General features: G+C 69.1%; 52 protein-coding genes (2 of these 52 running past the window's edge). 20 read left to right on the top strand and 32 right to left on the bottom strand.

Annotated features, from left to right (window positions below):
• Positions 1–494: the start of a M20 family metallopeptidase gene (locus tag JJQ90_RS15500; protein WP_329959451.1), read on the bottom strand. The gene continues 685 nt to the left of window position 1, outside the view; 494 of the gene's 1179 nt are visible here — the first part of the coding sequence; the start codon lies at positions 492–494; the stop codon falls past the left edge of the window.
• A gap of 143 nt (positions 495–637) precedes the next feature.
• On the opposite strand from JJQ90_RS15500, the gene JJQ90_RS15495 reads away from it, so the two are divergent.
• The 3 genes from JJQ90_RS15495 to JJQ90_RS15485 are packed head-to-tail and all read left to right on the top strand — an operon-like array spanning position 638 to position 3104.
• Complete coding sequence (locus JJQ90_RS15495) at positions 638–2254, top strand: ABC transporter substrate-binding protein (RefSeq protein WP_216876912.1); 1617 nt, start codon at positions 638–640, stop codon at positions 2252–2254.
• 60 nt (positions 2255–2314) lie between these two features.
• On the top strand, positions 2315–2614 hold the full coding sequence (locus JJQ90_RS15490) for a hypothetical protein (RefSeq protein ID WP_216876910.1): 300 nt from the start codon (positions 2315–2317) through the stop codon (positions 2612–2614).
• On the top strand, positions 2595–3104 hold the full coding sequence (locus JJQ90_RS15485; protein ID WP_216876908.1) for a hypothetical protein: 510 nt from the start codon (positions 2595–2597) through the stop codon (positions 3102–3104). The genes JJQ90_RS15490 and JJQ90_RS15485 overlap by 20 nt, the downstream gene beginning before the upstream one ends.
• A 21-nt stretch (positions 3105–3125) precedes the next feature.
• Here JJQ90_RS15485 and JJQ90_RS15480 read toward each other — a convergent pair whose 3' ends face one another.
• From JJQ90_RS15480 to JJQ90_RS15470, 3 genes are all read right to left on the bottom strand, one after another.
• Positions 3126–4097: a Bug family tripartite tricarboxylate transporter substrate binding protein gene (locus JJQ90_RS15480; protein ID WP_216876906.1), complete on the bottom strand. Its 972-nt coding sequence runs from the start codon at positions 4095–4097 to the stop codon at positions 3126–3128.
• Positions 4098–4191: 94 nt separating this feature from the next.
• Positions 4192–5076, bottom strand: a complete 885-nt coding sequence (locus JJQ90_RS15475) for a fumarylacetoacetate hydrolase family protein (RefSeq protein WP_216876904.1) — start codon at positions 5074–5076, stop codon at positions 4192–4194.
• 12 nt (positions 5077–5088) lie between these two features.
• Positions 5089–6516, bottom strand: coding sequence for an amidase (locus tag JJQ90_RS15470; RefSeq protein ID WP_216876902.1), 1428 nt, complete (start codon positions 6514–6516; stop codon positions 5089–5091).
• A 68-nt stretch (positions 6517–6584) separates the two neighbouring features.
• On the opposite strand from JJQ90_RS15470, the gene JJQ90_RS15465 reads away from it, so the two are divergent.
• A complete protein-coding gene (locus tag JJQ90_RS15465) occupies positions 6585–7493 on the top strand; it encodes a polysaccharide deacetylase family protein (protein WP_216876900.1) in 909 nt (302 codons plus the stop codon).
• A complete protein-coding gene (locus JJQ90_RS15460; protein ID WP_216876898.1) occupies positions 7480–8988 on the top strand; it encodes a TRIC cation channel family protein in 1509 nt (502 codons plus the stop codon). Before JJQ90_RS15465 ends, JJQ90_RS15460 begins: the two co-directional genes overlap by 14 nt.
• A 3-nt stretch (positions 8989–8991) precedes the next feature.
• On the opposite strand, the gene JJQ90_RS15455 is transcribed toward JJQ90_RS15460, so the two are convergent.
• The 5 genes from JJQ90_RS15455 to JJQ90_RS15435 form a co-directional block, all read right to left on the bottom strand.
• Positions 8992–9645 carry a GOLPH3/VPS74 family protein gene (locus JJQ90_RS15455; RefSeq protein WP_216876896.1) on the bottom strand — a complete coding sequence of 218 codons (654 nt, stop codon included), beginning with the start codon at positions 9643–9645 and terminating at the stop codon, positions 8992–8994.
• Positions 9646–9699: 54 nt separating this feature from the next.
• A complete protein-coding gene (locus JJQ90_RS15450) occupies positions 9700–10680 on the bottom strand; it encodes a Bug family tripartite tricarboxylate transporter substrate binding protein (RefSeq protein ID WP_216876894.1) in 981 nt (326 codons plus the stop codon).
• A gap of 141 nt (positions 10681–10821) precedes the next feature.
• A complete protein-coding gene (locus tag JJQ90_RS15445; RefSeq protein WP_216876893.1) occupies positions 10822–11487 on the bottom strand; it encodes a GOLPH3/VPS74 family protein in 666 nt (221 codons plus the stop codon).
• Positions 11484–13058 (bottom strand): gamma-glutamyltransferase, encoded by a 1575-nt coding sequence (locus tag JJQ90_RS15440; RefSeq protein WP_216876892.1) that lies wholly within the window; start codon positions 13056–13058, stop codon positions 11484–11486. The genes JJQ90_RS15445 and JJQ90_RS15440 overlap by 4 nt, the downstream gene beginning before the upstream one ends.
• A gap of 222 nt (positions 13059–13280) precedes the next feature.
• A complete protein-coding gene (locus JJQ90_RS15435) occupies positions 13281–14024 on the bottom strand; it encodes a GntR family transcriptional regulator (RefSeq protein ID WP_216876891.1) in 744 nt (247 codons plus the stop codon).
• Positions 14025–14236: 212 nt separating this feature from the next.
• Here JJQ90_RS15435 and JJQ90_RS15430 point away from each other — a divergent pair, with 212 nt between their 5' ends.
• From JJQ90_RS15430 to JJQ90_RS15420, 3 genes are all read left to right on the top strand, one after another.
• Positions 14237–16414, top strand: coding sequence for a malate synthase G (locus JJQ90_RS15430; protein ID WP_216876890.1), 2178 nt, complete (start codon positions 14237–14239; stop codon positions 16412–16414).
• 29 nt (positions 16415–16443) lie between these two features.
• Entirely contained in the window at positions 16444–16842 is a 399-nt protein-coding gene (locus JJQ90_RS15425) for a hypothetical protein (protein ID WP_216876889.1), read from the top strand.
• Between the two features lie 282 nt (positions 16843–17124).
• Positions 17125–18117, top strand: coding sequence for a S1C family serine protease (locus tag JJQ90_RS15420; RefSeq protein ID WP_230410701.1), 993 nt, complete (start codon positions 17125–17127; stop codon positions 18115–18117).
• Between the two features lie 154 nt (positions 18118–18271).
• On the opposite strand, the gene JJQ90_RS15415 is transcribed toward JJQ90_RS15420, so the two are convergent.
• The 3 genes from JJQ90_RS15415 to JJQ90_RS15405 form a co-directional block, all read right to left on the bottom strand.
• Positions 18272–20146, bottom strand: a complete 1875-nt coding sequence (locus JJQ90_RS15415) for an ATP-dependent nuclease (protein WP_216876885.1) — start codon at positions 20144–20146, stop codon at positions 18272–18274.
• 63 nt (positions 20147–20209) lie between these two features.
• A complete protein-coding gene (locus tag JJQ90_RS15410) occupies positions 20210–20461 on the bottom strand; it encodes a hypothetical protein (protein WP_216876883.1) in 252 nt (83 codons plus the stop codon).
• 146 nt (positions 20462–20607) lie between these two features.
• The gene (locus JJQ90_RS15405; protein WP_216876881.1) at positions 20608–23475 is read right to left on the bottom strand and encodes an FAD-dependent oxidoreductase; all 2868 of its coding nucleotides are present in this window, start codon (positions 23473–23475) and stop codon (positions 20608–20610) included.
• A gap of 68 nt (positions 23476–23543) precedes the next feature.
• Here JJQ90_RS15405 and JJQ90_RS15400 point away from each other — a divergent pair, with 68 nt between their 5' ends.
• Genes JJQ90_RS15400 through JJQ90_RS15385 form a run of 4 tightly spaced genes read left to right on the top strand, consistent with a single transcriptional unit; the run spans position 23544 to position 26643 of the window.
• A complete protein-coding gene (locus tag JJQ90_RS15400; protein ID WP_216876879.1) occupies positions 23544–24455 on the top strand; it encodes a dihydrodipicolinate synthase family protein in 912 nt (303 codons plus the stop codon).
• A 34-nt stretch (positions 24456–24489) separates the two neighbouring features.
• Complete coding sequence (locus tag JJQ90_RS15395; RefSeq protein ID WP_216876878.1) at positions 24490–25314, top strand: ABC transporter substrate-binding protein; 825 nt, start codon at positions 24490–24492, stop codon at positions 25312–25314.
• A 10-nt stretch (positions 25315–25324) separates the two neighbouring features.
• Positions 25325–25948: a glutathione S-transferase N-terminal domain-containing protein gene (locus JJQ90_RS15390; RefSeq protein WP_216876877.1), complete on the top strand. Its 624-nt coding sequence runs from the start codon at positions 25325–25327 to the stop codon at positions 25946–25948.
• Between the two features lie 5 nt (positions 25949–25953).
• Entirely contained in the window at positions 25954–26643 is a 690-nt protein-coding gene (locus JJQ90_RS15385; protein ID WP_216876876.1) for an amino acid ABC transporter permease, read from the top strand.
• A 3-nt stretch (positions 26644–26646) separates the two neighbouring features.
• Here JJQ90_RS15385 and JJQ90_RS15380 read toward each other — a convergent pair whose 3' ends face one another.
• From JJQ90_RS15380 to JJQ90_RS15360, 5 genes are all read right to left on the bottom strand, one after another.
• Complete coding sequence (locus tag JJQ90_RS15380; RefSeq protein ID WP_230410699.1) at positions 26647–27093, bottom strand: NUDIX hydrolase; 447 nt, start codon at positions 27091–27093, stop codon at positions 26647–26649.
• A gap of 116 nt (positions 27094–27209) precedes the next feature.
• On the bottom strand, positions 27210–28775 hold the full coding sequence (locus JJQ90_RS15375) for a class I adenylate-forming enzyme family protein (RefSeq protein ID WP_216876875.1): 1566 nt from the start codon (positions 28773–28775) through the stop codon (positions 27210–27212).
• Positions 28772–29509: an enoyl-CoA hydratase/isomerase family protein gene (locus JJQ90_RS15370; RefSeq protein ID WP_216876874.1), complete on the bottom strand. Its 738-nt coding sequence runs from the start codon at positions 29507–29509 to the stop codon at positions 28772–28774. The genes JJQ90_RS15375 and JJQ90_RS15370 overlap by 4 nt, the downstream gene beginning before the upstream one ends.
• Positions 29506–30678, bottom strand: coding sequence for a CaiB/BaiF CoA transferase family protein (locus tag JJQ90_RS15365; RefSeq protein ID WP_216876873.1), 1173 nt, complete (start codon positions 30676–30678; stop codon positions 29506–29508). Before JJQ90_RS15365 ends, JJQ90_RS15370 begins: the two co-directional genes overlap by 4 nt.
• Positions 30679–30805: 127 nt before the next feature.
• Entirely contained in the window at positions 30806–31771 is a 966-nt protein-coding gene (locus JJQ90_RS15360; RefSeq protein ID WP_230410698.1) for an NAD(P)H-dependent flavin oxidoreductase, read from the bottom strand.
• A 77-nt stretch (positions 31772–31848) separates the two neighbouring features.
• Between JJQ90_RS15360 and JJQ90_RS15355 the strand changes: the two genes are divergently transcribed.
• The 3 genes from JJQ90_RS15355 (at position 31849) to pcaG (ending at position 34401) form a co-directional block, all read left to right on the top strand.
• A complete protein-coding gene (locus JJQ90_RS15355; RefSeq protein ID WP_216876872.1) occupies positions 31849–32817 on the top strand; it encodes a Bug family tripartite tricarboxylate transporter substrate binding protein in 969 nt (322 codons plus the stop codon).
• Positions 32818–33076: 259 nt separating this feature from the next.
• Positions 33077–33784 carry a dioxygenase family protein gene (locus JJQ90_RS15350; RefSeq protein ID WP_230410697.1) on the top strand — a complete coding sequence of 236 codons (708 nt, stop codon included), beginning with the start codon at positions 33077–33079 and terminating at the stop codon, positions 33782–33784.
• Positions 33781–34401 (top strand): protocatechuate 3,4-dioxygenase subunit alpha, encoded by a 621-nt coding sequence (pcaG, locus tag JJQ90_RS15345; protein WP_216876871.1) that lies wholly within the window; start codon positions 33781–33783, stop codon positions 34399–34401. The genes JJQ90_RS15350 and pcaG overlap by 4 nt, the downstream gene beginning before the upstream one ends.
• 59 nt (positions 34402–34460) lie before the next feature.
• On the opposite strand, the gene JJQ90_RS15340 is transcribed toward pcaG, so the two are convergent.
• Positions 34461–34877 (bottom strand): rhodanese-like domain-containing protein, encoded by a 417-nt coding sequence (locus JJQ90_RS15340; protein ID WP_216876869.1) that lies wholly within the window; start codon positions 34875–34877, stop codon positions 34461–34463.
• Between the two features lie 111 nt (positions 34878–34988).
• On the opposite strand from JJQ90_RS15340, the gene JJQ90_RS15335 reads away from it, so the two are divergent.
• Complete coding sequence (locus tag JJQ90_RS15335) at positions 34989–35141, top strand: hypothetical protein (RefSeq protein WP_216876868.1); 153 nt, start codon at positions 34989–34991, stop codon at positions 35139–35141.
• Positions 35142–35166: 25 nt separating this feature from the next.
• Here the strand turns inward: JJQ90_RS15335 and JJQ90_RS15330 are convergent, their stop codons facing one another.
• The 10 genes from JJQ90_RS15330 to JJQ90_RS15285 form a co-directional block, all read right to left on the bottom strand.
• A complete protein-coding gene (locus tag JJQ90_RS15330; RefSeq protein ID WP_216876866.1) occupies positions 35167–36339 on the bottom strand; it encodes an isovaleryl-CoA dehydrogenase in 1173 nt (390 codons plus the stop codon).
• Positions 36340–36343: 4 nt separating this feature from the next.
• Positions 36344–37924 (bottom strand): acyl-CoA synthetase, encoded by a 1581-nt coding sequence (locus JJQ90_RS15325; RefSeq protein ID WP_216876864.1) that lies wholly within the window; start codon positions 37922–37924, stop codon positions 36344–36346.
• Positions 37921–39129 (bottom strand): phenylacetate--CoA ligase family protein, encoded by a 1209-nt coding sequence (locus tag JJQ90_RS15320; protein ID WP_216876863.1) that lies wholly within the window; start codon positions 39127–39129, stop codon positions 37921–37923. Before JJQ90_RS15320 ends, JJQ90_RS15325 begins: the two co-directional genes overlap by 4 nt.
• On the bottom strand, positions 39129–39968 hold the full coding sequence (locus JJQ90_RS15315; protein WP_329959450.1) for an ABC transporter ATP-binding protein: 840 nt from the start codon (positions 39966–39968) through the stop codon (positions 39129–39131). The genes JJQ90_RS15320 and JJQ90_RS15315 overlap by 1 nt, the downstream gene beginning before the upstream one ends.
• Entirely contained in the window at positions 39965–41248 is a 1284-nt protein-coding gene (locus JJQ90_RS15310; protein WP_216876861.1) for an ABC transporter substrate-binding protein, read from the bottom strand. The genes JJQ90_RS15315 and JJQ90_RS15310 overlap by 4 nt, the downstream gene beginning before the upstream one ends.
• 21 nt (positions 41249–41269) lie before the next feature.
• A complete protein-coding gene (locus JJQ90_RS15305) occupies positions 41270–42337 on the bottom strand; it encodes a branched-chain amino acid ABC transporter permease (RefSeq protein WP_216876859.1) in 1068 nt (355 codons plus the stop codon).
• Between the two features lies 1 nt (position 42338).
• Positions 42339–43232 (bottom strand): branched-chain amino acid ABC transporter permease, encoded by an 894-nt coding sequence (locus tag JJQ90_RS15300; RefSeq protein WP_216876857.1) that lies wholly within the window; start codon positions 43230–43232, stop codon positions 42339–42341.
• A gap of 10 nt (positions 43233–43242) precedes the next feature.
• Positions 43243–45114 (bottom strand): AMP-binding protein, encoded by a 1872-nt coding sequence (locus JJQ90_RS15295; RefSeq protein WP_216876855.1) that lies wholly within the window; start codon positions 45112–45114, stop codon positions 43243–43245.
• Positions 45111–45920, bottom strand: coding sequence for an ABC transporter ATP-binding protein (locus tag JJQ90_RS15290; RefSeq protein WP_216876853.1), 810 nt, complete (start codon positions 45918–45920; stop codon positions 45111–45113). The genes JJQ90_RS15295 and JJQ90_RS15290 overlap by 4 nt, the downstream gene beginning before the upstream one ends.
• An 87-nt stretch (positions 45921–46007) precedes the next feature.
• Positions 46008–46748 (bottom strand): glycerophosphodiester phosphodiesterase family protein, encoded by a 741-nt coding sequence (locus JJQ90_RS15285; protein ID WP_216876851.1) that lies wholly within the window; start codon positions 46746–46748, stop codon positions 46008–46010.
• A gap of 160 nt (positions 46749–46908) precedes the next feature.
• Here JJQ90_RS15285 and JJQ90_RS15280 point away from each other — a divergent pair, with 160 nt between their 5' ends.
• The 3 genes from JJQ90_RS15280 to JJQ90_RS15270 all read left to right on the top strand — a co-directional run bounded on the left by JJQ90_RS15280 (position 46909) and on the right by JJQ90_RS15270 (position 51495).
• A complete protein-coding gene (locus tag JJQ90_RS15280) occupies positions 46909–47217 on the top strand; it encodes a hypothetical protein (protein ID WP_216876849.1) in 309 nt (102 codons plus the stop codon).
• A 273-nt stretch (positions 47218–47490) separates the two neighbouring features.
• A complete protein-coding gene (locus JJQ90_RS15275) occupies positions 47491–48570 on the top strand; it encodes a TRAP transporter substrate-binding protein (RefSeq protein ID WP_216876847.1) in 1080 nt (359 codons plus the stop codon).
• Complete coding sequence (locus tag JJQ90_RS15270; RefSeq protein WP_216876845.1) at positions 48571–51495, top strand: ATP-binding protein; 2925 nt, start codon at positions 48571–48573, stop codon at positions 51493–51495.
• 147 nt (positions 51496–51642) lie between these two features.
• Here JJQ90_RS15270 and JJQ90_RS15265 read toward each other — a convergent pair whose 3' ends face one another.
• The 4 genes from JJQ90_RS15265 to JJQ90_RS15250 form a co-directional block, all read right to left on the bottom strand.
• Positions 51643–52887, bottom strand: a complete 1245-nt coding sequence (locus JJQ90_RS15265; RefSeq protein WP_216876843.1) for a patatin-like phospholipase family protein — start codon at positions 52885–52887, stop codon at positions 51643–51645.
• Positions 52888–52956: 69 nt separating this feature from the next.
• Positions 52957–53886 (bottom strand): nucleoside hydrolase, encoded by a 930-nt coding sequence (locus JJQ90_RS15260; RefSeq protein WP_216876841.1) that lies wholly within the window; start codon positions 53884–53886, stop codon positions 52957–52959.
• A complete protein-coding gene (locus JJQ90_RS15255) occupies positions 53883–55052 on the bottom strand; it encodes a M20 aminoacylase family protein (protein ID WP_230410696.1) in 1170 nt (389 codons plus the stop codon). The genes JJQ90_RS15260 and JJQ90_RS15255 overlap by 4 nt, the downstream gene beginning before the upstream one ends.
• Positions 55053–55064: 12 nt before the next feature.
• Positions 55065–55649, bottom strand: a complete 585-nt coding sequence (locus JJQ90_RS15250; protein ID WP_216876839.1) for a DinB family protein — start codon at positions 55647–55649, stop codon at positions 55065–55067.
• 75 nt (positions 55650–55724) lie between these two features.
• Here JJQ90_RS15250 and JJQ90_RS15245 point away from each other — a divergent pair, with 75 nt between their 5' ends.
• Positions 55725–56038 carry the 5' end (the start) of a phosphoribosyltransferase gene (locus JJQ90_RS15245; RefSeq protein ID WP_216876837.1) on the top strand. Its footprint extends 382 nt past the window's final position, so 314 of the gene's 696 nt are visible here — the first part of the coding sequence; it begins with the start codon at positions 55725–55727; its stop codon lies beyond the right edge, outside the window.

Genomic DNA, 56038 nt, shown 5'->3' with positions numbered 1-56038 from the left:
GGGCGGCCCTCCGGCGAGCCGATTTCCTCATCGCCGGTGAACAGCGCCACCAGCGGGCCGGGCGCGCCGCCGAATTTCTTGAAGGCGGCGAGGACGAACATGTTCATCACCAGGCCCGCCTTCATATCGGCGACGCCGGGGCCGAAGGCACGATCGCCCTCAATGGTGAAGGGGCGGCGCGTCGGCTCGCCCTTCGGGAAGACCGTGTCGCGATGGCCCATCAGCAGGATGTTCTGCCGGGCATTGCCGCCGCTGACGCTGCTGTCGTCATCCAGCACCGCGCGGATGCAATCGCCATGCTTCTGCTGCGGCAAGGTTTCGACGGGAATGCCCTGCGCTGCCATGAAGCGCGCGACCTGCGCACCGACTCGGTCGACGCCTTCCTTGTCGTAGCTGCCGCCATCGGTGTCCACCATCTCGCGCAGCGCCTGGATCATCGGCTCGCGTTGTGTGGACAGCCAGGTGATGATGTCGGTCTCGGTGGACATGGTCATCCGGTCTCCTCGGTCGAGGGACAGCCTCGCATCCGCCGCGAGGCCTGAAAAGGCCCGCGCGTCCCGCAGCCTTCATCGCCGCGTCATCGCGCAGTCATGCCCCGCGCCTAGCTTCCGCCGCCTTCGGAACGGGAGCCAGCCACATGATTCAGCGCAGACACATTCTCGGCGCCACTGCCGGCGCGGCGCTGCTGCCGCGCTTCGCCATCGCCCAAAGTGCCGGGCCGGATACGCGCCCCTCCATCACCGTCGCCGTGCAGATCGTCAGCATCTCCGGCACGCTGGAGCCGATGCGCGAACAGTCCAATGTCGGCTTCCGCATCATGCCGAGTTTCTCCGAGCCGCTGATCGGCATCGACTGGACCCGCACGCAGCGCGCGGAGGCGGTGCTGGCGACGTCCTGGCGCCGCATCGATGCGAAGACGCTGGAACTCACGCTGCGCGACGATGTGCGCATGCATGATGGCCGCATCATGGAAGCCGAAGACGTCGCCTTCACCTTCAGCAGTGAGCGCATGTGGACCGGCCTGCCCGCCGAAACGCGCGGCCTTTTCGTCTCCACCACCGCCGGCGCCTCCGGCAAGACTCCGCCGCCCGAGGCCGCCGCCATCAGCCGCGCCCACTTCCCGAATTTCGAGCGCATGGAAGTGGTGGACCGCCGCACCGTGCGCTTCGTGAACAGCGTGCCGGATGTGACGCTGGAAGGCCGGCTGACGCGCACCACCGGCGCCATCTTCTCCCGCGCCGCCTTTGCGAGTGCCGCGACCTGGCTGGACTGGGCGCGCAAGCCCATCGGCACGGGGCCGTATCGCGTCGCCTCCTTCCGCCCGGGGCAGGACCTCGTGCTGGAGGCGCATGACGAATATTGGGGCGGCCGCCCGCCGCTGAAGCGAATCCGCTTCGTCGAGGTGCCGGACGTCGCCTCCCGCGTCGCGGGCCTGCAAGCTGGCGACTACGACTTCATCTGCGACCTGCCGCCGGACCAGATCCAGGGCATCGAGCGCAGCGCGCGCCACCAGGTCGTCGGCGGGCCGATCAACAACAACCGGTTGATCATCTGGGACAAGACGCATCCCGTCCTCGCCAACCCGCTGGTGCGCCGCGCCATGTCGCACAGCATCGACCGGCAATCGATCGTCGACAGCCTCTGGGGCGGCCGCACCGCGGTGCCGCGCGGCCTGCAATGGGAGGTCTATGGCGACATGTACCTCGCCGACTGGGAGGCGCCGCGCTTTGACCTGGCCGAGGCGCGCCGCCTGCTGCGGGAGGCGAACTACCAGGGCCAGCCGATCCCCTATCAGCTGCTGAACAACTACTACACGCTGCAGGTCGCCTCCTCCCAGATCCTGGTCGAGGGCTGGCGCCAGGCCGGGCTGAACGTGCAGATCGAGATGAAGGAGAATTGGGGCCAGATCATCGGCCGCTTCGAGGGCCGTGGCCTCTGCGACAACTCCAACACCGCAGTCTTCAACGACCCGGTCGCGCCGATGTCCGTCTACGCGCCGGGCGGCCAGACCTGGGCCAGCGGCCAGTGGCAGAATGACGAGGCGCCGAAGCTGATGGACGCCTTGCAGACGGAAAGCGACCTGGCCAAGCGCCGCGCCACCTTCCGGCGCCTGCTGACGCTGACGGAACGCGAGGACCCCGCCTATACCGTGCTGTTCCAGACCGCGAACTTCACGGGCAAGCGCAAGGACCTGCCCTGGCAGGCCTCGAAGTCCTTCGTCATGGACTTTTCGGGGCGCAACTGGGGCGCCTGAGACCAGCGCCATCACGCGAATCCTGTTCCAGGGTCGTGCCCTGCAAGGTAATGTCGCCGCATGATGCAGCTTCCCGAGGTCAACGCGGCGGCAAAGATCGCCGCGCAAGCGAAACTGCCCGCCGGCATGCAGGTGCTTCGGGCCGAATCCAAGGCCGTAAGTGACGCGGAGGGTAAGGAGGCCCTTCGCGTGTTGCTCGTGCTTGATGACGCGGCTGGGCAGCGCGATCTTGGCGACGCTGCGCTTTCAGTGATCGTTGCCGTCCTGGATGCGCTACAGCAACGGGGCGAAACCCGCTTCCCGATCATTGAGTTCGCCACCAACGCCGAACTCCAAGCCGATGCCGATCCTGAATCCTGAGCACCTGCTGGAACAGGCGGACCGACTCATTGCGGCCCCGGCCGCTGGACCGCCGCGCCAGGTCGATCTCCGTCGCGCCATCTCAGCGGCCTACTACGCCGTGTTCCATGCCAACCTTCGCGCCGTGGCAGACCAGGTCGTCGGCATTACGCAGAGGGCCACGCCGCGCTATGCCTTGGTGTATCGCCGCCTTGACCACGGCACGGTGAAGGGCTGCTGCGAAGACCTGCTGAAGTCGGCAATGCCCAGGAAATACCTGCCCTATGTTACAGGCACGCCGTTTACGGTGCCGCTGAAGTCCTATGCGGCCGGCTTCATCACGTTGCAGGAGAAGCGGCATGCCGCCGACTACGATCCCGCGATGCGCTACCTGACGATCGACGCCCGCACGACCATTGCGACAGCGCGCGCGACCCTCACAAGCTTCGGCGCCGTTCCGGCCGACGAACTCGCCCTGTTCACCACGCTGCTGCTCTGCCCGCCGCGGTAGCGGGCAGAGGATGCTGTCTGGCTACTCCACCTTGCCGATACGCTCGACAGCGCGCAGCAACCGCGCGCTGTCCTCCTCGAAGAAGGTCTTGAACTCCGGCGCGTCGAGATAGGCGACGGGCGCGCCGGCGGCGGTGAAGGCGTTCACCACGACCGGGTCCTGCACCGCCTGGCGCATGCCGTCCCGCAGCCTCTGGACCACCGGCGCCGGCGTCGCGGCGGGGGCGAACAGCCCCGCCCAGATGTAGAACTCGACCTCCGAGAATCCCTTCTCGATGAAGGTGGGCACGTCCGGGAAGGCGGCGACACGCTCCCGCCCCCAGCAGCCCAGCACCCGCACGCGGCCCGCGGCCACATGCTGCGCCAGTGGTCCGGGGGCGGAGGACAGCGCATTCACCTGGCCGCCGAGCAGCGCCGTCAGCGCCGGCCCGCCGCCGGAGAAGGGCACGTGCAGCATGCGGATCCCCGCGGCGGCCGCCAGCATCTCCATCGCCACATGCAGCGTGCCGTAGGTGCCGGAGGAGGAGTAGGTCAGGTCGCCCGGCTTGGCCTTCGCCGCGGCGATGAACTCCTCCATGGTCTGCCAGGGCGAATTGGCCGCGACGGCCAGCATGGTGGGGTCCGCATTCACCCGCGCGATGGGCGTGAACTGGTCCACGGTGTAAGGCGGCGTGCGGTCGAACAGGCGCTCCGCCGCCGGGATCACCGCCAGCGAGGACAGCGCCATCAGCGTGGTGTAGCCATCCGCCGCGCTGCGCGCGACGAAGCCATTGCCGATGGCACCCGCCGCGCCGCCGCGATTCTGCACGACGACCGGCTGGCTGTAGATCTTTTCCAGTGCCGCGGCGACAGGCCGCGCGGCGAGGTCGGCCTGCCCGCCGGGGGGAAAGGCCACCACCATATTGAGCGCGCGTGAGGGGAATTGGCCCTGCGCGAAAGCCTGTCCGGCGAAGGGCAGCGCGGCAGTGGCGCCCAGAAGCGTGCGACGGTTCATTGTTGGTTCCTCCCTTGGTTCAGATCGCGGGCGGTGGCGCAGCCCCCTCACCCTGCCCTCTCCTCCCCGAAGTGGGGGGAGAGGGTTCGGCCTGCTAGGCCACCGCATTCTCCAGCACGCCGATGCCCGATATCGCGATCTTCACCACGTCGCCGGACTTCAGGAAAATCGGCGGGTTGAAGCCGATGCCGACGCCGGCGGGCGTGCCGGTGGCGATCACATCGCCCGGCTCCAGCGTGATGACGGCGCTGATAGCCTCGATCAGGGTGGGGATGTCGAAGATCAGGTCGGCCACGGGCGCGTGCTGGCGCTGCTCGCCATTCACCCAGGTGGTCAGCACCAGCTTGGTCGGGTCCGGCACTTCATCCGCCGTCAGGATGGCGGGGCCCATCGGGCAGAAGGTGTCGAGGCCCTTGCCCAGGATCCACTGGCTGTGGCGCTTCTGCAGGTGCCGCGCGGTGACGTCGTTGATGATGGTGTAGCCGAAGACGTGCTTCAGGGCCTCGGCCTTGGCGATGCCGCGCCCGCCCTGCCCGATCACCACGCCGAGCTCGCCCTCGTAGTCCAGCCCGCCGGTCGTATCGAGATGGCCCAGGATCTTCTCGCCATTGGCGATGATGCTGGTATGCGGCTTGGAGAACACAACGGGAAACGGCGGCACCACGTCCTTCGCGCCGCCATCGAAGCCGGAGCCGGCAAATTCCTTGGCGTGCTCGTGGTAGTTCTTGCCGACGCAGAACACGTTCTTGGGCGGGCGCGGGATGGGCGCGCAGAGCTTGGCGCCCTCCACCTTCGGTGCCTTGGCCATGGCGGCCCGCGCCTTGCCGAGCAGCGCGGGCTCGGCCGCGGCCATGTCCAGCATGCTCTGGCCGCGCAGCAGCGGCTCGGCGGCGGCGAGGTCGAGCACCACATCGCCCTCGCCCAGCGCGCCGACTTCCTGCTGCAACTTGCCCGGGCGCGTGAATGTCACCAGCCGCATAATGGAGCTCCCTTAATTCAGCTTCGCCCGCATCTGCCCGGTTTCCGCCGGGTTGGCCAGGGGGAGGCTGGCCGCACGTTCCAGTGCGCGGGCGGCGCGGAAGGCGAGGTCGTCGCGGTACAGCGCGGCCGCCACCTGCACGCCGCGCGGCATGCCGGCCTCATCCAGGCCGATCGGCACGGCAATGGCGGGCTGGCGGGTCAGGTTGAAGGCGAAGGTCCAGGGTGCCCAGTCGCGCCACAGCGCCTCCACCGGCTTGATGGTGGGCGCATCGGCGTCGAAGGCGGCCGTCGGCGTGGCAGCGGTCAGGATCAGGTCGTAGCGCTGGTGGAAGCGCGCCATGGCATGCCCGCATTCCACCCGCAGCATGTCGGCGCCGAGGAAATCGGCGGCGGACATGTCGCCCATCCTGTGCGCCACATCCTCGATCCCGGCATCGAGCTGGGCGCGCTTTTCCTCCGTCGCGCCGTTCCAGATGCGGGCGATGGCAACCCCCCAGACGCGGGAGAAGATGGCGCGCGTGTCGGGCAGTTGCGGGTCCGCCTCCTCGACGATGGCGCCCTGTTCGGCCAGCAGCTTGGCGGCCACCTGGAGGGCGGCCTCCCCTTCCTCATCCAGCGGCGGCTCGAAGCCCAGGCGGCGCACCACGGCGACGCGCAGCCCGGCGACGCCCTGTTCCATGCCCTGGCGCCAGTCGCGCGGATCATCCGGCAGGCTGACCGGGTCGCGCAGGTCGAAGCGGGCCATGGCGGACATCATCAGCGCCGCATCGCCGACGCTGCGCGTCATCGGCCCGGCGCAGGCCACCGAGGAGAACGCGCCATGCGGCCATTGCGGAATCCGCCCATAGCTCGGCTTCACGCCGACCAGCCCGCAATAGGAGGCCGGGATGCGGACGGACCCGCCGGCATCGGTGCCGATATGCAGCGGCCCGAAACAGGCCGCCCCCGCAGCCCCGGCGCCGGAGGAACTGCCGCCCGCGGAGCGCTGCGGGTTCCAGGGATTGCGCGTCACGCCATGCAGCGGGCAGTCGCTCGGCGTCTTCCAGCCGAATTCGGTCGTGGTCGTCTTGCCGATGATGACGGCGCCCTCGGCCAACAGACCCATGACGGCGGGTGCGTTTTCCGTGGCGGGGGTCGCATCCGTGGTCAGGCTGCCGCGGCGGGTGGGGAAGCCCGCGATGTTCAAAAGGTCCTTCACCGTGCAGGGCACGCCATCCAGCATTCCCATCGGCCGTCCGGCGGCCCAGCGCGCCTCCGATTCGCCGGCCTGGCGCAGCGCATGCGGGTTCATCACCGCGAAGGCGTTCACCCAGGGGTTGTAGCGCGCCACCCGCTCCAGCACCGCCTTCAGCGCCTCCACCGGCGACAGGGTGCGGGTGGCATACAGCGCCAGAAGCTGTTCCGCGGTCATCTGGGCGGGGTCGGTGGGCGGGCTCATGCGGGGCTTCCGGAACGGGTCATCGGGGTGCAGCATGGCGCCTCACCAAGGCCAGGGAAACCCCGCAGATGACGAGCGCCAATCCGTGGGAATGGAGCGAGCCGGAATGGCGCGAGATCGTCGGCCGCGCCCGCGCCGGCCGCAGCCTGCGCCCGGCCGCCTGGCCCGGTGGCGCACGCTGCTGCGTGACGCTGAGCTTCGATGCGGATCACGAGACGATCCCGCTGCGCGACAGTGACGAAAGCCCGATGCGCATCAGCCAGGGCCAGTATGGCAACCGCCAGGGCATCCCCCGCATCCGCGCTTTGCTGGCGCGCCACGGCATCCCCGCCACCTTCTTCTACCCGGCGGTTTCCGCCCTGCTGCATCCGGAGGAAGTCCGCGCCGTGGCCGCCGAGGGCCATGAGATCGGCATCCATTCCTGGATCCACGAGGCCAATACCAAGCTTCCCCCCGGCGTGGAGCGCGAACTGACCCTGCGCGCGGCGGAGACGCTGGAAAAGATCAGCGGCCAGCGCCCGGTCGGCATGCGCACCGCCTCCTGGGATTTCTCGGTCGATACGCTGTCCATCATCAAGGAGATGGGGCTGCTGTATGACTCGTCGCTGATGGCCGATGACGATGCCTATGAGCTGCTGGACCAGGGCCAGCCCACCGGAATCGTGGAGCTGCCGCCGGAATGGATCCGCGACGACGCGGTCTATTTCAATATGCTCCGTTTCTCCGGCCTGCGCCCCTACACGCCCCCCTCGGCGGTGGAGGAGATTTTCGCGGCGGAGTTCGATGGGGCCTATGAGGAAGGCGGGATGTTCCTGCTGACCATGCACCCGCATGTCATCGGCCATCGCAGCCGCATCGCCCTGCTGGACCGGCTGGTGACGCGGATCAAGAAGTTCGAGGGGGTGTGGTTCGCCACCCATGCCCAGGCGGCGCAATGGTGCAAGGAGCATGGCGGCAAGGGCGATGCCGCGCCCTGACCGGCTTCGGGCCATCCTGCTGGCCCTGCTGGCCCTGCTGTTCCACCGCCCGGCCGAGGCGGTGGAACGGCCGATCCAGGCCGGCTGGTATGCCTTCGAGCCACAGCAATACCTGCGGCAAGGCGAGCTGACGGGCCTCGACATCGAGATGGTGCGCGCCATCGCCGCGCGGGCCGGGCGGGCGGTGCAGTTCACCCCGATGGGCTACATCCCGCTGCTGGAGGCGGTGGCGGATGGCCGGATGGAGCTGGTCACCGGCATCGCCGCCTCGGCGCAGCGCGCCGAGACCTATGCCCTGTCCGCGCCCTATCGCCACGACACCAATGTGCTGATCGTACGGCGAGGCGAAGCGGGGGCGCTGCGCTTCACCGATGCCGCCGGCCTCGCCGCGCATCTGGCGGCGCGGCCGGGCTTCCGCCTCGGCGTCCGGACCGGATTCTTCTATTTCAACGGCGCGCTGGATGCGCATATCGCCAGCCCGCCCCTGCCCGGCACGGTGCGGGCGGCGGATGACGACGTCACCAATATCCGCCGCCTGCTGGCCGGGCAGATCGATGGCTTCCTGGCAGAGCGGCTTTCCGTCGCGCTGGCCATCACCGCGCTGGGTGCCGGCCAGGCGGTGGAGGAGCAGGCGATGCGCCACGCCATCCCGCTGCATCTCGGCTTCCACCGCGCCACCGCGCCGGAGACGCTGGCAGCCTTCGATGCTGCCATCGCGGCGCTGCGGGCGGATGGCACGCTGGAGGCGATCGGCGCGCGTTTCCGCTTCCCCCTGCTGCTGTCCCAGACCATCGACAGCCGCTGGTTCCTGTCGCTGCAGATCCTGGGCACGCTGGCCGCCGCCCTGGCCGGCACGCTGGCGGCGCGGCAGAGCCATTGGAGCCTGTTCGGCGCCTGCGTCCTGGCCGGCGTCACCGCCGCGTCGGGTGGCGTGCTGCGGGACCTGCTGGTGGGGCGCTTTCCCATCGGAATCGCGCGGGACCCGCTGTTCCTGAAGCTGATCTTCGGCACGGTGCTGGCCTGCTGGGCTGTGGCGCATCTCTGGGGCCTGCTGCGCGGGCGGCTGATCCTCGCCTTCTGGGTCGCCCAGATGACGGTCGCGATGCGCCGGCGGCGGATCGACCGCTGGCTGTTCGACGCGGCGGATGCGCTGGGCCTGGGCGCCAGCACCGTCCTCGGCGTGACGGTCGCCTTCGGCATGCGGGCGGAGCCCTTCTGGCTCTGGGGACCGCTGCTGGGCACCATCACCGGGGCGGGGGGTGGCATCCTGCGCGATGTGCTGCGCGGCGGTGGCGACATCCCCAATCTGAAGACCGGCTTCTATGGCGAGGTCGCGCTGATCTGGAGCCTGGCGCTCTCGGCCTATCTCATGGTCCGCGGCTCGGAGATCGAGATCGACGAGGTGGTGGTCGTGGTGGTCGCCGCCGTGGTGGGGGCGGTGCTGACACGCATGGCGGCGGTGGCTTTTCGGTGGAAGCCACCGCGGTTGACCTGAGCCTCAGTGAACGGCGCCCTGCCGCAACAACGTGGCATAGACATCCCGCGTCGCCGCGCTCAGCGACCTCGACAATTCCTCCAGCCCCGCCACCTGGTCGACGCGCGGCGTGGCCGCCGCCAACTCGGCCTCGGACAGCACCAGCGGCACCAGGCCGGTGGCGCGTGCCAGGCCGATCAGCAAAGCGTCGCGCGGGTCGGGGATCTCGTCGTCCAGGATCACGCCGCGCAGCCGCCGGCGCACCTCGGCCGTCTCGGCACGGCCGGTCGCCTTGGGGTAGCGGCGTTCGGGAAATACCCAGAGGAACCGGTCCTCGATCCGCCGCAGCACGCCGCCATCCACCAGCCGTTCCAGCACCTGCGCCCGCAGCGCCGGTCCCGACTTGGCGATGTCCTGGATCCACCAGCGGCTGGTGCGCTCCGGCGCCCCGGTCGCCAGCCGCGCCAGCACGCCATCCAGCAGCGCATCCCCGGTCGGCCGCTGCTGCACCAGCACCAGCCGGTCGAGATCGGTGTCGATGCGCCCGGCCAAAGCCAGCTCCATCAGGATGGCGCCGGCCAGCGCCAGGTCCCCGGCCGGCCCGGGCAGGCCGACCGGCTTGCCGGTCTCGTCATCGAGAAGGAGGAGAAGAATCTCCTCCGGCATGGTCAGTGACATCGCGTCCCCCGCATCGCAGCCGCGCAGCCTGCCACGAGGCGGGGGGGCGGGTCATCACCCCACCACGATGTTGAACTGCCGGGCCACGGCGGTCCATTCGGTGATCTCCTGGCGCATGATCGAGACGAAGGCCGGCCCGGCGGGCGGCGGGTTGCGCGGCATGGTCTGGAGGTCGACGAAGCGGGCCATCAGCTCCGGCCGCGCCAGGATCGGCGGCATGATGGCATTCAGCCGCTCGACGATCGGCGCCGGCAGGCCCTTGGGACCGGACAGGCCGAGCCATTGCGCGGAGGTCAGCTTCGGGAAGCCCAGCTCGGCGAAGGTCGGCACGTTCGGGAACATCGCCAGCCGCTGCGGCGTGGAAACCGCCAGCGCCCGCAGGGACCCGTCGCGCATCTGCGCGGTGTTGGTGGTGATCGGGTCCACCATGCATTCGATATTGCCCGCCAGCACATCCTGCATGGCCGGCGCGCTGCCGGCATAGGGGATGTGGTCTAGGTTCGGCGCATTCGCCTCCGAGGACAGCATCGCGCCCAGCAGATGCGGGGCGGAGCCGATGCCGGAGGAGCCGAAGCGCACCGGCCGGGTCCGCGCCGCCGTCAGCAGCTGCTCCAGGCTCTGGAAGGGGGAATTGGCCCGCACCAGGATGATGTTCGGCGCCTCCACCAGATGCATCATATGGGTGAAGTCGTTGATCGGGTCGAAGGGCAGCGTCGGCCGCGTGGCGGTCGAGAAGACATGCACGGAGGCATGGCTGACCAGCAGCGTGTGGCCATCGGCCGGTGCTTTGGCGACGACATCCGTGCCGATGATGCCCCCGGCGCCGGCGCGGTTCTCCACCACCACGGACTGGCCCAGCGCCTGGGCCATCATCGGCGCCATCAGCCGGGCGACGGTGTCCACCAGCCCGCCCGGGGGGAACTGGGCGACCAGGCGGATCGAGCGGTTGGGCCAGGCGGCGCCCTGCGCCCCGGCGATGGACGGCATGGCGAGCGCCGCGGCGGCGCCCCCCAGAATCTGACGACGTTGCAACATTTCTGCGCTCCCGGCTTACGGTCTGGGCGGGGTCCGCGCATCGCCTGGGCAGTCCCACCCTGGGCCGAGGCACTGTTCCGCCACCGGATCGGGAAGTTGCAAGGTCCGTGCCGAAGCTTCCGGTGGTGGCGGGGGTGCGGCTCAGCCGTCCCGCCGCGTGGTCCCCAGGCCGACGCCCCGGATATCCGCCACCGCCACGCCGAGGGAGCGGTTCAGGCTTTCGATGCGCGTCACCACGCCCAGCCAGGGCTGCACCGCCTCCAGCTCCGCCTCGGAGAAGATCAGCGGCAGCAGCCCGGCGGCGCGGGCCAGGCCGAGAAGCAGGGCGTCATGCGGCTCGGGCAGTTCTTCCCGCAGCAACAACGCGCGCAGCCGGGCGCGGGCTTCGGCCACCTCCGGCCGGCCGGGTGCCTTGGGGTAGCGGCGGTCGGGCAGGATCCAGAGCACCCGGTCCTCCACCCGCCGCAACAGGCCGCGCGCCACCAGCCGGTCCAGGATCATGGCCCGGGCCGCCGGCGCATCGCGCGCCAGCAGCGGGATGGCGCCGCGCGCATCGGTCGGCGCATCGGGGGCCGCCAGCCGCGCCAGCGCCGCATCCAGCGCGGCATCGCCGGTCGGCCTGGCATCGACCAGGATCAGCCGGTCCCGGTCCGTATCCACCCGCCCGGCCAGGGCCAGTTGCATCAGCAGCGCGCCGGCCAGCGCCCGGTCGGGCGCCATGCCGGCGCGGCCGACGGGGCGGCCGCTGTCGTCATCCAGCGCGAGGAGGACGATCTCCTCCGCCAGGGTCAGCGCCGCGTCGCTCATCCCTGGCCGAGGGCGGCGGACCAGGGGGACATCACATCGGTGATGCCGACACGCTCCCCGCCCGCCCGGATCTGGATCAGGTTCGGGCAGGCGAAGTTCACCGGCAGCACCGCATGCTCCACCACCTCCAACGGCCCGGCCGAGGCCAGGGCGTCAAGCGTGGCACGCGGCAAGGTGCGGTCCGCCGTTGCACCCTCCGGGCCGCTGACATCAATTCGGGGAAAATGCGCCGCTGCCTCGGGGTCCATGCCGAAGCCGGTGACCAGCGACAGCATCTGGAACACGGCGGCCAGGATGCGCCGCCCGCCGGAGGCGCCGAGCGCCATTTCCGGCACGCCGGCGGCATCGGCGACGATGACCGGGGACATGTTGGTCAGCGGCCGCTTGTTCGGCCCGATCTCATTGGCGCTGCCCGGGCGTGGGTCGAACCACATGACGCCGTTGTTCATCAGGACGCCGGAGCGCGGCAGAACGACGCGCGACCCCATGGAAGACAGCAGCGTGGTGGTCATCGACACCATCATCCCATCCGCGTCGACGACGTTCAGATGGGTGGTGCAGCTATCCGAGCCTTTGGGCTCGGCATCGCCCAGCCCCGCCAGTCGCTCCGCATAGGCATCCTGCATCGCCTTGGCGAAGGCGAGGTGCCAGGCGGTGCCCGGCGCGCTGCCGGACCAGTCGGCGGCCTCCATCAGCGCCATGACGCGCTGGAAGGTGGGCGCGGCGGTCAGGCCGTTGGACAGGTGCAGCGTGTGGCCGCGCCAGGGCACGGAGATGGCCGGCAGCACCCGCGCCTGGCAGCCGGCGAGATCGGCGGCGGAGAGGATGCCCCCCGCCTCCTTCACATCCGCGGCGATGGCCGCCGCCACATCGCCCTCATAGAAATCGCGGAAACCGGCCTGCTGAAGCCGCTCCAGCGTCGCCGGCAGGTTGCCCTGGCGGAAGAAGCCCGGCGTGCCCTGGTAGGGGGCGACCGGGGGCAGGCCGTTGGGCAGGTAGATCCGCGCCGATTCCGGATAGAGCTTCAGGGTGGAAGCGGCGTTGGCGATCTTCAGCGTGGTGTACCAATCCTGCGGCAGGCCGCGCTTCGCCAGCGCCACCGCCGGGGCCAGCACATCGGCCGCCGGCATGCGGCCACGCTTTTCATGCAGCAGCGCATAGCCCGCGACGGCGGAGGGGATGCAGAAGCTCATCGGCCCGTGGATGTTGCGGTCGCCCTCCACCTCCGGCCAGGCGAACAGGTCCTGCTTCATCCGCCCCGTCATCGGGAAGTCGCGGGCCTGTAGCCCGGCGGGGGAGACCGGGCCGAAATCGAAGGTCTCGGCCGCGCTGCCGGGGGCGGCGACCTGGGCGAAGCCGATGCCGCCGAGGCCGCAATTCCAGGGCTCCATCGCCGCCAGCGCGAAGGCCATGCCCACCGCCGCATCGGCCGCATTGCCGCCGGCATCCAGGATGGCGAGGCCGGCCTCGGCGGCGGCGCGGGACTGGCTGGCGACCATGCCCCGGCGGCCGCGGGCGGCGGGCTTGGTGACCTGCCAATGCTGGGTGGTCTGGGCGGGTGGCTGATACATCAGGCTGGGTCCTCCGATGTCCGGGAGGATCGGCCGGGCGGGGCGCGGCGGCAAGCCCGGGGGGGTTGTCGGGTGGCAAAGCCCCCCTCACCCCGGCCTTTGACGCATGCGTCAAACCCCCCGTTGGGTGGAGAGGGAGAAGCCGCGCGGCTTCGCCTGGCGCTTTTTATCCGCGCGGCTTCGCCTGGCGCTTTTTATCCGCGCGGCTTCGCCTGGTGCCTTTTATCCGCGCGGCTTCGCCTGGCGACGCCTGGCGACCGCCTTCTCGAAATCCAGATCCTCATGCCAGCTCAGATGCCGCGTCAGCGAGGCCTGCGCCGCATCCCCGTCGCCGCGGGCCAGCAGGTCCAGGATCTCGTCGTGTTCCTTGGAGATGCGTGGCTTCGGGCGGACGTCGTGGCCGAGGCCCCAGACCACCGAAAGCTGCCGCGCCACGCTCAGCCAGATGCCATGCAGCACGCCATTGCCCGACAGCCGGCAGATCTCGCCGTGATAGGCCTCGTCCGCCGCGACGATCGCCGCGGTGTCGCTGCCCTCCGCCACCGCATTGTAGCGCTGCGCGGCGCGGCGGGCCGGGGACAGCAGCGCCTCCGTCGCCGGGCCGTTGGCCAGGATCTCCCGCAGCGCCAAGGATTCGAGCGCCGCGCGCACCCGCATCAACTCGGCCACCGCCCGGTTCGTCACCTGCATCAGCCGCATGCCCTTATAGGGCGTGGAGACGACGATGCCCTGGCTTTCGAGCAGGCGCAGCGCCTCCCTCACCGGGACGCGGCTGATGCCGAGTTCGCGGGCGATCTCCGCCTCCACCAGCCGGTCGCCGGGCAGGAAGACGCCACGGGCGGCGGCGGCCACCACCGCCTCCGCCGCCTGCTCGACCATGGTCCGGGGATGCACCGGCGCCAGACGGCGCGCGTCACTGACAGCGGAATCCCCGGTTTCGGGTGGGTTGTTGGATTCGGCGGTCATGGCATTCACGGGCGGCGGCCTTGGGTCTGTCGATGTATAATGTAAGGTCATTTGACCACATGATGAAGGCGAATGTCTCGTGCCATGAAATTCCTGGGACGGCGACCGCATGTCGCCTCCCCCTTGGAGGGCGGGGCGATTGCGCCTAAGCACGCCCGGAATCGATCACGGGACCGCCCGGCGGGCTCCTGACAGGAATTGGGAGAGGAATTGTGGCAGAATCGGTGCGGATCGGCGGCCTGGCTGTGGACGCGGCCTTCCAGCAGTTCATCGAAAGCGAAGCCCTGCCCGGCACAGGGGTGGAGGCCGCCCGCTTCTGGACGGGATTCGAGGCGCTGCTGCGCGACTTCGCGCCCCGCAACGCCACCCTTCTGGCCAGGCGGGACGCCCTCCAGGCCCAGATCGACGCCTGGCACCGCGCCAACCCGGCCCGCCCGGTCGACCTGCCCGCCTATAAGGCCCACCTGGCCGAGATCGGCTACCTGCTGCCGGAGCCCGAGGATTTCAGCGTCGGCACCACCGATGTGGATGCCGAGATCGGCCAGATGGCCGGCCCGCAACTCGTGGTCCCCGTCTCCAACGCCCGCTACGCGCTGAACGCCGCCAATGCCCGCTGGGGCAGCCTGTATGACGCGCTCTACGGCACCGATGCGATTCCGGAGACGGACGGCGCCGAGAAGGGCCGCGGCTACAACCCCAAGCGCGGCGACAAGGTGATCGCCTTCGCCCGCAAGGTGCTCGACCAGGCCGTGCCGCTGGCCGGTGGCGCCAGCCATGCCGGCACCTCCGCCTATGCCATCGAGGCCGGCGCGCTGGTGGTGACGCTGGCCGATGGCCGCAAGGTGGGCCTGGCCCGCCCCGGCCAATGCGTCGGCTTCCAGGGCGAGCCCTGGGCGCCCACCGCCATCCTGCTGGTGAACAACGGGCTGCACCTGGAAATCCATATCGACCGGACCAGCGCCATCGGCCGCACCGACCCGGCCGGCATCTCCGACCTGGTGATGGAAGCCGCGCTGACCACCATCATGGATTGCGAGGACAGCGTCGCGGCCGTGGATGCGGCGGACAAGATCGACGTCTATCGCAACTGGCTCGGCCTGATGAAGGGCGACCTGACCGCCGACCTGGAAAAGGGCGGCAAGACCATCACCCGCCGGCTGAACCCGGACCGCATCTGGAAGACCCCGGCCGGGTCCGCCGTGACGCTGCATGGCCGCTCCGTCATGCTGGTGCGCAATGTCGGCCACCATATGATGACCGATGTCGTCACCCTCGACGGCGCCGAAATCCCCGAAACCGCGCTGGACGCCATGGTGACGGTGGCGATCGCGCTGCACGACATCCAGCCGCCCGGCCGCGGCAAGCGCATGAATTCCCGCACCGGCAGCGTCTATGTGGTGAAGCCCAAGATGCATGGGCCGGAGGAAGTGGCACTCGCCGACAGCCTGTTCGCCCGGGTGGAGGATGTGCTCGGCCTGCCGCGCGCCACCATCAAGATGGGCATCATGGACGAGGAACGCCGTACCACGGTGAACCTCAAGGCCTGCATCAAGGCGGCGCGCGACCGCGTGGTGTTCATCAACACCGGCTTCCTGGACCGCACCGGCGACGAGATCCACACCGCCATGGAAGCCGGCGCCGTGGTCCGCAAGAACGAGATGAAGGCGCTGCCCTGGATCTCGGCCTATGAGGCCTGGAACGTCGATGTCGGCCTGCTCTGCGGCCTGCGCGGCCGGGCGCAGATCGGCAAGGGCATGTGGGCCATGCCGGATCTGATGGCGGCGATGCTGGAACAGAAGGTCGGCCACCCCAAGGCCGGCGCCAACACCGCCTGGGTCCCCTCCCCCACCGCGGCCACGCTGCATGCGCTGCACTACCATCAGGTGGACGTCGCCGCCCGCCAGGTGGAGATCGCGGCGGAGGGCCGGCGCGGCAAGCTGGACGACATCCTGACCATCCCCCTCGCCCAGGACACCAACTGGGAACCGAAGGACGTGCAGGCGGAGCTCGACAACAATGCCCAGGGCATCCTGGGCTATGTGGTGCGCTGGGTGGATCAGGGGGTCGGCTGTTCCAAGGTGCCGGACATCAACAATGTCGGCCTGATGGAGGACCGCGCCACGCTGCGCATCTCTGCCCAGCACATCGCCAACTGGCTGCGCCACGGCATCGTCAGCCGGGACCAGGTGACGGAGACGCTGCAGCGCATGGCCGCCGTGGTGGACAAGCAGAATGCGGGCGACCCGGCCTATCGGCCCATGGCCCCGGGTTTCGACGGCATCGCCTTCCAGGCCGCCTGCGACCTGGTCTTCGAAGGCGCGGCGCAGCCCAATGGCTATACCGAATTCGTGCTGCATCGCCGCCGGCGCGAGGCGAAGGCCGCGGGCTGAGTTGGCAGTCCGCGCGGAGGGGGGTTAGGGTGACGGAACGATCGCTGGAGCATCCGCCCCTGACCCGCCTCGCTGTCTTGCCGCTGCTGGCCGCGCTCGCCGCCTGTTCCTCCGCCAGCCCGGTGACGGAGCTGGCGCCGGAGACCTATGGCCTGACCACCCATGCCAGCACCGCCGCCCAGGCGGCGCGGATCGGGGTGGAGCAGGCCCGCGCCCATTGCACCGCCATGGGCCGGAATTTCGCGGTGACCCGCAGCGAGATCGGCGGCAATGAGTACACCATCGCCTTCACCTGCCCGCGCCCCAACCCGAACCCCCTGATGGTGGAACAGGCCCCGCCTGCCCCCGTGCTGGTGGAGCCAGCCGGCCCCATCGCAACCGGCGCCCTACCCCCCATGCCCGCCCCCACCGGCCGCAACCTGTACTGAAGCGCAGAGGAAGCCCTCTCCCCCTGACAGGGGGAGAGGGTTGGGTGAGGGGGGCATCGCGGGATGGGAGCTTGTTCAGATACTTGCACGTCCCCCCCTCACCCAAACCCTCTCCCCCCGTTGGGTGGAGAGGGCTTCCCCCCTGTCAGGTACCCACCCCACCGCGCGGCCGTTTTCGCCCACGGCCAAAATGCGCTACAGCGGACGACCAAGGTCCAAAGGACCCTTTCGTGCTGCGGAGGCCCCCCCAAAATTCCGCAGCCGCCGGACACGGGTGGATTGATGGCGGACGAGGACTGGAACATCCCCGAGGACATGCGGCCCGATCCGGCCGATTACAGCTTTGACCTGCGCACCGCCCTGGCCTCCGTGGTCAGCCTGAAGACCCGCGTGCCGGGCGATGCCTTCTCCGCCCGCACCCTGGGCACGGAGCGGGAGGGCAGCGGCGTGGTGATCCGGGAGGATGGGCTGGTGCTGACCATCGGCTACCTGATCGGGGAAGCCGAGAGCATCTGGATCAAGACCTCCGCCGGGCGCGTCGTGCCGGGCCATGCCCTCGCCTATGATTTCGAGACCGGTTTTGGCCTGGTGCAGGCGCTCGGGCGGCTGGACGCGCCGGCGATGAAGCTGGCCGCCGCAGGCCTGCCGGAGGCCGGGGTGCAGACCATTCTGGCCGCCGCCCCGCAATCCGGCCGCGCCGCGATGGAAGGCGGCGCCCTGGCCTGTTCCGTCGTCGCCCGCGAGCCCTTCGCCGGCTACTGGGAATATCTGTTGGAGGAGGCGCTGTTCACCGCGCCGGCCCATCCCTCCTGGGGCGGAGCCGGGCTGATCGGGCCGGAGGGCACGCTGCTCGGCATCGGGTCGCTGGTCTTGCAGCACCGGGATTCGAAGGGGCGCAAGCTGGACCTGAACCTGGTGGTGCCGATCGGGCTGCTGCACCCCATCCTGGACGACCTTTTGGCCTATGGCCGCGTCAACAAGCCGCCGCGGCCCTGGCTCGGCGTGTACTGCGCGGATCAGGAGGAAGGCGTGGTGGTGGCCTCCGTCGCCGCCAAGGGGCCGGCGGAGAAGGCGGGAATCAAGCCGGGCGACCGCATTCTGGGGCTGGATGACAGCGAGGCGCCGGACCTGGCGGGACTCTGGCGCAGCCTTTGGTCGCGCGGGGCGGCGGGGGTGCTGGTGAATGTGGCGGCGGAGCGGGACGGGCGAAGGCTGGTGCTGCCGGTGGTGAGCGGGGACCGGAGCAAGTTTTTGAAGGCGCCGAGGTTGCATTGAGATGGACGGCCTCAAGGCTGTTTTGGACGAAAACGGTGTTAAAAAAAGCGGGCCGATAAGGAGCTCTTTGCGCCCGCGCAAGCGGATAAAAGGGCACCGCGATGCTCAAATGATGCCACTCCGAATGCCATCTTGAGGCGATGCCGTTCGGCGATCAGGAAGAGCTGAGCCCGGGAAGTTTTTGTGGAACGACCAGCGTCAGGTTGTCTTCGCGGCCAATTTCGAACGGAAACGTGTCACGTTGAAATAGTGGCGATGCCATCTCGACGGCGATTCTTAGATCTTCTTTCGAGCAGTTAGATAATCTGAATACCTCAGCGTCGCTGCCGACAGTTGTCCGCGCTATGGCATTCAGTCGTTCCGAGGAACTATCGCGCTCCATGCTGAGGAACGCTGCGGCCAGCACAGCGCCCAGTTTTGGGCGGAGCAGCAGGTCTTCATCAACCCGCTGCTTGGGAGCGATGTACGTGAGCGGGGCGACTACGTCTGCGTACTGAGAAAGCAAAATCGGTGGTTGGGTTGTTTCAAACGCTGCGGCTTCCCGCGCGGCATGGTCAGGCTTCCCAAACCCCATTTCGTCCGAGGTGTAATAGTTCTCGATCGCGCCCCGCTTCAGAAAAAAGCAGCCGAGCTCAGCAAGCGCGTCCGTCAGTACTCGGTAGCGCGTGCACAGGCTTGCTGCGTCGCCGCCCGCAACTCCGTCGAAGCTTAGCGGGTCGGTCAGTATACGCGCCAGCGTCACTCGGCGTTCGGCGCGCTCCTTCGAATCATTGCTAGACCAATCGTCGTATCGCGCTGCCGCAGCCCGAACCGCGTCGCTGTGTCGATCTATGAAGTTGGTAAGGGCGTTTCGGAGATCACGATCGAGCTCCGTGACAGTTGCTCGCCCCAGCCGATCAGCGACCTCTGACGCTGCGGGAAGCTCGCTGAAAGACCTTACGAGTGTGTTATCGTCGGCCAGCGCATCCAGATCGGCCAGGATCGCCACTTCCTTTTTCATCATCCGGAAAAGCTTTGCCGCCTCGATAAATTCTCCCTTGCCCGTCACCGGCAGGATCTGAGCATTGCGGGCCAGCAGTCTAAGGTCTAGCCTTCGAGCAAGCTGTGCAGTCACGATCTCGTCGCTGGGACCTTCTACGAGAAGCACACGCTCGGCAAACATTGCAAGTCGGTGCGTCGCGCTAAGGCGAGCTACCAATGCGGTCAGTTTGGCGCGGTTAAGAATATCCGCATCGGCGGGCACTTGCGCCGGAGCATTTCGAGCGGAATTAAAAAACATCAGAGCAGGTAGCTCTTTGACCGAACGCAGCGGCAGAAGGGTCGCTGAATGTGTCGCTATAACAATAATCTTACGGGTCGGCTCCGTTGGATCGCCCGCTACGCGTTCCATTTCTTCCAGAAGGAAAGCTTGATGCTGCGGATGCAGTGAGATTTCTGGCTCGTCGATCAGCAACGCGGCGATCTCATCATTATGGATGGCCGCGAGCAATGCCACGAGCTGGAGTATGCCGCTTGCCTCGTGATTAGCTGCGTAGGCAGAACCGCCACTGACGGGCGATATCCGGACATTCATACCTTGTTGAGACCATGAAAGCTGAATACTGCGATCCAACAATTGTTGCAATCGCGCCTCGACCTTAAGTCGTAGATCGGGACGTGCGTCCAGCGTCAACAATGGGCCGGTCACACTCTCAAAATCCCACCATTGCCGGCGATAGGCTGTGTGCCCGACCGCAGCGTCATCATTGTCTACATGGCCTGGCGTGCTGATGGCGGCTCGGAAATTTTCGAGTGGACTGCTTCGACCCGCCGCCAGGAAATGGACTTTTCGCTCAGGCGTATTAGTACGGCTCCAAGATAAAAGCGCAGCTTTGATCCCACGCAACGCTCGCGTCTTACCGCTGCCGTTGGGTCCTACCAACGTGCTGATACCGGGTCGCAAATGTACGAAAGATTCAGTCGACGGATCGCCAAATAACTGCAATTTGACACTTAGGGGCCAAAGTGGGGTGCCAGTTATGTCAGCCAAGTTGCTATCCCCCTCTGGCTGAAAGTTCGCCCATCAACTGACCGCGAAAATTTTGTTGGCACGTCACAGCGAAAAATTGTTTCCCGGTAGGATGTCGTCCGCAACCTGATCCACCGCAAGTGTCAGCGCTGAAGCAACTATGACGAGCGGATCATATCGAACGCGCATTGTACTGACGCCAGCATTGCCAACGTTGGTAACGCCGTGAATCACTCTGACAGCCTGGGTTAGCCGTTCGCGCTTTTCCAGCGGCCAGCCGGAACAGTCAAAATCAATAACAGGTTCGCGTCCGATGGAGAGATTGGTTGTCGGCATGGCGCGATGGTAGCCATGCGTTCTCTCACGGACAACACCGCGACGAAGCCGAAATCACCGGCGCAGCCAACGAGCGGCGGGCTCTCTCGCGTGCCGGTTGAGGGGGCTTGGATCTCCTGCCTAACCTTCCAAATAACCTACCTTCTTCAGAACCTCCCCACCCCAAACGCCCTCCCCGCCCCCGCCCTCCCGCAAATCCCCCCCGCCACCAGCCGCCCGCACACCGGCCCCAGCGTCCACCCATTGAACGTCACCGCATGGTGCAGCCCCGGCACCCTCGGGTCCGCCCCCAGAATCGGCCCCGGCACCTGCACATTCAGCCCGGTCCAGGCCCGTATCACCTGCAACCCCGCCAGCGCCGGCAGCACCGTGCTTGCCACGAACAGGTTGCCCTCGATCGACCCGGCCAGGTTGCGCGGCCGCCCCGCCGCATCCAGCACGCCGGGCCAGGCGCCGCCGAGCACCAGGTGGCCGGCATCGCCCTGCTTGGCGGAAAGGTGCCGGCTGCCATGCAGCACCAGGTGGCGCATGATTTCGCCGCCGGCGGCCTCCGTCACCATCACCTGCTGCACCGCCGCCCCCACCGGAATCGGCGCCCCGAGCATTTTGGCAAACTCCCCGGCCCAGGGGCCGCAGGCATTCACCACATGGCCGGCGCGGATCACGCCACCCGCCACCGTCTCCGCCCGGAAGCCCGCACCCTCCCGCGCCACGGCCGCGATGGTGGTGCCGCCGCGCACCAGGGCGCCGGCGCGCTGGACAAGGCGCAGCAAAGCGGAAAGCCCGCGCAGCGGGTCCATCTGGCCTTCCGGTGCGCAAAAAGCCGCACCCGCGAAGCCGGGCGCCAGATAGGGGGCGACGTCCATCAGCTCATTGGCGCCGAGCACGCGGCTGTCCACGCCAAAATCCCGCTCCATCGCCACCTTGGTCACCAGCCGCCGAAGCTGGTCCGGCGTCTCGGCCAGCATGATGCCGCCCTCCGTCCGGATGCCGAGTCCCTCGCCCGCCTCCGCAGCAATCTCCCGCCATAGCGCGACGGAGGCCGGGCCGATGGTGAGGATTTGCGCCGCCGCACTTTCGGGCCCCTCCTCCGCCCCGGCGCTGTCATAGGCGTGAAGCTGGATATGCAGGCTGCCGGCATTGGCGGTGGTCGCCCCCTGCCCCGGCTCGCCCCGCTCCGCGACAATCACCGACAGCCCTTCGCGCGCGCAGTACAGGGCCGTGGAAAGGCCGAGCGCGCCGCCGCCCACCACCAGCACGTCGCAGGTCTCGGCGGGGCCAGTGGCGGGGATGTGGTGGCTGGGCAGGATCGGGCGCGGGGTGGCGGAGGGGCCTTCGAGCCATTCCGGCTTCTCCATGGCCAGCGCGATGGCCGGCACCGGCTTCAACGGCGCGCGGGGCGCGGCCCAGCCGGCTTCCTCGGAGGCGCCGACGATGCGCGCCACGCTGGCGCCGCACATGCGGCCCTGGCAGCGGCCCATGCCGGCGCGCGTCGCCTTCTTCACCGCGCCGAGGGAGGTCGCGCCCAGGGCCATCGCCTCCCGCAGCGTGCCGGCCGTCACCTCCTCGCAGCGGCAGACCGTGGTGGTGTCGGCGATGGTGCGCGCGTCGAATTCCGGCACGGCGAAGAAGCGCCACAGCGCGTCCTGGAAGCCGATGGCGCGGGCCAAGGCGCGGCGGCTGGCGGTGTCGTCCGGCAGGCCGGGCAGCAGATCCCGCGCCGCCGCCAGCCCGGCGAGCCGCCCGCGGGCGAAGGCAATGCGCGCCCCACCCACCTGCGCACCGTCACCCACCGCGAAAACTTCGGGGATGCTGGTGCGGCCGTCCTCGTCCGTCACCGTCTCCAATCGGCCGAGGCCGCTATCCACGAAGCGATGGGCGCAGCCGAGGGCGCGGGCCAGGCCGGTTTCGGGCTGGAAGCCGAGGTTCAGCGCCAGCGCATCGGCCTCGATCCGAATCTGGCCGGTCGGCGTGCGGGCGCGCAGGGCGGCGAAGCGGCCCTCGCCCTCGGCGGCGATAGGTCGCGCGCCCCAGATCACCGGCACCTTGGCGCGGCGCAGCACGGCCAGGTAGCGCGCGCCGTCCCAGGCGAGGTCGGGCGCGGCGGCGGCCAGGCGCAGGGCCTGGCGCAGGCCAGAAAGGCCCGGAAAGGGTGCGGCCTCCAGCACCGCCGCGACGCGCACGCCGCCTTCCACCAGTTCGCAGGCCAGTTGCAGGTTCAGCGGGCCGTTGCCGGCGATCACCACGCTGTCGCCGGGGGAAACGCGGTTGGCGCGGGCCAGGGTTTGCAGGCAGCCGGTGGTCATCACCCCGGGCAGGGTCCAGCCGGGAATCGGCACCGGGCGTTCATGCGCGCCGGCCGCGATCACCAGGCGGCGCGGGCGGAAACGGGTGTTGCAGCCCTCGACCAGGGCGCCGATTTCGTCCGCCGCGAAGCCGCCCCAGACGGTGGCGCCGAAGTGGAAGGTCACGCCGGCATCCAGCGCCCGCTGGCGCAGCGCGGCGCCCTGGCGGAACTGCCGGTCTGGCGCCGCATTGCTGTGGCTGGCGGCGAGCGGTTTCAGATATTGCCCGCCGGGCGCGTCGCGCTCATCCAGGGCGATGACGGTGCAGCCGGCTTCCGCCGCGGCGATGGCGGCCGACAGTCCGGCGGGGCCGCTGCCGACCACCAGCAGATCGCATTCAATCTGTGGCGCCTGGCCTTCCGGCCGCGTGGCGAGCGGCGCGGGCTGCGCCGGCACCGCGCTTTCCACCACCATCCCCGGCGCGACCTTCGCCAGGCAGGCGCGCTGATTCGCGCGGCCATCGATGGTGACGAGGCAATCGAAGCAGGCGCCCATGCCGCAATGCAGCCCGCGCGGCGCGCCGGAATGCGTATACCGCAGCGTCAACTCGCCCGCCGCCGACAGCGCGGCGGCCACCGTCTCCCCTTTCAGCGCGGGAATCGGGCGGCCGTCGAAGGTGATGCCCATGGCTTCGGCAGAAGGGCGTATCGCGGCATGGGTCAGTCGCATGGGATGGGCTTGATGCTTTCGGGGAAAGGCTCATTGATGATGGACGTTCGCACGATGGGAGCAAGCCGATGGCCGGCGGGAAATTTCGCGGCTGCTACACGGTACTGATCACGCCCTTCACCGAAGGTGGAGAGGCCGTCGACCTGAAGGCGCTGGAGCGTCTGGTCGAATTCCAGATCCGCGAAGGTATACGAGGCCTGATCCCCCTCGGCTCCACCGGCGAATTCTTGTCCGTGTCGCCGGAGGAGCGCACCGCGATCGTCGAGACGGTGGTGAAGACGGCCGCCGGCCGCGTGCCCGTGCTGATCGGCACCGGCGCGGAAGACACGCGCGAGGTGGTGCGCACGTCGAAGGAAGCGGAGGCGTTGGGCGCGGACGGCGTGATGATCATCCCGCCCTTCTACTCCGTGCCGACCGAGGACGAGCTCTATGTCCACTACAAGAAAGTGGCGGACGCCATCGGCATCCCCATCATGGTCTACAACAATCCCGCCACGGCGAATGTCGACCTGACGCCCAAGATCCTGGCGCGACTCGCAACCATCGAAAGCTGCCTCTACGTGAAGGAAAGCACGCTGGAGGTGACGCGCGTGCGCGACATCGTCGATCTCTGCGGCGACCGCATGGAGGTCTTTGCCGGCGTGCTCGGCTATGAAAGCGCCTGGCTCGGTGCCATCGGCTGGGTCGCGGTGTGTTCGAACCTGGCGCCGAAGCTGTCGACCGAGATGTTCCACGCGGCTGCCTTCGACAAGGACATGGACAAGGCGCTGCCGCTGTACCGCAAGCTGATGCCGCTGCTGCCCTTCGTCGGCGGGCCACGCTACGTCTCCGGCACCAAGGCGGGTTTTCGACTCATGGGCATGCCGATGGGCGATCCGCGCCCGCCGCGCCTGCCGCTGCCGGGTGCCGACATGGCGCAGCTCGGCGCGGTGCTGCAGCACATGGGATTGCTGGCCGAGGGCGCACGCCAGGCGGCCTGAGTTTTTCAACGAGTCCAACAGGGAAGTTCAAAACATGCGTCGTCTCCTTCTCGCCGCCGCGCTGGCGGCCTTCGCCTCCCCGGCCCTTGCCCAGGCCCCCGCCGGCTGCACGCCGCGCGTCGCCAATAGCGAGCTCATCAAGCCGGGCACACTGGTGATGTCGATCAACCCGACCCTGCCGCCGCTGCAATTCGTCAATGCGCAGGGCCAGCTGCAGGGCCTGCGCGTCGACCTCGGCGTGGAGATCGCGCGGCGCCTGTGCCTGACGCCGGAATGGGTGCGCATCGAGTTCAGCGCGATGATCCCGGGCCTCGCGGCGCGGCGCTGGGACGTGATCAACACCGGCACCTTCTTCACGCCGCAGCGCGCGGCGATGATGCAGATGCTGCGCTATGAGAATGCGGCCGTCGCCTTCTCCGCCGCGCGCGGCAATCCGCTGAACATCCGCACGGTGGACGACCTGGCCGGCCGCACCGTGGGCGTCGAGCTGGGCGGCTTCGAGGAAGCCCGCACCCGCGCGCTCAGCGCCGACCTCGTCGCGCGCGGCAAGGCGGCGATCACGATCCGCACCTTCGACAACTTCGCCATCGCCTTCCAGGCGCTGCGCGCCGGCCAGGTGGAAGCGGTGACGAGCGTCGATGCCGTGGCCGCCGAATACGACCAGCGCGGCGATTTTCCGCGTGTGCTGCACGGCCTGTTCCCCACCCCCGCCAGCCTCGCCATGCGGTCGCGCCCCCTGGCGCAGGAAATCGCCAAGGTGCTGACGGAGATGAAGGCGGATGGCAGCTACGACCGCCTGTTCGACCGCTACGGCGTCAGCAAGTACGAGGCGGGCTTCGAGGTCGTCGGCCCGCAATGATGGGGTGTGCGTGAGCTGCGCGCTCTCCGGCGCGCGCCTGTTCACGCATGGCCGCAACTCGGCCGGCGAGCGGGTGCGCATCGCGCTGCGGCTGAAGGGCATGGCCCTGCCCTGCGTCGATGCGCCGACCCTGCCGCGGGAGGTCTGGCTGGGCATCAACCCACAGGGGCTGATGCCGGCGCTGGTGCTGGCAGATGGCCGGGTGGTGGCGCAGGCCACCGCCATCCTGGAACTGATCGAGGAGGTGGGGCCTGGCCCGCCGCTTCTGCCGGCCGACCCTGTCACGCGCGCCCTGGCGCGCGGCTTCGCCCAGCACATCGCCAGCGACCTGCACCCCGTCACGGTGCAGCGCATCCGCCGGCGCCTGCCGGAGCCCGCCCAGGCTGATTGGGTCGCGCATTGGACCGCGACGGCGCTGACGGCGCTGGAGGCGATGCTGGCGCGGCGGCCGGACCCGCTGCCCTTCTGCTACGGCACCGAAGCGGGCTGGGCCGATCTGCATCTGCTGCCGCAGCTTCGCGCCTCCGCCCGGCTCGGCTGCGACCTTTCGCCCTATCCGCTGCTGCGCGGCGTGGCAGTCCGCTGTGATACGCTGCCGGCCTTCGACCTGCCGCCCCCCGACTTTGGAAGCTGAGCCGCATGCATATCTGGTCCTGGCAGGGGTTCTTCGAATACCTGTTCAACCCCTTCCTGCTGGAAGGCGCCGTCACCACGCTGTGGCTGACCGCGGTTTCGCTGATCTGTGGCCTCGCGCTCGGCGTGGTCGTGGCGCTGTTGCGACTGTCCGGCAACCGCTGGCTTGCGGGCATCGCCAGCTTCTACTGCTGGATCTTCCGCGGCACGCCGCTGCTGGTGCAGTTGCTCATCATCTATACCGGCCTGCCGCTGTTCGGCCTGCGCTTCAGCGTGACCCAGGCCGCCCTGCTGGGCCTGGCGCTGAACGAGGCCGCCTATCTCAGCGAGATCGTGCGCTCCGGCATCTCCGCCGTGGGATCCGGGCAGCGGGAGGCGGGGCTGGCGCTGGGGCTGAGCAAGATCCAGGTGTTCCGCACCATCACCTGGCCGCAGGCCTTTCGCATCATCATCCCGCCGCTGGGCAATTCGGTGAACGGGTTGCTGAAGACCACATCGGTCGCCAGCGTGATCTCGATGGAGGAGTTGCTGCGGCGGACGCAGATCCTGATCCAGGAGCGATTCCTGGTGCTGGAGTTGTTCCTGGCCGCGGCCTTCTGGTACCTGGTGATGACCACGGTCTGGGACCTGGTGCAGCGCCAGTTGGAAAAGCGCTACGGCCGCGCCTATGTCGGCCACGCGGCCGACCGGCGCTGAGGATCAGGCGGCGAGTTCCCAGAACAGCCTGGCGAGTTCCGGCTCCGCGACCATCTCGGCCGCTTCGGCCGGGGTGACCAGCCGGCGCTCCCGCTCCGACCGCTCGGGCCAATCGGCCAGCAGGCGGGTGACGTGCAGGCGATAGACCAGCACCTCGCAGGGCAGCAGCACGCCGCGCGGCTTGCGCTTTGTGTAGGCGAAGCTGCCGATGGGGTCGGGGTCGGCCTCACCCTCGATGCCGGCTTCCTCGAAGGCCTCCCGCGCCGCGCTGCGATGCGGCAACTCGCCGGGTTCGATCCAGCCCTTGGGAATCACCCAGCGGCGCGTTTCGCGGCTGGTGACCAGCACGATGCGGGGGGCGCCGATCTGATGGGTGATCGGCAGGGCGGCGCATTGGCGGCGCATCGCGCCAACCTCGACCACCCATTCCGCCACCGCATCTTTCGACATGTCACCCCCGGACCGATCAGCCAAGGGAGACAAATGGCGAATGGAACCCCAATTGTGAAGGCCGATTCACATAGAAAGATGCGAACAACCGGATGACTCACAGAGTCATGCGGATGTCACGCGCTAAGACCCAGAACTTTCAGCGCATGCATGCGCAATTTCACCTTCTGCACCTTGCCGCTGGCCGTCATGCCGATGGCCTCGAAGCCTTCGACGATTCGCAGATGCCGCGGCATGCGGAAATTCGCGAGGCGCGGCTTCAGCCAGGCCAGCAGTTCCGCCTCCGTCACCCGGGCGCCGTCGCGCAGCTGCACGAAGGCCGCCACCACCTCCACCAGCCGCGCATCCGGCACGCCCACCACCTGGGCCAGCGCGATGGCGGGATGGGCGGAGAGCACTTCCTCCACCTCGGCCGGCGCCACGTTCTCACCGCCGACGCGGATCACGTCCTTGATGCGGCCGACCATGCGCAGGCGCCCATCGGCATCCTGCGTACCGAGGTCGCCGGTGCGCAGGAAGCCATCCGGCGTGAAGGCTTTTTGCGAGTTTTCGGGATCGTGCAGGTAGCCGCGCATGATGGACCAGCCCTTCACCTGGATCTCCCCGGCCGTGCCGGCGGGAAGCGCCGTGTTGGTCGCCGGATCGGCGATGCGCACTTCCAGCCCGGCATGCGGCACCGCGCCGCCGGCGATGCGATCCGCCACCGGCTCCCGGTGATCGGAGAGCGCGACATTGGGCGAGGCCTCGCTCAGCCCATAGGCCCAGCAGAGGTCCTGCACACCCATCTCCTCGACGATGCGGCGCATCGTCTCCGGCCCCGCCGCCGCCCAGCCGCCGCGCAGATGCAGCCGCGCGCGGTCGAAGCACGGATGCGACATGATAAGCTGGAAGATCGCATCATTGCCGGAGGTCAGCGTGCAGCGCTCCGTCTCCAGCAGATCGAGCGCGGCGCCGGCCTCGAAGGTCGGCGGCGTCACCATCACCGCGCCGGTCACCAAGCAGACCAGCAGCGACAGCGTCGAGCCCGCCACATGGAAGAAGGGCCGGCAGTTCAGGTAGCGATCATCCGGCCGCACACCGAGTTTTTGGGCGCAGGCCGCGGCGTTGCGCAGCATGTTGTGGTGCGTCAGCAGCACGCCCTTGGGATGCGCGGTAGTGCCGGAGGTGTATTGCACCAGCAGGATATCCTCCGGCGTCACCGCCGCCATCGCGGCCTCCAGCGCCGCCTCCTCCACGGCATCGGCGCGGAAGGCGTCCCAGGAGGGTGTGCCCGCCACGATCACATGGCGCAGATCGGGCAGGTCACCGCGCACCTCCGCGACGGCGGCCGCGAAATCGATGTTGAGGAAGCGGCCGGTCAGCAGCACCGCCTTGCAGCGGGCACGCGACAGGGCGAAGGCGATTTCCGGCGGCTTGAAGCGGGTGTTGATCGGCACCGTCACCGCTCCGATCAGCGCCGCGCCATAGAAGCTCGCCACCCATTTCGCGTCATTGCCCATCAGCAGCCCGACGAAATCGCCGCGCCGGATGCCGAGCGCCAGCAGGCTGCGCGCGACGCCGCGCGCATCCGTGCGCAACTCCGCCTGGCTCCAGCGGGTGCCATCGGCTACCAGCGCCTCCGCCGCGCCGCGCGTCGCGGCATTGGCATCGAGCAGGTCGGAAAGCCGCTGCGTCCAGCTCATCGGCCAAAGTCCGACATGGCCTTGCGCCATTCGGCGGCGGCCAGGCTGTCCTCGATGGCCATCAGCTCCGTCGCCAGCGCGCCGCGCGGATCGCGTTCCAGCCCCTCGTCGATGCAGCGTTTTGCCAGTGCCAGCGCGGAGGCCGGCGCTTTCAGGATGGTCGCAGTGATGGAGGCGAAAGTTTCATCCAGCGCCTCCGGCGCCACCAGCCGCGCCACCAGCCCGGCGGCCAGGGCTTCCTCCGCCGTCAGCACGCGGCCGGTGAACATCATGTCCTTGGCCAGCCGCTTGCCGAGGATGCGCGGCAGGCGCTGCGTCGCGCCCACCGTGCCCCACAGCGCCTCCGGCGTCTTGAAGTTGGCCGCGGGCGTGGCGAGGATCATGTCGCAGGCCGCCGCGATCTCGACACCCGATCCCACCGCCGGGCCTTCGACCACCGCGATGCTCGGCATCGGCAGTCGCTCGATGGATTCATACGCCCAGAAACCCTTCACGCGGCGCGCGCGCACCGCGTTGTCGTCCATGCCCTGGCGTTCCTTCAGGTCGGCGCCGGCGCAGAAGACGGGGCCATTGGCGCGGATCACCACGCACTTTGCCTGCTCGGCGACGGCGCGGCGACAGGCGGCGGCGAGCGCCTCGGCCAGCGCCAGGTTCAGCGCATTGCGCGCCTGCGGGCGGTCCAGCGTCAGCGTCACCAGCCCATCGGCTTCCGCATAGATCAGCGGCTCCGTCATATCGCGCCTTCCTCCCGCAATGCCGCGATTCTTTCCGAATCGTAGCCAAGTTCCCGCAGCACATCGTCGGTATCCGCACCCAGCGCCGGCGCCGGCAGCGGTGCCGGATCGGCAAAGCCGTCGAAGCGGAACGGCAGGCGCAACGCCGGATGCGTGGCATCGCCATGGGCCACCTGCGCCACGCTGCCGCGCGCCTGCACATGCGGATCCGCCACCACCTCATCCAGCGCCAGCACCGGGCCGTTCGGCACATTCGCCGCGTCCAGCACCGCCACCGCCTCCGCCCGCGTCATCGCACCGAGGGCGGCCGACATCGCCGCCATGATCGACTCGCGCTGTTCGAGCCTTTCGGCGTTGGTCGCGAGCCCTACGAACTGCGGCAAGCCCAGCGCGGCGCAGAGCGGCTCCCAATGCTGGTCGCTCGCCGTGATGTGGAGAAAGCGGTCGTCCTTGCACCGAAAACTGGCGGTGGGCACGCGGCCCGGATGTTCCGTGCCGAGCCTTGGCGGCACCTCCCCCAGCGCGAACAGCCGCGCCGCCGCGATGGTCAGCAGCGCCACCTGGCCGTCCAGCATGCTGAAGTCGATATGCGCGCCCTGGCCGGTCGCATCCCGCCCGCGCAAGGCGGCCAGCAACGCGATGGCGACCCAGAGCCCGCTGGTCAGGTCGGCCACCGGCAGCCCCGGCTTCACCGGCCCGCCGCCCTTCTCCCCGGTCAGGCCCATCAGCCCGCCCATCGCCTGGAACACCGTGTCGTAGCCCTTGCGCTGCGCATAGGGCCCGGTCTGGCCGAAGCCGGTGCAGGACAGGTAGACGAGGCGCGGGTTCACTTCGCGCAACGCGGCATAGTCGAGTTTGCGGCGGGCCAGCGTGCCGGTCGGAAAATTCTCGACCAGCGCATCCGCCTGCGCCGCCAGATCGCGGATCAGCTGCCGCCCGCCGGGCTTGCGCATATCCACCGTGATGCTGCGCTTGCCGCGATTGCAGGCCAGGAAATAGCCGCTGGTGCCGAAGTCGAAGAAGGGCTCGAAGCCGCGCGTCTCATCCCCCGCACCGGGCTGCTCCACCTTGATGACGGTGGCGCCGAGCTCCGACAGCAGCATGGTGGCGAAGGGGCAGGCCAGAACCCGCGACAGATCGAGAATCCGCAGACCTTCCAAGGGTTTCATGTGATGCCCTCAAACGCCGGGCGGCCGCATCCGCGGCCTTGGCTGCGCGACATCCGTCGCGGCGGCCATTGGGCCGCTCGGATGGCGATATCCGCCATCCGCATGTCGGAAGTTCCGCGAAGCCAGTTCATGCGCAAAGCCTCCGTCGTGCCGCCTCGGCCTCCGCCACCAGCCGCGCAAAAACCTCCGCCGCCGGCAGGATGTCGTCGATCAGCCCGGCGCTCTGCCCGGCCTCCACCTTGCCGCGCGCCACATCGCCATCCAGCGCCGCATCCTTCAGCGTCCGGGAGGCGACGAGCGCCGCCAGCGCCTCCTTCGCCATGCCACCCCGCTCCGCCGCCTCGACCTCGGCGGCAAAGGCATTGCGGAGTTGGCGCACCGGCAGGCCGCCCCGCCCGACCAGCGTGGTGTCGGCGATGCCGGCCGCCAGCACCGCCTGCTTGTAGGCGTCATGCACCGTCGCCTCCCGCGTCATCAGGAAGCGCGTGCCAAGCTGCGCACCTTCCGCCCCCAGGGCGAAGGCGGCGCAGATGCCGACGCCATCGGCGATGCCGCCCGCGGCGATCACCGGAATCGTCACCGCACGCAGCACGGCGCGCAGCAGCACCATGATGGAGACCTCATGCGGCGGTGGATGCCCGCCCGCCTCGGCGCCGACGACGATCAGCGCATCCACGCCCGCGGCCTCGGCCTTCGCCGCATGTTCCGGTGCTGCCACCACATGCAGCCACTTCGCGCCCAGCGCGTGGAAGCGCTCCACATGGCCGCGCGGGCCGCCCTGGCTGCCGATCAGGATCGGCACGCGCTCCGCCGCCGCGATGTCCAGGAATTCCGCCGATCGCTTGTTGTACAGCGGCACATTCACGGCGAAGGGCGCGTCCGTGCCGGCCCGCAGCGCGCGGATCGCCGCCACCAGTTCCGGTGGCCGCATCGGCCCCGCCGCGATGGTGCCAAGCCCGCCCGCCTGCGCCACCGCCAGCGCCAAGGCCGGCGAAGACGAAGCCCAGCTCATCCCCGCCTGCACGATGGGATGGCGGATGCCGAGCAGCGCCGGCAGGCGCGACCGGAACCCCATTTCCGCCAATTCATCCATGCAACCGCTCCTCCGCCCTTGCATGAATGGCGGCGAATGGTTGAGGATGTCAACGGTAAGGGACGGAGACGACAACAATGCACATCACCCGCCGCCAGGCCCTCGCTGGTCTGGGCCTCGGCACGCTTGGCCTGCCCGCCGCCCAGGCCCAGCCCGCCTGGCCGAACCGCACCATCCGCTTCATCGTGCCCTTCGCGCCCGGCGGCCCGGTGGAAGTCCCCACCCGCTTCATCGCGGAACACCTGACCCGCAGCCTCGGCCAGACCATCCTGGTAGAAACGCGCCCCGGCGCCGGCGGCGCGCTCGGCGCCCAGGCGGTGGTGCGGGAGAACGACCCGCATACGCTGCTGGTCTCCACCACCGCCGTGGCCATCGCCCCCGCTTTGATGGCCAATCCCGGCTACCACCCGCTGGACGACCTGGTGCCGATCAGCATGGTCAGCGACACGCCCATGGTGCTGCTGGCCAAGCCGGACCACGCCATCAAGGATCTTCCGGACCTGATCGCGCGCGCCAAGGCGCGGCCCGGCGGCATCACCTACGCCACCTCCGGCGTGGGCTCCACCACCCATCTGGCCGGCGCGCTGCTCGGGGTGCGGGCGGAGATCGACCTGCTGCACGTGCCCTATCGCGGCGCCGCCCAGGCGATGACAGCCCTCTATGCCGGCGACACCGACCTCCTGGTCATCGGCACGATCGAGGCGCTGACCCATATCCGCGAAGGCCGCCTGAAAGCCATCGGCATCACCAGCGGCGAGCGCAGCCCCGCTCTGCCCGACGTGCCCTCCATCGGCAGCGCCGTGCCCGGCTACGACATGACCATCTGGTACGCCATGTTCGGACCCCGCAGCACACCCCCCGAAGTGGTGCAACGCCTCGCCGCCGAAATGGCGCCCCTCGCCCGCGGCAACATCCTGGCCGACCGCATGCAGGAAAGCGGCGCACGCCTGCTGCTGGACGGCCCCGCACGCCTCGCCGAACGCATGCGGATCGAAGTGCCACTCTGGCGGGACGTGGTGCGGCGGGCGGGGATCGGGGCGTCCTGATGGAGGCGCGGGTTGTTGCCAGGGGGCTTTGCCCCCCGGCACCCCCCACCAAAGGGACAGTGGTCCCTTTGGGATCCCATCAAGGAGCAGGATGGAGGAGGGGCACAGTGGGACCGAGGGGCCAGGCACGCGCGCATGCCCCTCCTCCATCCTGCTCCTTCATACCGGGGTTCGAAGGGTCCACTGACCCTTCATGGGGGGAGCGCGAGGGGGGCAACGCCCCTCTCGCATCACCCGCGCCACCTGCAAGGACGCTCGCATGACCGACCTGCCTGACCGCTTCGAGCCGTTGGACCCGGCGATGCAGCCGGTGGTGCCGGTTGCGGGGTATCCGAACACGGTGCGGCGCAATCCGGCGCGGGCGCCGTTCCGCCGTGTGCTGACGCGCACGGAGCTGACCGGGCCGTTGGACCTCTCCGGGAAGCTGCGGCCGGGGGATGACAACCTGGCGGTGCTGGCGCCGGGGCGAATGGCGCAGGGGCAGCTCATTCATGTGGGCGGGCGGGTGCTGGATGAGGATGGGCGGCCGGTGGCGGGCGCGATCGTGGAGCTCTGGCAGGCCAATGCGGGTGGCCGCTATTTCCACCCGATCGACCAGCGGGACGCGCCGCTGGACCCGGACTTCGTCGGCAATGGGCGGACGCGCAGCGATGGCGAGGGCCGCTATGGCTTTTTCACCATCAAGCCGGGCGCCTATCCGGTGCCCGACAGTGGCCGCTGGTGGCGGCCGCCGCATATCCATATTTCGGTGCTGGGGCCGGGGTCGCTGATGCGGCTGGTGACGCAGATGTATTTTCCGGGCGACCCGCTGAACGGAATCGACCGTATCCTGAATTCCGTGCCGGATGTTGCGGCCCGCGCCCGCTGCATCGCCGCCAGCGTGCTGCCGAGTGAGATCGAGGGCGACTGGCTCGGCTACCGGCACGACCTGGTGCTGCGCGGTCGCCATGCGACACCGCCGCTGTGAAAGCCCATGCCAATGCGCCGCTGGTGCCAACCGCCTGGGCCACCATCGGCCCCTTCTTTCCGCAGACCTTTTTCCGGGAGGGTGACAACGACCTGACCCGCATGGCGCCGGATGCGCCACAGACGGCGCGGGGCACGCCCATGTGGCTGACGGGTCGTGTGTTGCAGGAAGGTGGCGGGCCTTGCGTGAATGCGGTGCTGGAGGCATGGCAGGCCGATTCGGAAGGCCGTTTCCGCCATCCTCGCGACCCGGAATGGCGCCTGGCCGATCCCGGCTTCTACGGCTGGGGCCGCGCCTGGACCGATGCGGCGGGGCGCTTTGCCTTCCGCACCATCATCCCCGGCGGCTATGCGGAAGCCGGCCGCCCGCGCGCGCCGCATATCAACCTGGCGATCATCGGCAGCGGCATCATGGGCCGGCTCGCCACCACAGTCTTCCTGCCTGGGTTCGTGGCGGAGCATGCGGCCGACCCGGTTCTGTCCACCTTGCCGGAGGCGCTACGCCCGCTGCTGATCGCCGTGGAGGACGGCGCCGGCCCGGATGGCGCGCGCCGCTACCACCTGGACCTGCTGCTGCGCGGCGACGCGGCGGAGGAGACGCCGTTCTTCGAGGACTGAGCCGGCGGCGGGATCGCGGGATCCAGACTCCTCGCCGATTCCGCCCCGAGTCATCCCGCTTAGCGCTGCCGCCAGGGCAGCCCATCCGCCTTCCAGCCGGCGACCGCGCCGCGATGGCCATCCTGGTCCACCGGACCCTCGAAGCCGTCGGCGACGTTGAAGGCGTGCGGAAAACCGCCCTGCTGCGCCGCCTGCCCGGCCGCCAGGCTACGTGCACCTGACCGGCAGATGAAATAGAGTTTGGAAAGTGGCGTCGCCCCGGCGCGATGGAGTTGTTCCACGAAGGCGCCGTTGACCTGCATGCTGGGATAGACCTGCCAGGGGATCAGCGCGACCTGCTTGCCCACCGCGCCAAGGTCCGGTAGTCCGACAAAGTTCCATTCGGCATCCGTGCGCACATCCACCAGAACCGCATCGGGATCCTCCGCGAGGGCCTGGTAGGTGGCACGGGGGCTGATATCTGGAACACCGGGCATGCTGCGTCTCCGTCGGTTGGCTTTCCGGCAGGATGGGGTCTGGCAGGCTGCGGGACAACCATGGGGCGCCGCGCAGAGCCATGCGTGGCCGGAAGCAGGGGAACAGGGTTCATGTCCGAGATGCCAGAAACCCACGACCACATGGGTCGCAAGGTCGTGAATTCGAAGTCCGAGATGTTCCAGCAGGACCTGCCCTGGATCATCGCCACAGTCCTGCTGACCGCCTTCTGCATCATGGCGCTGGCGGGTTACTTCCGCCTCTGACCCGGGCGCGTGGGGCGGCCTGGCGTCAGGCCGTCTCCCGGAAGATTTCACGGCCGATCAGCAGGCGGCGGATTTCGCTGGTGCCCGCGCCGATCTCATACAGCTTGGCGTCCCGCAGCAGGCGCCCGGCCGGATAGTCGTTGATATAGCCATTGCCGCCTAAAATCTGGATGGCATCCAGCGCCGCCTTCGTCGCCGCCTCAGCCGCGAACAGGATGGCGCCGGCCGCGTCCTTGCGGCTGGTCCGGCCGCGGTCACAGGCGCGCGCCACCGCATAGACATAGGCACGGCCGGCATTCAGCGCCGTGTACATGTCCGCCACCTTGCCCTGTATGAACTGGAATTCCCCGATCGCCTGGCCGAACTGCTTCCGGTCGTGGATGTAGGGAATGACCAGATCGAGGCAGGCCTGCAGGATGCCGATGGGGCCCGCCGCCAGTACCGCCCGTTCATAGTCCAGGCCCGACATCAGCACCCGCACGCCGCCGCCAACCGCGCCCAGCACATTCTCCTCCGGCACTTCGCAATCCTCGAAGACCAGCTCGCTGGTCGGGCTGCCGCGCATGCCGAGCTTGTCCAGCTTCTGGGCTGGCCGAAAGCCCTTGAAGCCGCGCTCGACCAGGAAGGCGGTGATGCCCTTCGGGCCGGCCTCGGGATCGGTCTTGGCATAGACCACCAGCGTCTCGGCGTAATGCGCGTTGGTGATCCACATCTTGGTGCCGTTCAGCACCCAGCGGTCGCCGCGCTTCTCCGCCCGCAGCTTCATCGACACCACATCGGAACCGGCTGAGGGCTCGCTCATCGCCAGGGCGCCCAGATGCTCGCCGGAGATCAGCTTCGGCAGGTAGCGCCGCTTCTGATCCTCGTTGCCGTTGCGGCGGATCTGGTTGACGCAGAGATTCGAATGCGCGCCGTAGGACAGGCCGACGCTCGCACTGGCCCGGCTGACCTCCTCCATCGCCACGCAATGCGCCAGGTACCCCATGCCCGCGCCGCCATACTCCTCCTCCACCGTGATGCCATGCAGGCCGAGCGCGCCCATCTCGGGCCACAGATAGCGGGGGAATTCGTCGCTGCGGTCGATCTCGGCCGCGATCGGCGCGATGCGGTCGTCGGCGAAGCCGCGCAGGCTGTCGCGCAGCGCGTCGATCTCCTCGCCCAGGTCGAAATCCAGCAGGGGCAGTTGGTTCGCCGCCATGTCCTCATCGTCCTTCCGCGTAGCGGGCGCGCAGCGCGCCGCGCATGATCTTGCCCGTCGCGGTCTGCGGCAGAGCCTCCACGAACTCCACCTGCCGCGGATAGAGATGCCCGGCGAGCCTGTCGCGGACCCGCGCCTGGATCTCGGCCGCCAGTGCGTCGCTGGCCTCGATGCCGGGCTTCAGCACCAGCACGGCGGTGACACGTTCCGTGCGCAGCGCATCGGGCAGGCCGATCACCGCGGCCTGGGCGATCGCGGGATGGGTCAGCAGGAAATCCTCCACCTCCCCCGGGCCGATGCGGTAGCCGGCGGAGGTGATGACATCATCATCGCGGCCGATGAAGGTGAAGTGGCCTTCCGCATCGCGCCGCGCCTGGTCGCCGGTCAGCAGCCAGTCGCCGGCGAATTTGCGGCGCGTGGCCTCGGGCTGGTTCCAGTAGCCGAGGAACATCACCGGATCGGGCGCACGCACCGCCAGAACGCCGGTCTCGCCATCCGGCAAGGGCTGGCCCTCGGCATCGAGGATGGCGAGGTCGTGTCCCGGCACAGCGCGGCCCATGCTGCCGGGGCGCACGGGGAACAGCCTGGACGAATTCGCGACGATCAGGTTGCATTCGGTCTGGCCGTAGAACTCGTTGATGGTCAGGCCAAAGGCATCGCGGCCCCAGGCCAGCATCTCCGCGCCCAGCGTCTCACCGCCCGAACCGACGCTGCGCAGCGCCTGGCCGAAGCGCGCAGGGTTGGCGACGCCGCGCAGCATGCGCAGCGCCGTCGGCGGCAGGAAGGAATTTCGCACATCGTGGCGCGCCATCAGGTCGAAGCAGAATTCCGGATCGAATTTTTGCATGCGATGCGCCAGCACCGGCACGCCATGGAACAGGCTGGGCAGAAGCACATCCAGCAACCCGCCGATCCAGGCCCAGTCGGCCGGGGTCCAGAACAGGTCGCCCGGCTGGGGAAAGCCGTCATGCGGCGCCTCGACCCCCGGCAGGTGGCCGCGCAGCACACGATGCGCATGCAGCGCGCCCTTCGGGCTGCCCGTGGTGCCGCTGGTGTAGATGATGAGCGCGGGATCGTCCGGGCCGGTCGCGACGCATGCGTGGCTGTCGCGCGCGCGGCCCATTTCCCCGGCCAGGTCCAGCGCGCCCGTGCCACCGCCGATGGCAAAGACCCTTGTCAGATCGGGCAAGGCATCGCGAATGGTGTCGAGTTTCGCGACGCCGTCCTGGTCCGTGACCAGCGCCGTGGCGCCGCAATCACGCAGCCGGAATTCCAGCGCCGCCTCGCCGAACAGAAGAAAAAGCGGCACGGCGATGGCGCCGATGCGATAGGCGGCGAGATGCGCCACCGCCGCCTCCGGCCCCTGCGGCAGCAGCACGCCGATGCGGTCGCCACGGGCGATGCCATGCGCCAGGAAGGCATTGGCCAGGCGGCAGCAACGGCGGTGCAGCTCATCGAAGCTGATATGCTCGACGCCGTCACCCCGCAGGTGCAGCAGCGCGAGCCGCCCGCTGCCATCGGCCCAGCGATCGCAGGCCTCCTGCGCGATGTTGCAACAAGCGGGGATGTTCCAGGCGAAGCTCATGCGGGGCGGGTGTCGTCGATCACCTTGCCGTCGTTGGGCAGGGCGCCGGGTTCCAGCAGCTCGATATGGCCGCGCAGGCGCGTGACGGATTGCAGGCTGGCCGCGAGGCTCTGCGCCAGGGCGGCATCGCGCACTGGCGTTTCCACGCGCAGCAGCATGGTGTCCCGCGTCTCGTCCAGGCCGATGACCAGCCGCGCGCGGCCGAGACCTGGATGCAGGCGCAGAACCTCGAAAACCTGTTCCGGCCGCACGAACATGCCGCGCACCTTGGCCGCCTGATCGGCCCGGCCCATCCAGCCCTTGATGCGCGTATTGGTGCGGCCGCAGGGGGATGGGCCGGGCAGCACGGCGGAGAGATCGCCGGTGGCGAAACGGATCAGCGGATAGGTGGCGCAGAAGCTGGTGACCAGCACCTCCCCCACCTCGCCCTCCGGAACGGGGTCGCCGGTGCCGGGGCGGACGATTTCCACCAGCACATCCTCGTCGCAGATCAGCCCCTCCCCGGCCTCCGACTCATAGGCGATCAGGCCGAGATCGGCGGTGCCGTAGCTCTGCCGCACCGTCAGGCCGCGATCCGCGTAGAAGCCGCGCAGCGCGGGCAGGAAGGCGCCGCCGGTCACATGTCCGAGCTTAAGCGAGGAGAGGTCGAGCCCCAGCGCATCACCCGCCTCCAGGATCGACTTCAGGAAATCTGGCGTTCCGCTGTAGCAGGCGGGCTTAAGATGCGCCGCCGCCCGCGCCTGGCTTTCGGTATTGCCGGGACCGGCGGGAAAGACCGGACAACCCAGCGCCCGCGCGCCTTCCTCCAGCATCATGCCGGCGGGGGTGAAGTGATAGGCGAAACAGTTGTGCAGCAGCATGCCGCGCCGCAGCCCTGTGGCGTGCAGCGCGCGCGCATAACGCCAGGGGTCGGCGCCCGCGCCCTGCGGTTCATTGATCGGCCCGGGCGAGGCGAAGACGCGTGGCACATCGGCCAGCGGCCGTGCCGTGAAGCCGCCGAAGGGCGGCGCCGACGCCTGCGCCGCGATGAGATCGGATTTGCGCGTGACGGGCAGCGTCGCGAGATCCCGCAGATCGACAGCCATCGGCAGCGCCGCATAGGCCGGCGCATGCTGCTTTGCATAAGCGATCTGGCGCGGCAGCCGCTGCGCCCATTCGGCCTGGCGCTGATCGGCGCTGCGGGTTTCGCGATCGTCGAAGAACATCACAGCCACCGCTTCCGCCGCTTGTAGGACTTCAGGTTGCGGAAGGATTTGCGTTCCGCGCCATGGCCACCGAGGTAGAATTCCTTCACGTCCTCGTTGTTCGCCAGATCCGCCGCGCTACCATCCAGCACCACCTTGCCCTGTTCCATCACATAGCCATGGCTGGCGACGGACAGCGCCATGCGCGCATTCTGTTCCACCAGCAGGATGGTGATGCCGAGTTCCCGGTTGAGCTGGCGGATGATGCCGAAGACCTCCTGCACCAGCAGTGGCGACAGGCCCATGGAGGGTTCGTCCATCAGGATCAGCTTCGGCCGTGCCATCAGCGCGCGCCCGATCGCCAGCATCTGCTGCTCGCCACCGGAGAGGTAGCCGGCGAGGCCCGTGCGTTCCTTCAATCGCGGGAAATAGCCATAGACCATCTCGATGTCGCGCCGGATTTCGGCATTGTCGCTGCGGGTGAAGGCGCCGAGGCGCAGATTCTCCAGGCAGGTCATGTCGCTGATGATCCGCCGCCCCTCCATCACCTGGAAGATCCCCCGCCGGACGATCTGATGCGCCTCCACGCCATTCAGGCGCTCACCGGCGAAGCGGATGTCGCCGCGCGTGATCTCGCCATCCTCCGACTTCAGCAGGCCGGAGATGGCCTTGAGCGTCGTGGACTTCCCCGCGCCATTGGCCCCCAGCAGCGCCACGATCTTCCCCTTCGGTACCGCGAGGGAGAGACCACGCAGCACCAGGATGACGTCGCTATAGACGACCTCGATGTTGTTCACTTCCAGCAATGGCGCCTCCGCCGGCGTCACCGCCGGCGGAGGGTTGGCCAGCGCCTGGCTCACCAGCCGAGCCAGTCGCGGCGGCGATCCAGCTCGATCGTCGCGATGTTCTCGATCCGCATGGTGCCGGCGCGCATCAATTCGGTGACGCTGCCCTGGGAGGTGTCGCCGCCGACATTGGCGCGATACAGCGCGACGCGCAGCGTGCCGCGGTGATCCTCGCGCGTAAAGGTGGAGGGATTGCAGACACCCTCGAAGCCGCGCGGCACCCAGTTCTGCCGGGCATAGAAGCCATCGCGGATGCGTTCACCGGTGATCTGCCCGCCACCTTCCGCCGCCGTCTCCATCGCCTCCACCATCAGCATGGCGGAGCAGATGCCGGAGATGTAGTGGACGGGGCGATAGGCTGTGCCGGCGGCATCCGACACACGGCTGATCTCCCGCACCTGCGCCATGCCGGGCGCGTCGCCGCCCCAGACCGCGGCGGTGCGGACGGGGAAGACCACGCCATTGGCCGCCGCGCCGGCCGCCTTCATCGCATTCTCATCCATGCCCCAGACATTGCCGAGGAACTGCACCTGCACCCCCGCCGTCTGGCAGGCCCGCAGGACGGAGATGTTGGAACCGGCGGTATTGCCGAGATAGGCGTAGTTGGCGCCGCCATTGCGCAGGCCGAGGCATTGCGCGGTGTAGTCGCCCGGCGTCAGCGCGAACTGGATGGCCGGCAGCACGTCGAAGCCCAACTCGGCCGCCAATGCCTCACCCGCCGCCTTGGGCGAATTCGGATAGGGATGGTTGGCGCCCATATGCACGTATTTTGGCCGCCCCTGCTGGCCGCGCGCGCGCCAATCCTGCGCCGCCCATTGCAGCATCGCGCGCAGGCCATCGGAATAGGACGGGCCGTAGAAGAAGTTGTAGGGCGCGGCCTCCACGCCCTGCCGCCCGGACTGGCCGGCCGCATCGGTCAGCGCGGCGGAGTAGGAGGCGCTGATATAGGGGATGCGGTCGCGCGTGACGAAGCGCACCAGCGCCTCGGTATCCGCCGTGCCCCAGCCCTGGATGGCGACGACCCGCGTGCGGCCGGTCCAGGCCTGGTACTGGCTGACCGCGCGCGGCGCGGCATAGCCGTAGTCGAAGCCGGAGACGTTGAGCGTGCGTCCGTTGACGCCGTTGCGCCGGCTGTTCACCCAGGCCAGCGCATCGGCGACGCCCTGGCCATAGGGCTGTCCGACATCGCTGGTGGCGCCGGAATTGTCCATCAGATGGCCCACCGGAATGGGCTGCGCGGCGAGTGGCAGCGTCAGGGCGATGGTCGCAACGCCGGCCAGGATCTGCAATTTCATTGTCTCGTTCCTCCCCTTGGTTCAGTGCGAATACGGGTAGAGTTTCCAATACGCCTTGATGAGGCGCCAACGCCTTGCGAGCCCATCGGGCTCGAAGATCAGGAACAGGATGATCGCCGCGCCCACCACCATCTCCCGCAGGAAGGAGATGCTGGCGCCGAGTTTCAGCGCGCGGTCGATGGCGCTGCCGGCCAGGAGGTCCGCGCCCCATTGGGTGACCTCCGGCAGCATCACCATGAAGGCCGCGCCCATCAGGCTGCCCATCACGCTGCCCAGCCCGCCGATGATGACCATGCCGAGGAACTGGATGGAGAAGAGGATGTTGAAGGCCTCCACGCTGACGAACAGCAGGTAGTGCGCATAGAGCGCGCCGCCGATGCCGGCATAGAGGCTGGCGATGCCGAAGCTCAGTGTGCGGTAATAGGCGAGGTTGATGCCCATCATCTCCGCGGAAAGGTAGTGGTCCCGCACCGCGACCAGGGCGCGCCCGTCGCGTGACCGCATCAGGTTCGCGGCGCCGAGGAACATCACCACCACATAGGCCAGCGTCAGATAGAAATAGCTTTCGTCGCGATCGAAGGCGAGGCCGAACAGCACCGGGCTTTCCGTCATCCGCCCCGCCACGCCGCCGGTGAACCACTGCGCGCGGGCGAAGAAGTCCTCCAGGATGAATTGCGCCGCCAGCGTGGCGATGGCCAGGTACAGCCCCTTCAACCGCGCCGCCGGCGCGCCGAAGACCAGGCCGATGACCGCGGTGACCAGGCCCGCGATCGGGATGCAGAGCAGTACGGGCACATGGTAGCGCTCATGCAGATAGGCCGAGACGAAGGCGCCAAGGCCGAAGAAGGCGGCATGGCCGATGCTGATCTGCCCGGTGAAGCCGACCAGGATGTTCAGCCCCAGCGCGGCGATGCCGAGGAAGCCGATATTGATGAGCAGCGACAATTCGTAGCGGCCGAAGACCAGCGGCGCGCAGCACAGCAATGCCAGCCCGACCAGCAGCGCGATGCGGCTGTTGCGCGTCGGGAAAATGGTGGTGTCGGCGGCGTAGCTGGCGCGCCAATCGCCGCAGGGGGTGAGTGCGGTCATGCTAGACGCGCTCGATATTCTTGGTGCCGAACAGGCCGTAGGGCTTGATCAGCAGGATCAGCACCAGCGCGTAGAAGGGCGCGATCTGGAACATGTTGCCCCAGTTGAGCCATTGGCTGTCGATGTAATGCGCCCAGTTCTCCAGCAGCCCGACGATGACGCCGCCGAGCACCGCACCCAGGATGGAATCCAGCCCGCCCAGGATCACCGCCGGGAAGACCTTGATGCCATAGAAGGACAGCGCGGAGGACACGCCATTCACCACGCCCACCACGACACCCGCAACGGCCGACACCACCGCCGAAATCGCCCAGGACATCGCAAACACCTTCGGCACGGAAACGCCGAGCGACTGCGCCACCTGCTGGTCGAAGGCCGTGGCCCGCATCGCCAGCCCGTGTTTCGAGGCTTTGAAGAACCAGCCGAACCCCGCCATGATGAGCAGCGAAACGCCGAGGCTCGCCAGGTAGACCGTCTGCACCTCCAGCCCCAGCACCCGCACCTGTTCCATCGCGAAGATCGGCGGGAAGGGTTTGGCGAAGACGCCAAAGATCCACTTCATCAGCGCCTGGAAGAAGATGCCGAGGCCGATGGTCGCCATGATGACGCTGATCACCGGCTCCCCGATCAGCGGCCGCAACACGACGACCTGAAGCACCAGGCCGAACAGCATCATGAAGACCAGGGTGAACAGGAAGCCGGCGTAGAAGGGCAATTGCCATTCCGTCAGGAACCACCAGCAGACCCAGGCGCCCACCAGCAGAAATTCGCCCTGCGCGAAATTCACCACCTGGGAGGCCTTGTAGATCAGCACGAAGCTCATCGCGACCACGCCATACAGCGCGCCGACGATCAGCCCGTTCAGCGTCAGTTGCAGCAGCAGCGCGGTGTCCATGGCGTCCTCCTCAGGCCTCGGCCATTTCGGGGCGGATGACGGGCAGCGTGGTGCGGATGCGCTGCGTGGTGCCGTCCTGGAAGGCGATGGTGGTATCCACCGGGATCGTCGCCGCGCCGGCATAGATCGCGTCGATGATGTCGCCGTATTTCTCCGCGATCACGCCACGCCGCACCTTGCGGGTGCGCGTCAGCTCCCCGTCATCGGCATCCAGCTCCTTGTACAGCAGGATGAAGGCGCGCAGCCGTTGCGCGGGTGGCAGGCGTTCGTTCACCTTGGCCACCTCCGCCCGCAGCAGGTCCAGCACCTGCGGCCGCGCCGCCAGGTCGGAATAGGTGGTGAAGGCGATGCGGCTGCGCTCCGCCCATTTGCTGACGATGGGAAAGCGGATGCAGATCATTGCCGCCAGATGCGCCTGCCCCGCCCCCAGCACCACCGCCTCCGCCACGAAGGGCGAGAATTTCAGCTTGTTCTCGATATATTGCGGGCTGAAGCGATCACCGCCGGCGGTCTCCGCGATGTCCTTGATGCGGTCGATGACGACAAGCTGGCCGGCCTTGTCGAAATAGCCGGCATCGCCGGTATGCATCCAGCCATCGCGCATATCCGCCGGCGTCTCGGCACCCAGATAGCCGGAGAACATGTTCGGGTGGCGGGTGACGATCTCCCCCACGCCATTCGCATCCGGCCCGTCGATTCGGATTTCGATGCTCTCGTCGAAGCCCATGCCGACCGTGTCGAAATCCACCTGCCCGGCACGGTGCAGCGTATAGGCGCCCAGCAATTCCGTCTGGCCGTAGAGCTGCCGCATCGGCACGCCCATCGCCTGGAAGAAGCGGAAGGTCTCCGGCCCCAGCGCCGCCCCGCCGGTCGCGGCGGAGGTGAGGTTGGAGAAGCCGAGCCGGTCCCGCAGCGCGCGGAACAGCAGCAGGTCGGCCAGCGGCGAAGGCCCGCCGGCGGCGAGCTTCAGCCCGAGGTCGAACATCCGCCGCTTCAACGGCGAGGCATCCATCACCCGCGCCCGGACCTCGGCCGCCAATTGTTCCCAGATGCGCGGCGCGAACAGCACGAAGCTTGGCCCGATCTCGCGGAAATCGGCCATCATCGTCTCCGGCTCCTCGACGAAGTTCACCTTCATCCGGGCGATCAGGCCCCAGCCGAGCACGTAGATCTGTTCCATGATCCAGGGCAGCGGCAGGACGGAGACGTATTCGTCCATCGGCCCCTTGGGGTCCGCCTTCAGATAGGCGCGGCAATGGCGGATCAGCGCGCCCGCCGTCAGCATCGCGAGCTTCGGCCGCGCCGTGGTGCCGGAGGTGGTGCATAGAATGGCGACATTCTCGCCATCCGTGCCGGCCACCAGCGCCTCATACAGCCCCGGCTCCGCCGCCGCGCGGCCGCGTTCCAGCAGCGCCTCCAGCGACATCAGCCGTGGATCGTCATGCTTCCGCATGCCGCGCGGATCGGCATAGATAACATGCTGGAGCGTCGGCACTTCCGCAAAGATGTTGAGCAGCTTGTCCACCTGCTCCTCATCCTCGGCCAGCACCAGCCGCGCGCCGGCATGGGCCAGCAGATAGGCCACCTCCTCATCCAGCGCGTCGCGATACAGGCCGAGGCTGCGCGCGCCGACCGCATGGGCGGCGATCTCCCCCATCACCCAGTCGGGCCGGTTGTCGCCGATCAGCCCGACCACATCGCCCTCCTCGATCCCGAGGCTGCGCAGGCCGAGCGCCATGGCCTCGGTGCGTGCCTGGACCTCGGCCCAGGTGAAGGAACGCCAGATGCCGAACTGCTTCTCCCGCATCGCCACATCCGCCCCATGCTCGGCGGCATTGCGTGCGAGCAGCTTGGGCAGGGTGTCGAGCGCGGGCGCCCTCATGCGACCACCGGCTCCGCTTCCGGCGCGTCCAGTGGCTCGCCGAGATAGGCGCGCCGGACCTCCGGATGCGCCAGCACCGCCTCCGGCGTGCCCTCCGCGATGCGGCGCCCGAAATCGAGCACCATGACGCGGTGGGAGATGTCCATCACCACGCCCATGTCGTGCTCGATCATCAGCACGGTCATGCCCCATTCGGCGTTCAGGTCGGTGATGAAGCGGGCCATGTCCTCCTTCTCCTCGAGGTTCATGCCCGCCATGGGTTCATCCAGCAGGATCAGCTTGGGCTTCAGCGCCACCGCGCGGGCCAGTTCCACCCGCTTGCGCAGCCCGTAGGGCAGCGTGCCGGCGATGGCCTTGCGAACGGGCTGGATCTCCAGGAAGTCGATGATCTCCTCGACCTCGCGCCGATGCGCCAGCTCCTCCCGCTGCGCGCCGCCGAGCCAGTAGAGCATGCCGCGCAGCACCCCGGATTTCAGCAGGTGGTGGCGGCCGACCATGATGTTGTCGAGCACCGTCATGTGCCCGAACAGCGCCAGGTTCTGGAAGGTGCGGCCGATGCCGAGGCCGGCGCGGCGATTGGGACCCAACCGCGTGATATCGGCGCCGTCGAAGCTGATCCGCCCCTCGGTCGGGCGGTAGCGGCCGGAAATGCAATTGACCATGGAGGTCTTGCCGGCGCCGTTCGGCCCGATGATGGAGAAGATCTCCCCCGGCCTGACGACGAAGGACACATCCGTCAGCGCCCGCACCCCGCCGAAGCGCAGGCTGACGCCATCCACCGCCAGAATCGGCGTCTCCACTTGCACCTGGACGCGCTCCCCTGAACGCCATTCTCGTTGCAGGGAGCTTAGGGCCGCTTCGCCGCGCGCCGCAACGACGCGTTTCCGTGAAGCTCAGCCCTCCGCGCGCAGCCGGATCGCCAGCGGGGGGTCGTCGGTGGCGAAGATGTCGATGCCCAGGCCCAGCATGCGGCGGATGCTGGGCGCGTGGTTGGCGCCCCAGGTGCCGATACCGAGTCCGGCCTGGCGCAGCGCCGCCACCAGTTCCGCGTCGATGGCGCTTTCATGCAGGCCGATCTCGGGGAAGCCATGGGCGCGGGCGACGGCAATAAGGCCCTCCAGCCCGATGTCGCGCAGGGTCGCCAGTTCCAGCAGCCAGGCCACCCCTGCCAGCCCGCCGGCGCGCTGCGCCTGCGCCATGGTGTCCGCGTGGAAGCCGATGATCCAGCTCCGCCGTCTTTCGCCAGCCGAGTCGAGCGCGGCCAGCGTCGCGGGGACGATACCGGGATAGGGCCGTCCCGCGGCATCCGCCTTGATCTCGATCCGCGGCGCCACCGGGCTGCCGGCAAGGATGCCGAGGTAGTCCGCCAGGGTCGGCGGCGCCTCCCCCGCCGTGCCGCGCACCCGCACGCAGGCTGCCTCCGCTGCCGTCAGCGCCGCCACGGGACCGGTGCGATCGGTGGTGCGGTTCAGCGTCGCGTCATGCATGACCAGAAGCTGGCCATCGGCCGTCATGTGAATGTCGCATTCCGCCTGCTCCACGGCCAGTCGGGCCGTGTGGCGGAAGGCGGTGGCGCTGTTCTCGGGCCAGAGAAACAGGCCGCCGCGGTGGCTGGCGATCAGGGTATGGGACATGGCGAGACAGCATCGCCGCGTCACCGGATGGAATCCAGCCCCCGGGGGGCGCCGTCTTCCGCCCATCCGGCCAGGACCGTGCCCGATTGCACGGGCAAGGCGCCGGGCGCATACAAGGTGGCATTGTCATTGATCCGCCTTTGCCGGCGCGGAGGGCCTGATGACCCTGTCCATCGTCATTCACCGCCCGGATGCCGGGCCGGACGCCGATGAGGCCTCCACGATGCGTGCCGCGGTGCGTGACGCGGTGTGGGAAATCGCCGACGCCCATTGGACGCTGGGGGAGGACGCGATCCTGGTCTCCACCGACCTGTCGCCCGACTATATGCTGAGCCACTTCCGCCGCGCCCTGGCGCGACGCGGCTTCGACCGGACAGGATTGCTGCTGGTGACCGGGGTCGGCCCAAGAGCAGCCTGGTCGGAACTGCCGGTCGAGGCCGAGGGTTGGCTGCGCGACGTGCTTGCCTGAACGGGCATCCATGCGCCGCGGGCAATGGAAGGCCGCGTCGCGGACTGCGACGATCCGGCGCGCGACGGGGGCTGCCGCATCCGGCTGCCCTGGCGATGAGACAGGCACCACAAAACCGCCCGCAAGGGAAAAATACGCGATTCCTGAAGGAATCACTCGCGTTCTGGTTGCCGCATCAGTTAATGATCCTGCTATAAGGTCCCGGGTGGCGGTGCATCTGGCCGCCATGGTCCGTCCGCTTCAGCCGGACCTTCGCAGCTTCTGGAGCCCTGCATGCGGACGATATCGCCCCGCCGCCTCGCCGCCGCATTGCTCGCCTGGGTGGCGCTGAGTCTGCCCCCGGCCATGGCCCAGACACCGGCGGAGGCGGAGGCGCCGGGCATTCGCCTGAAGATCGTCGGCGGCCTGGCCGATGTCAGCCAGTATGTGCGCTACGAGGAGCCTTTCTGGCGCCGCCGCATCACCGAGATGACGAATGGACGCGTGCAGGCGGAAATCGCCCCCTTCGACCGCAGCGGCATCCGCGGGCAGGAAATGCTGCAATTGATGCGGCTCGGCGTGGTGCCATTCGGCACCGCGCTGCTTGCCATCGTCTCGACCGAGGAACCGGAATTCAACGCGGTGGACCTGCCGGCGCTGGCCCCCGACATGGCCAGCCTGCGACAGACGGTCGCCGCCTTCCGCCCGCATATCGAGCAGGTGTTGCGGGAGCGCTACCAGATCGAGTTGCTGGGCATCTACACCTATCCGGCACAGGTGGTCTTCTGTACCCGCGCCTTCGCGGGCCTGGCGGATCTGGCGGGACGGCGCATCCGTTCATCTTCGGTCGGGCAGTCGGAAATGCTCCAGGCGCTGGGCGCGACGCCTGTGGTGATTCCCTTCGCCGAGGTGGCGCAGGCGCTGCGCGGCGGCGTGGTCGAATGCGCCATCACCGGCACCCTGTCCGGCAATGCGATCGGACTGCATGAGATCACCACCCATGTGCATGCCATGGCGCTGGCCTGGGGCATTTCCATCTTCGGCGCCAATGCCACCGCCTGGGCGGCTCTGCCGGGCGATATCCGGCAGATCATCAGCGGCGGGATCCGCGACCTCGAACACCAGATCTGGGCGGCGGCGGACCGGGAGACCGGCGAGGGCCTGGCCTGCAATGCGGGCCGGCCCGGTTGCACTGCCGGCCGGCCCGGCAATATGACGGTGGTGCCGGTGAGCGCCGCCGATGACGAGCGTCGGCGCCGGTTGCTGACCGAGGTGGTGCTGCCGCGCTGGGTCAATCGCTGCGGCCTGGATTGCGTCGACGCCTGGAATGCGTATCTCGCGCCGGCCCTGGGTATCCAGGCGCGGCCCGAGTAGATGTCCACCGCCCGCCGCCTCCGCTTCGCCGTCCTGGCCGCCGCGATCCTGCTGCTTCTGGCGCAGGTGGTCGCCACGGCCATGCTGCTCGACCGCTCGCGCGGTGCGGCGCTGACGGCGGCGACCGATACGGCGGACCGGGTCAGCCGCGCGGTCGAATCCTCCATCAACCGCAGCTTCGTGCAGGTGGATGCGATGCTGGCGGGCCTGCCCGCCATCCTCGCCCCCTATGCCCGCGACGGGCGCTTCGACGCCAATGCCGCCGGCCGCGTGATGCGGGAGTTGAACAACCAGAACTTCACCTTCCGCGACGTGCTTCTGGTGCGGGAGGATGGGATGCCCATCACCACCTCCCTCTCCGTCTCACGCCGCCGGCCGCTGCCGCTGCCGCTCGGCGCCGCCTTCACCGATGCCACGCCGAATGCCGGCAGCGTGATGATCGGCGGGCCGGTGCAGAACCCGGCGACCGGCGAATGGGCGCTGTTCTTCGCCCGGCCGGTAACCATGCCGGTGCTCGGCCAGATCACCGCGGTGGCGGAAGTGCCGGTGCCGATGGTGGGCAGCCTGCTGGCAGTGGGCGGCAATGCCCCCGGCCTGCGCATCACGCTGGAGCGGGAGGACGGCACCTTGCTGGCCGCCCTGCCGCATGACGAGACCCGCATCGGCCGCCGCCTGGCGCAACCCGCCTCCACCCTCGCCGGGCTGGCGCAGGCGCGCAGCCGCTTCAATGAGGAGCCGGTGCTGGTGGCGGTGCGCCCCACCCTCTACCCCTCGCTCTCCATCGTCACCACGATCGAGCTGGCGGCGGCGCTGGAAGGCTGGCGCACCGACCGCGAAAGGGCGCTGATCGTCTCGGCCGCCTTCGCCGCCCTGGTGCTGGCGCTGGCCGCGGCCCTGCTGCTGGGCCTGCGGCAGCGGGAGAAGGTGGAGGCCGAACGCTCCCGCTGGCGCTCGACGCTGGAGAATGCGCTGGAAAGCATGTCGGACGGCTTCGTCATGTTCGGCCCGGACGACCGGCTGCTGGCCTGCAACCAGCGCTACAAGGAATTCTACGCGATCTCGGCACCCTTCATCAAAGCCGGCGCGGCCTTCCGCGACATCATGCGGGAAGGTGCCAAGCGCGGGCAGTATCCGCAGGCGGTGGGCGACATCGAGGCCTTCGTGGACGAGATGGACAATCTGCGCCACGCCAACAACCCGCCGATCGAGCGGCTGCTGCCGGATGGCCGCTGGGTGCTCATCACCGAGCGCAGCACGCCGGATGGCGGCACGGTGGGCATCCGCACCGACATCACCCCGCTGAAGCGCGCCATGGACGACCTGGCTCAGGCGCGCGATTCCGCCCGCGCCGCCGGCGAGGCGAAAAGCCAGTTCCTGGCCCGCATGTCGCATGAATTGCGCACGCCGCTGAACGGCGTGCTCGGCTTTGCCCAGGTGTTGCTGCGCGACCCGAACCTGTCCGAGGAACAGCGCGACCAGGTGGTGACCCTGCATGAGGCCGGGCGGCACCTGTTGGAATTGGTGAACAGCCTGCTCGACCTGTCCAAGATCGAGGCCGGCAAGCTCGACCTGCATCTGCGCCATGTCGCGGTGCGGCCGCTGCTGGAGGCCTGCGCCGGGCTGCTGGCGCCGGAGGTGGACCGCAAGGGCATGACGCTGGACCTCCACATCGCCCCCGGCACGCCGGCGGCAGTGGAGGCGGATGCCACCCGCGTGCGGCAGATGCTGCTGAACCTGCTCTCCAATGCGGTGAAATTCACGCCCCCCGGCGGCCGTGTGGAATTCCGCGCCGGGCCGATGCCGGATGGTCGCCAGGGCCTGCGGATGGAGGTTGCGGACAATGGCCCCGGCGTGCCGCCGGAGAAGCGGCACCTGCTGTTCGAGGATTTCTCCCAGCTCTTCCCCGTCGCGGGCCAGGATGGCGCGGGCACCGGGCTCGGCCTGGCGATTTCCGCCCGCCTCGCCGCGGCGATGGGGGGGCGCATCGGCTGCGACAGTGAATCCGGCCAGGGCGCCCGCTTCTGGGTGGAACTGCCGCTCAGGGAAGTGCCCCTGCCCGAGGCGGCGGCCCTGCCCTCCACCACCACGCTGGCGGATTCGGCCATGGCCTTGCAGGGGCGCAGCCTGCGGATCCTGGTGGCGGACGACGTCGCCGCCAACAGGATGGTCGCGCGCGCCATGCTGGTCGGCGCCGGCCATCGTGTCGACAGCGCCGCGGATGGCGCGGAGGCGCTCGCGGCGGTGCAGCGGGAAGCCTATGACGTGGTGCTGATGGATGTGCAGATGCCGGTGATGGACGGGCTGGAGGCGACGCGCCGCATCCGCGGCCTGGACACCGCCCGGCGCCGCGTGCCGGTGCTGGCCGTTACCGCCTCCGCCCTGCCGGAACAGGTGGCGGCCTGCCACGCCGCCGGGATGGACGGGCACTTGGCCAAGCCGATCGACCGCGAATCCCTTCTGGCCGCCGTCGCCCGCCTTGCGGCGGGCGATTCGATGCCGGGCAGCAGCACCACCCCCTCCTCCGATGCACAGCAACCCCTGCTGGACCCCTCGGCGCTGCGCAACCTCGCCGCCGATCTCGGCCCGACGGCGGAGGTTGTGATCGCCGAATTCGTCGCCGAGGTGCGCTTCGGCTACGAGGTCCTTTCCGTGCCGGGCATCGCCAGCGACATTCCCCGCCTGCGCCATGCCGCGCATCGCATGCTGGGCGCTGCCCGCACGCTGGGTGCCCGCCGCCTGGGCACGCTGACGGAGACCCTGCAGAAGGACCTGCATGCCGAGCAGGACCCGGCGGAGTCGCTGCGCCTGGTGCTGGAAACCGCCGCCGCCACCCTGCCGCTGATCGAGGCGCCGCTGGAGCGCACCCCGCACAACGACGCCGGCAACCTGCCCCGCGGACGGCGCCTGCAGGGCGTCGGCGACTGAGGCCGGGGTCATAACAGCGGCCCTTCCGCGTGACCGCTCCGGTCCCCTCAATCGCCGGGCGGAAACCTCCGGTTTCCTTGGCTTCGCCGCATCAGCGGCGGCGGCCGTTCGGCCGCTCGGACCGGCCAAGAGACCGGTCCGCTGTTATCAGTTGGTCGCGTTGCCCACGCGCATGGGCGATAGCGGCGGACGGACGAAATAGGGCGGCAGGTCGCTCCACAAGGCGCCACGCCGCTGTTCCGCCGCGCCGAAGTCGAACAGGCAGCGCATATAGACCGGGTCGAATTCCTCGGTCGCCGTGCAGGGCACCTGGCGCGGGATCCAGGCGGCGCGGAATTCCACCTCGTCCCGCTCGGCGATCAGGAAAAGCTTGTACAGGTCGCCGATGGCGCTGCCGCGGATCAGCGCGCTGATCGAGGCGCCGCCGACCGAGAAGATGCGCGGCCGCACCGGCGCGTGGTCGGTCAGCACCCGGTTGTTGACGATCACCCACATCCGCCGGTCGATGTTGCGGCCGATCTGCTGCCGGGTCAGCGCCGCAATCGGCACCTGCGGCGAGATCAGCACGACCTGGGAGGTGGCGCCGCCATCCACATGCATTTCGTCGAACCGCCGCCCATCGGCGGTCTGCACCGGGATGAAGACCGGCGGGAAGGCGATGGGCACAGCGGCGGAGGCGCGGATGACATCGCGGAACAGCTGCACCGCGCCCGCATGGCCGGAGGCGGCGATGGCGCCCATGTTCCAGATCATCGGGCGGCCGTAGTCGAGATTGGTGGTGCCGACGAAGAGCAGCCGGCCGCGCCGGTATTCCGCCGCGACCTTCGCCAGCAGCGCGGCATCGACGTAATGGGCGATGCGGTTGGCCAGCCCTGTCGTATCCGTCAGCGCCACGCCGGAGACCAGGCCGCTGAGCACGGTGCTGCGGGCGACCTGGCTGGTGCGCAGCGTGGTGTAGATTTCCTCGATCACCGGATCGTAGTCCGATCCCAGGAAGGCGAAGGGGGCGATGATGGCCCCGGTGCTGACGCCGGCGACGGCGGCGAATTGCGGCCTCGTGCCGGATTGCGACCAGGCCTTCAGCACGCCCGCGCCGAAGGCCCCGTCCGGCCCGCCGCCTGACAAGGCCAGGTAGTGCAGCACCGGCATCTGCCCCGCCGCCGCCTGCGCGCCGTAGCGCGTCCGCAGGATGCCGGCCTGGCGCGCCACCAGCGCATCCAGCGCATTGGGTTCCAGCACATCGCCCCAGACCCGCAGGCCGGGGATGCCCAGCGGCTGCGCCTCATTGGCCAGTTCGGTCGGCACGGCATTGCGGGTGATGCCGGCGCAGGCACCGAGCACCGGCAACAGGGCGAGCATCAGCAGCCGCAAAAGGGGCCTTGGCCGGTTCATCACGCTGTCGCCCCTTGATCCTGAGCCGCGTAGAGTGGCCCCGCCGGCATTGACGCATCCTGAAGAGGATCAGGGCAGCGTCGCGATGCGCTCCGCCAACAGGTCGAAGAAGCCCGCCGCATCCAGCGTTTCCAGCAGCCGCAGGTTCGGCGGCCGGCCGAGCCGCTGCCAGCGGTCGATCACCGTGCGCCCACGCCCCGGGCCGGTTCCGCAATCCACCTCCGCCTGCGCCTCCTTCGCGCCGAACAGCCCAGGCGCCAGCAGCCAGGCGACCGCGCAGGGATCGTGCAGCGGAAACCCCCGGAAACCCATGCGGCGGGAGGGTGGCAGGGCGCGCAGGATGGCGGTGGCCGCGCGCCAGCAGGCGCCGCCGGGCCGCGCCTCCAGCGCCGCCACCACCTCGGGCGTGACAAAAGCCTGGGCGGTCAGGTCGAGCGTCGCCATGGTGAGTTGGCAGCCCAGGCCGAGCAGGATGGCCAGCGCCTCCGGGTCGTTCCAGGCGTTGAATTCGGCGGCGGGGGTGATGTTGCCCTCGGACCAGGCGCCGGACATCAGCACGATCTCCGCCACCCGACCCGCCAGCGCCGGCTCCGTCGCGAAGGCCAGCGCCAGGTTGGTGACAGGGCCGAGGCCGATGACGGTGACGGAGGCCGGTGCGGCAGCGCGCAGCAGGTCGCGGATCGCATCCGCCGCGATGCCGGGCGCCAGCGGCGGGCCCACCGGCAAGGTCACGCCGCCGAGCCCATCCTGCCCATGCACCGCCGTCTCGAAGCGGAACGGCGCCATCAGGGAGCGTTCGGCGCCGGCCACCACGGGGATGTCCCGCCCGGTCAGCCCGACGATGGCGCGCGCATTGGTCGTGGTGGAGGCCAGCCCGACATTGCCGCCGGCCACCGTCACCAGCCGCACATCCAACTCCGGCGCGGCCAGCGCGAGCCAGAGCGCGATGGCGTCATCCGTGCCCGGGTCGCAATCGATGATCGTCAGCCGCGCGCTCATGCGAGTTCCCGCTCCACCAGATTGCACCAGAAGGCGACGCCATGCGGCAGCGCGGCATCGGCGAAGTCGAAATGCGGATTGTGATGGACGCCCTCGGGATGCGCCGGGTCGCCCGTGCCGAGCCAGGCATAGGCGCCGGGGCGCGCCGCCAGGAACTCGGAAAAATCCTCCCCGGCGGTGATCGGCGGATGGTCGTCCTGCACCGCCGCCGCCGTGCCGGTGGCGGCCTGCACCATCACCGCCGCCTGCGCTGCGTGGTTCACCGTGGGGGACAGGCGGCGGATGTAGCGCGGTTCGGCCCGCAGCCGGTGCAGGGTGGCGACGGCCTGGGCGATCTCGCCGATGCGGGCCTCGATCTGGCCGCGCACCGGCTCGGTCAAAGCGCGGGCGGTGCCCTTCAGGAAGACGGTGGCGGGGATGACATTGGGCGCCGCCGGGTTGCCGGCCGCCATATGGCCGACGCTGACCACGGCGGTGGCCAGCGGGTCCACCTCCCGCGCCGCGATGGCCTGGAGGGCGGTGATGAACTGCGCGGCGGCCAGGGTGGCATCGGTGCCGAGATGCGGCTTGGCGCCATGGGTGCCGGCGCCGGTGAAGGTGACCTCCCAGGTGTCGGAACTCGCCAGCACCGGCCCCTTCGGCACGGCGATGGTGCCGAGCGGCAGGCCGGGCAGGTTGTGAATCCCGTAGACGGCATCGACCGGAAAGCGCTCGAACAACCCCTGCTCCACCATCACCCGCGCCCCGCCGAGCGATTCCTCGGCCGGCTGGAAGATGAGCTGGACGGTGCCGGCAAAGCGGTGGCGGTTCGAAGCCAGCCATTCGGCGGCGCCCAGCAGCATGGTGGTATGGCCGTCATGGCCGCAGGCATGCATCCGGCCGGGGGTCTCGCTGGCATAGTCCAGGCCGGTCGCCTCCGTCATCGCCAGCGCGTCCATATCGGCGCGCAGCCCGATGGCGCGATTACCGGGACGGCCCTGCAGGGTGCCGACCACGCCCGTGCCGGCGATGCCCTCCGTCACCGCGATGCCCCAGCCGCGCAGCCGTTCGGCGACGCGGGCGGCAGTGCGGTGTTCCTCGAAACCGAGTTCCGGATGGCGGTGGAAATCCTGGCGCCAGGCGGTCAGTTCCGGCAGGCGGGAGGCGAAGTCGTCGGGGCTGGGCAAGGTGCGCGCGCCTCAGGCGGTGGAGGCAGGCGGCATAGCATTTCCTGGCCCCCAGATCGCCTCCTCGGAAAACCCCAATGCGGCGAATTCCGCGGCGCGCAGCGGCGCCTCCGCCACCGAATAGAATTCATCGAGCTGCGGTGGCTTCACAAGGGTGGAGGACAGCATGGCATGCGCCTGGCCGCGGTGATGGATCTGGTGCTGGAACAGGTGCAGCAGCAGCCGGTCGCGCCGTTCCTCCTGCACGCGCGTGTCGCGGTTCACGCGGACGATGGCGGCCAGCGCTGCGTCGTCCAGCCCGGCGCAATGCGCCACCAGCCGCCGGTCCACCGCCGCCTGCGCCGCGCGCAGCCCGGGAAGGTCCGGATGGGGGACTCGGTCGGCCCAGGCGGCCGGGCCGAGCCAGCCGCCTTCCAGCGCATCTACATAGAACCAGTCGACGATGAGGATGTGGTTCAGCGTCGCGATCAGGCTGGGGAAGAAGCCGCTGCGCGGGGCGGCGAGTTCCTCCGGCGCCAACCCGGCGCAGGCCTTCAGCAGGCGGTGGTTGGACCAGGCGTTGTTGCAGGCCTGGGCGTGGAACAGGTTGGGCAGCATGCGGCACGCGCTCCGCCGGTTGCGGTTGACCCGCCGAGCATGGCAGTTTGCCGCCGCACACCCAATGGATCCCGGATGGCGTATTGGCAGCATTTTGGCGCGCCGCCGGCCTCGCGCGCGCCCTATCGCGAGAGCTACCCGGCACCGATGCCGGATGGCGCGGTGCTGGACCTGCCGCTGCGCGATTTCTCGGATTTCGCCGTGGCCGGGCTGATCGCCAACCAGGCCAGTTTTCCGGTCATCCGCCGCCTCGCCGCTTTCATGACGGAGGCCGCCCGGCCCTTGCAGCCCGAGGTGGTGGTCGGCCTGCCCAGCCTCGGCCAGGTCTTCGCGCCCCTGGTGGCGGAAGCGTTGGGCCATGCGAACTGGGTGGCGCCCGGCTGGTCGCG

The organism is Falsiroseomonas oleicola, from assembly GCF_019029495.1.
GTDB classification, from domain to species: domain Bacteria; phylum Pseudomonadota; class Alphaproteobacteria; order Acetobacterales; family Acetobacteraceae; genus Falsiroseomonas; species Falsiroseomonas oleicola.
The sequence above is the reverse complement of the archived record's forward strand: the minus strand, read 5'-3'. Positions and strand labels throughout refer to the sequence as shown.

Coding starts and splice junctions, on each gene's coding strand:
- JJQ90_RS15495 (WP_216876912.1), top strand. CDS start 638: ATGATTCAGCGCAGACACATTCTCGGCGCCACTGCCGGCGCGGCGCTG.
- JJQ90_RS15490 (WP_216876910.1), top strand. CDS start 2,315: ATGATGCAGCTTCCCGAGGTCAACGCGGCGGCAAAGATCGCCGCGCAA.
- JJQ90_RS15485 (WP_216876908.1), top strand. CDS start 2,595: ATGCCGATCCTGAATCCTGAGCACCTGCTGGAACAGGCGGACCGACTC.
- JJQ90_RS15480 (WP_216876906.1), bottom strand. CDS start 4,097: ATGAACCGTCGCACGCTTCTGGGCGCCACTGCCGCGCTGCCCTTCGCC.
- JJQ90_RS15475 (WP_216876904.1), bottom strand. CDS start 5,076: ATGCGGCTGGTGACATTCACGCGCCCGGGCAAGTTGCAGCAGGAAGTC.
- JJQ90_RS15470 (WP_216876902.1), bottom strand. CDS start 6,516: ATGAGCCCGCCCACCGACCCCGCCCAGATGACCGCGGAACAGCTTCTG.
- JJQ90_RS15465 (WP_216876900.1), top strand. CDS start 6,585: ATGACGAGCGCCAATCCGTGGGAATGGAGCGAGCCGGAATGGCGCGAG.
- JJQ90_RS15460 (WP_216876898.1), top strand. CDS start 7,480: ATGCCGCGCCCTGACCGGCTTCGGGCCATCCTGCTGGCCCTGCTGGCC.
- JJQ90_RS15455 (WP_216876896.1), bottom strand. CDS start 9,645: ATGTCACTGACCATGCCGGAGGAGATTCTTCTCCTCCTTCTCGATGAC.
- JJQ90_RS15450 (WP_216876894.1), bottom strand. CDS start 10,680: ATGTTGCAACGTCGTCAGATTCTGGGGGGCGCCGCCGCGGCGCTCGCC.
- JJQ90_RS15445 (WP_216876893.1), bottom strand. CDS start 11,487: ATGAGCGACGCGGCGCTGACCCTGGCGGAGGAGATCGTCCTCCTCGCG.
- JJQ90_RS15440 (WP_216876892.1), bottom strand. CDS start 13,058: ATGTATCAGCCACCCGCCCAGACCACCCAGCATTGGCAGGTCACCAAG.
- JJQ90_RS15435 (WP_216876891.1), bottom strand. CDS start 14,024: ATGACCGCCGAATCCAACAACCCACCCGAAACCGGGGATTCCGCTGTC.
- JJQ90_RS15420 (WP_230410701.1), top strand. CDS start 17,125: ATGGCGGACGAGGACTGGAACATCCCCGAGGACATGCGGCCCGATCCG.
- JJQ90_RS15410 (WP_216876883.1), bottom strand. CDS start 20,461: ATGCCGACAACCAATCTCTCCATCGGACGCGAACCTGTTATTGATTTT.
- JJQ90_RS15405 (WP_216876881.1), bottom strand. CDS start 23,475: ATGCGACTGACCCATGCCGCGATACGCCCTTCTGCCGAAGCCATGGGC.
- JJQ90_RS15400 (WP_216876879.1), top strand. CDS start 23,544: ATGGCCGGCGGGAAATTTCGCGGCTGCTACACGGTACTGATCACGCCC.
- JJQ90_RS15395 (WP_216876878.1), top strand. CDS start 24,490: ATGCGTCGTCTCCTTCTCGCCGCCGCGCTGGCGGCCTTCGCCTCCCCG.
- JJQ90_RS15385 (WP_216876876.1), top strand. CDS start 25,954: ATGCATATCTGGTCCTGGCAGGGGTTCTTCGAATACCTGTTCAACCCC.
- JJQ90_RS15380 (WP_230410699.1), bottom strand. CDS start 27,093: ATGTCGAAAGATGCGGTGGCGGAATGGGTGGTCGAGGTTGGCGCGATG.
- JJQ90_RS15375 (WP_216876875.1), bottom strand. CDS start 28,775: ATGAGCTGGACGCAGCGGCTTTCCGACCTGCTCGATGCCAATGCCGCG.
- JJQ90_RS15370 (WP_216876874.1), bottom strand. CDS start 29,509: ATGACGGAGCCGCTGATCTATGCGGAAGCCGATGGGCTGGTGACGCTG.
- JJQ90_RS15365 (WP_216876873.1), bottom strand. CDS start 30,678: ATGAAACCCTTGGAAGGTCTGCGGATTCTCGATCTGTCGCGGGTTCTG.
- JJQ90_RS15360 (WP_230410698.1), bottom strand. CDS start 31,771: ATGGATGAATTGGCGGAAATGGGGTTCCGGTCGCGCCTGCCGGCGCTG.
- JJQ90_RS15355 (WP_216876872.1), top strand. CDS start 31,849: ATGCACATCACCCGCCGCCAGGCCCTCGCTGGTCTGGGCCTCGGCACG.
- JJQ90_RS15350 (WP_230410697.1), top strand. CDS start 33,077: ATGACCGACCTGCCTGACCGCTTCGAGCCGTTGGACCCGGCGATGCAG.
- JJQ90_RS15340 (WP_216876869.1), bottom strand. CDS start 34,877: ATGCCCGGTGTTCCAGATATCAGCCCCCGTGCCACCTACCAGGCCCTC.
- JJQ90_RS15335 (WP_216876868.1), top strand. CDS start 34,989: ATGTCCGAGATGCCAGAAACCCACGACCACATGGGTCGCAAGGTCGTG.
- JJQ90_RS15330 (WP_216876866.1), bottom strand. CDS start 36,339: ATGGCGGCGAACCAACTGCCCCTGCTGGATTTCGACCTGGGCGAGGAG.
- JJQ90_RS15325 (WP_216876864.1), bottom strand. CDS start 37,924: ATGAGCTTCGCCTGGAACATCCCCGCTTGTTGCAACATCGCGCAGGAG.
- JJQ90_RS15320 (WP_216876863.1), bottom strand. CDS start 39,129: ATGTTCTTCGACGATCGCGAAACCCGCAGCGCCGATCAGCGCCAGGCC.
- JJQ90_RS15310 (WP_216876861.1), bottom strand. CDS start 41,248: ATGAAATTGCAGATCCTGGCCGGCGTTGCGACCATCGCCCTGACGCTG.
- JJQ90_RS15305 (WP_216876859.1), bottom strand. CDS start 42,337: ATGACCGCACTCACCCCCTGCGGCGATTGGCGCGCCAGCTACGCCGCC.
- JJQ90_RS15300 (WP_216876857.1), bottom strand. CDS start 43,232: ATGGACACCGCGCTGCTGCTGCAACTGACGCTGAACGGGCTGATCGTC.
- JJQ90_RS15295 (WP_216876855.1), bottom strand. CDS start 45,114: ATGAGGGCGCCCGCGCTCGACACCCTGCCCAAGCTGCTCGCACGCAAT.
- JJQ90_RS15285 (WP_216876851.1), bottom strand. CDS start 46,748: ATGTCCCATACCCTGATCGCCAGCCACCGCGGCGGCCTGTTTCTCTGG.
- JJQ90_RS15280 (WP_216876849.1), top strand. CDS start 46,909: ATGACCCTGTCCATCGTCATTCACCGCCCGGATGCCGGGCCGGACGCC.
- JJQ90_RS15275 (WP_216876847.1), top strand. CDS start 47,491: ATGCGGACGATATCGCCCCGCCGCCTCGCCGCCGCATTGCTCGCCTGG.
- JJQ90_RS15270 (WP_216876845.1), top strand. CDS start 48,571: ATGTCCACCGCCCGCCGCCTCCGCTTCGCCGTCCTGGCCGCCGCGATC.
- JJQ90_RS15265 (WP_216876843.1), bottom strand. CDS start 52,887: ATGAACCGGCCAAGGCCCCTTTTGCGGCTGCTGATGCTCGCCCTGTTG.
- JJQ90_RS15260 (WP_216876841.1), bottom strand. CDS start 53,886: ATGAGCGCGCGGCTGACGATCATCGATTGCGACCCGGGCACGGATGAC.
- JJQ90_RS15250 (WP_216876839.1), bottom strand. CDS start 55,649: ATGCTGCCCAACCTGTTCCACGCCCAGGCCTGCAACAACGCCTGGTCC.